Here is a 57,671-nt window from a genome sequence, read left to right as displayed (position 1 = left end):
CTTGTGTTTTAATTCATTATCAAAAAGGTATAATAACAAAATAACAATTAATTAAATTTTAAAAAGATGAAAAAATTAGTTTTAGCAATAGCATTTATCGGAATGGGAAGTTTTGCAATGGCACAACAAACTACAACTCCGCAGGACAAACAGGCAAGAGCTGCTGAAATGAAGCAGAGAATGGAGCAAAAACAACAGGAACATTTAGACCAGATGCAAAAAGACCTTAATCTTAATGCTTCTCAGGTAGCTCAGATAAAGGTACTTCAGGATAAAAGAAAAGAGGAAATGAAGGCAGAGTTTGACAAGCATAAGGCAGACAGACAAGCTAAAATGCAGGAAATGCACGCCAAAAGAGCCCAAATGGATGCTGATATGAAAAAAATCCTTACTCCTGATCAATATGATAAATGGCAGGCTGACAGAAAAGCAAAAGCAGAGAAAATGAAGATGGCTATGAAAGAAAGAAGAATGATGAAAAAGCCGATGAATACAGGAACTGCTGAAGTAAAATAACAGTTTGTAATTTTAGTTTTTTAATGTTTTAAGGGTGGATGTTTTTCCATCCTTTTTGTATTAATTTTCTTTAAAACTTTTGATTTAGGGCTTTTATTCCCTATTTTTGACTATAAATTTAATACGTATGGTTAGCGAAAAAATTGCAAAATTAATTAACGAACAAATTGCCCACGAACAATACGCCGCTCAATATTATCTTTCAATGTCTGCATGGTTTTCAGGAAAAGATCTGGATGGAATTGCCAACTATTTCAGAGTACAGAGCAAAGAAGAATTGATGCATGCAGATAAAATGTTTGATTATTTGAATGATGTAGGAGGAGAAATTATCATTGGAGAAATTCCAAAACCTCCACATGAGTTCGAAAACGCAACGGATATTTTTGAGAAAGCATTAGCACATGAGAAAGTCGTAACTAAAAGTATTTTCAATATTGTAAAAAATGCAAATGAAGAGGGAGATTTTGCAACAACATCATTCCTGCAGTGGTTTATCAACGAACAGGTAGAAGAAGAAGCGAGTGCTTCTCAATACGTAACAAAAATCAAAATGGTGTGCGATAATCCATCTGCATTATACCTTTTTGATCAGGAATTGTCACAGAGAGTATTTACTCCTGATACAACTGCTTAAGATTGAAAATTCTTCAAAATATAAAACCGTTATTCTTAAGAATAGCGGTTTTTTTGTTATGATAATGAATTATTTCCTATACGGCCGCCTTTGAATTCTGACAGCAGAAATAAAAACCACCGCTCCCAATACAAAACTTAGAAATAAAGAGTTGGCAATATTTTCAGCGGGCCCAAAATGGTGGTCATCTGGGGTAACGGGCGGGTCTAAGCAATCAACAATATTGTAAGTGACCACTGTCGTAAATAACATGATAATCAGGCTTATAAAAAAGGAGTTCAAGTATATTCTCATGGTTGGTTAGTTGTAAAACAAAATATAATCAAAGACTGTATGATTGTACTCGTCTTAGAATAAAAATACTAAAACCTTTTTATATTTGAACAATTTTTGTGAAAAATTGTTACAGTAATGTTTTGTAAATCTTCAGATTACAGATAAATGATCTGAGTTTTGAGTACTTTTTTGCCCAGACGTTCAAGAATGTTTTTATATCCTTCTACCTGTGCTTCATCTTTCGCTTTTGGTTCACCGGTTTTGAAATCTACAATTATATAACCTTCTTCACCCTTTAAAACACGGTCTGGCCTGAAAATATGGCTTTCTCCTCTTTCAGAGATCATGATATCTTTTTCGTTGATTACTTCCCATTTTTCATCAAAAAATTCTGCATACGTTCTGACAATTTCCTGTAATGTAATCTGTATTTCATTTTTTTCCTCCAGTGTAATCTGCCCTTCCAAAGCATAACCGTCCAATACTTTCACTATATCTCTTTCTGTATTGATCTTCGATAAAAGTTCATGCACAAAAAGCCCGATTCTTACCTTTTCATTTCTTACCTGATAATTTTTAGACGGCGTAGCAATTTTGATGGATGTACTTTTTTCATTAACATTCTTCAGGTTCTGGATATTCTGGGTTTTAAAAGAAGAGCTTTTATCTTTCGAATATTTCTTCAGCATTGCAGGATTTACCTGGTACACATCAAACTCGTCAGCCTGTTCAGGATTTTTTGTCTGAAGAAATTCTAAAAGCTCAAGATTATTAGAGGTCTTATTCGCCTTTTGCAGATAGAAAAACAGCTGTTCAACAGGCCTGGTGGTAGCCACGTATTGCAGACACAATCTGTCGATCAGGTTTTTATAAGAATTCTTTGTGTTGAAAAACAGAATTTCATCATCATAAGCTTCCAAGTTTTTACTGAACTGGTTGATGTTGACCGATTTTAAAGCTTCATTTTCATTGGTATCAAACCAGTTGGTAAATTCACTGTCCCGGTTTTTGTTCATCATTGGGATAAAAACAATCGGGAATTCCAGTCCTTTAGACTTGTGGATCGTCATAATCTGGACAGCGTCGATATTTTCCGAAGCCTGAATAGTGTATGAAGAAGCTTCTTCATCCCAGTATTTCAGAAACTCTTTGGTACTGGCACCTGCGTTCTGCGTAAAGTTGAAAAGCATTTCCAGGAAGTTCAGTAAAAAGTCTGTTTCTTTATTTTCAACAGAAAATTCGTTGATATAATATTCAATAAAATTATAAAGATTGAATCTCGGAAAGTTATCCTGTTTAAGCTGCAGCGAATATTTTTGCTGGATAAACTGTAGAATTTCTTCATGCCCTTCAATATCCAGAATTTCTTTCATTCCTAAAGTGAAATCCGGCATATCAATTTTTCCGAGTGTATTCAGATGGTACATCATCATAATCAGACAATGTTTATTCTTAGGATTGAGCTCCCAGCGAAGAAATTCAATAACAGCCTTTAACGTATTGGAAAGTTCCAGTGTAAGGCCTTTATCAGAAATCGTTTTAATATTGGTTTCTTCTCCTTTATAGCTGACTTTTAAAGCTCCCAGTTTCTGAGAATAACTGAAAATATCAAAATTTCCACGGCAAAGAATGGTGATGTCAGAAAACTTGAAACCATTATCCAGACATTCCTGGATATCTTTCCGCATCCTTTCTGAAGTATCATTGTAAAATTCTTCATTCGTAAGATTTTCGATCAGATTTACCTTTACGCGTCCCTCCATTTGGGATTTTGGATTTTGCTCAGCATCTGCCCCGAAAATATTCTGATGTTCTTCCAGCAATCCTTCAGAATGAAAACGGTACAGTTCATTGTTGAATTGTACAATGTTTCTGGCACTTCTCCAGTTATCCTTTAATACCAGAAGATCAGCTTCTTTAGGTGAAAATTCTTTTTTGTTGATGATATCCAGCATCAGTTTGCTTTCCCCGCCACGAAACCGGTAAATACTTTGCTTGGGATCGCCCACCAATGTAAATGATGTGTATTCTGTAGAAACACTGTGATCTCTCAGCGGAACAAAATTCTGCCACTGCAGTTCTGATGTATCCTGAAACTCATCAAAGAAATAATGCTGAAACTGTGAACCTACTTTTTCATAAATAAAAGCTGAAGGTTCATTTCTAAGATTTTCATTGATCAGAATATTAAACTTGGAAAGCAGAACAAGATCATTTTCTTCTTCAATTTTCTGAAGTTCATCCTGAATATCTTTGTTTACCTTTAAAGGAAGAAGAGCAGACAAAACTTTTTCTTTCTTTTGAGTTTCAATATACAGAATGATAAGTTTCATTCTGTTGTCGAGAAGTTGATCCAGGATTTCGAAAATTTCAGACTCTTTATGTTTCGATTTTGAAGACGCTCCCTTTCTATAATTATTGATAACAGAGTCTTCCTGCGTAGTAGGGAAAGGAAAACCAGTTCTTTTCTGCTGATAAAAATCGATAACCTTAGTAAAAAAGCCTCCGATTCCGTTTTTACCCTGAGCAAAATCTTCAATATCAATATTTCTTGATCTGAATAATTCAATAGAACTTGCGGCAAGCTCTGCAGACTGTTTTTTATTGAGAACAATCTCTTTACGAAGCGTATTCTTGATATTCTCATAACTGGCATCGTCAAAGCTTTTATTGCTTTTCAGATGCTCATAGTGAATATCCTTTACAAATTCCTTAGCCGAATCATAAAGATTTTTATTAAGATTGATCCTTTCATTGTTTTCAAGACTGTAGTCTACATAATCCATGAAAGAATTGGAAATAGTCTCATTCTCACCAATCTGATCCAGCATCTTATCAACGGCTTCTATCAGAAACGGTTCAGCTTCAATTTCAAGGTTAAAATTTTTAGCCAGTCCCAATTCATAGGAAAAACTTCTTACCAGCCTTGAGTTAAAACGGTCAATCGTTCCGATATTCAGTGTGGAATAATTGTGGAGAACATAATCCAGCATTTTTTTAGAACGCTGATGAAGGTCATCGATGGTAATTTTCAGGCCCTGTTCTTCAAATGCTTTCTGGATGTTTTTCAGATCCGTATTTTCTGCATAATCTTTAGCTGAAAAATTTCCCAGCCACGATAAAATTCTTTCCTTCATCTCGTTCGCTGCTTTATTGGTAAAAGTAAGCGCGAGAATATTCCTGATCGACTGCTGCTGATTAGGGTAGCGGAGACAGATCATCAGAAGCCTTTGTACCAGGGCATAGGTTTTCCCGGATCCGGCAGAAGCATTGATGACTGTGTAAGAATTTTGCATTGTTAAAAGAGAATTGAGACTGCAAGTTAGCTAAAATTTAAAAGAAACTTTAACAATTTAATTACGCTATTTAACAGTTTACAGGGTAAAAATCAAAAAGAAATATTAAAACGCGTTAACTGTGGTTAAACTTATGGGATACATTAAAAATAATTTTAGCTTTGCTTTATAAAAAATAGCCCGTGAAACTTAAACTATTCTTTTTCTTATCCTTTATTCTTTTTATTCATACCCAGGCCCAAAGCTATATATTTGGTAAAATCATTTCCGAAAACGGCACTGAAATGCAGGATGTGAATGTTGTCAATATCAGAACTGATGAGATCGTAGTTTCAAACAGGGATGGTCATTTTATGATTTCGGGAAGACAGGGAGATGAACTTCGTTTTATAAAAGCGGGTTATGAACGTATCACCAAAATAGTTTCCCAGGAAAATACACAATCTCCGATGAATATAAGTATGGTTCGCCAGACTATTCAGATTCCTGAAGTGGAAGTGAAACAGGGGCTCACCGGAAACCTTAAAATTGATTCAAAACTTTATAATAAACCTCAAAAGGTTGAAAAACTGCTCAAAGAAATGGATCGGTATATTGCTCAGAAATCAGATCCCAGAATACTGGCCGCAAAACCCGGGGAATTTGTACAGCCGAAAGGCCAGGGATTTTCTATTGGGAAAGTGAAAGATAAATGGGATGATGTAGATTTAATGAAGTACATCAGAGCAAGCCTTGGTGATGATTATTTTACCAATCTTAAAATTGAGAAACCTCTGATAGAACATTTTATCTATTATGTTTTTGCAGGCGGTTTTGAAAGGAAAAAAATCCTGAAATACGGATTCTGCAGTGATGCGGATCTGAACAGGTTTCAGCGTTTTGTCCTGACAAGAATTTCATCTTATCGTGCTCCGCAAACTCAAAGATAATATGGAAATAAAATATATCAGAAGAGTTTTATTATTAGTGCTTTTTTGTATCGCTTCAGTATTGTGGGGACAGCAAAAAATATCAGGAAAGGTAATAACAGGCGATGACCTTGATTTAGCTCCTGTACTGGTTGTTAATATCACAGGGAATAGAAGTGTATTAAGTGATATGTCCGGAAAATTTGAAATCGAAGCTAAAGAAAATGATGAGATCAGATTTGTAAAAGAAGGATATTACCGAGTTGATAAAAAATTGACCAAAGAAGAGATCGATGCTCCGTTCAACATAATTCTGAAGAAGATGGAAATTCAGATTCCTGAGGTCAGGATTAAGTATAGACCTACCGGAAATCTGGCAAAAGATAATCAGCATTATAATGAATCCAGAAAACTTCAGGCTTTAAAATCAGATATGGACGATTATATGAGAAGTCCGCTGAATCAGCCTTTACCCAATAACACCACATCCAAAACTTTTACAGGTCATGATTTCAATGCAGGGCAGGTCAATTTGTTTGGCGTATTTAATGCTGTAAAGAAATTGGCACAGCCTAAGGTTACCAAAGCCAATTACAATGAAACCCGGGATTTCCTCAGGAGGGTTAAGAATGAAGTAAATCTGGGGTTCCTTAAAAAGTACGGAATGGATGAAGAACAAATTGATGCATTTCTTCTGTATGCAGATAAAACCCGTTCATTGGCGAAAAGATACCGTAAAGATTTTAGTGTCACTGTCATTGAATATGAACTTAAAATTGCCTTCGGGGAATACAGTAAGACAAACAAATTAGAAGGAATTAAAGAATAATATATAAAAATCAGAAGTTGGGTTATTTTACTGAAAATATTGAAACATCCGGACAGAGAAAGTTTTTTCTTTTCCTGATGCTTCTGTGCAGTACTTTTATTTTTTCTCAGCAGAAAGTGACAGGGCGAATCGTAGATGACAATGGAGAGAATTTAAGTAAAGTAATTGTTATCAACATGTCTACGGATAAAAAAGTATATTCTGATTCTGAAGGTATATTTTCTATTGATGCCAATCCTAATGATGAATTAAGATTTGTAAAAGAAGATTTCAGAAGAGTTTCCAGAAAAGTTCTTACCAGTGATGCCAACCTGCCGCTCTTTGTTACCCTTTATCAGATCCCGAGAGATGTTGGTGAAGTAAAGATTGTAAAAAAACTCACCGGAGATCTGGAAACAGATTCCCGGATTGTAGCTAAAGTAGATAAAGGAGAACAGGTGAGAGATGCCGTCGGTCTTCCGCAGCCGGTCGGAAAAATGAGAGAAAAACCGGCAGAAGTAAAAAGTGTGCTTTTACCGATACTTTTGGGAAACCTGAATGTTCAGGGCGTATATGATCTGATAAGCGGTAAAGCCAGAAGACAGAAAAGACAATATCGGTATGATGATCTGCAGGAACATATTGCGTGGGTTCGGGACAGAATAGATGACGAATATTTTATTAGAGCAGGAATTCCCGGTGACAGAATCTCTGAATTTATTCAATTTTCGTTTTTAGCAAAACCTCAGGTACGAACCTATGTAAAAGCAAGAAATCTTTAGGGGGTCATGCTGAGACTGGAAGAGACAGTTCCGCTTTTTCTGGAGAGAGTAAACCAGGATCAAAAGTAATGTAAATGTTAATAAATTCTTAAAATGTTGGAATAGAAATTGATACAGTATAATGTAACAATCCAAATTCACACATTTTATGAATAAAAACATTTTTGCAGTAGCTATTGCAGCATTAGGTTTTGTAGTAGGTCTCGGTTTTTTGGGAAATGCTATTAAAAACAGGAATAAATCTGAAAATACCATTTCCGTGACAGGATTAGGAACCAAACAGTTTACATCAGATCTGATCACCTGGTCCGGAAGCTTTTCCAAAAATAATGTGGATCTCAAATCTGCCTACGATGGACTGGCGACAGACAGAAAAGTAATTAATGACTATTTGCTTTCAAAAGGGATACAACAGAAAGAGATCGTGTTTTCTTCCGTAGATATTCAGAAACAGTTCAGAAGCTATAATGATTCAAACGGAAACTATGTACAAGGGGAATTCTCCGGTTATAATCTCACCCAAAAAGTTTCTATTGAAAGTAAAGAAGTGGGAAAAATAGAAAACCTTTCCAGAAATATTACCGAGATTATCAACCGTGGCATTGAATTCACTTCTTCTTCACCAGCGTATTTCTACACCAAGCTGGCTACAGTAAAACAGGAAATGATTGCCAGTGCTACAAAAGATGCTAAAGAACGTGCTGAAAAAATTGCAGAAAATTCTGGAAGCAGTCTCGGAAATCTCAAGAAGGCAACCATGGGTGTAATTCAGATTACGGCACCCAATTCCAATGAAGATTACTCTTACGGTGGAACTTTCAATACTTCATCCAAAGAAAAAGAAGCCAGTATTACCATCAAACTGGAGTATGAAGTAAATTAATAGAAAAAGTTGTCTGATAAACTTTATAAAACCACAAAAGTCACAAAAGGACTCATTTTAAAACACTTTTGTACAGTTATGTGAGTTTAAAATTATACCTCATAAAAGCTCACATAAGATTGAAATCAAAGATTTTCACAAAACTTAGGTGAACTCATTATGCATAAAGTTTTGCTCTAAAAACTTAAGTGTTTAAAACTTTTGTGCCTTTTGTGGTCAAGAAATAGAAAATAAAAACGCCGGAAGACTATTCCGGCGTTTTATATTTTAAGCATAAATAATTTTATGAATTTCTTTTTTGGCTTCCTCTATATTTTCAGGAGTATAATTGGCCAGCAGCCATAAGTTTAAAGATTTTTTCCCTTCGCCATAGCTCGGCTGAACATGAGTAGTATCAATCAGACTGAAATTATTTCTCTGATAAAAAGAATACCGTCTTGAAGCATCTTCGCTCAATTCTGCAGGTTCAATTTCCAGAATAATACTTGGGTAATTTTCTGATAAATGATTCATAATATGAGATCCCAGTTTTTTACTTCTGAATGCTTCAAAAACTTCAAAATGCTCTACAAAAACAAAAGAACTCAGCTTCCACAGGATGAGGTAGCCAATAGCTTCCGATTCGTGGATAACAGACATGAATTCCACATAAGGATTTGTAAATAAACTTTCAAACTGATCTTTATCTCTTTGTTCGTCTACAGGAAAAGTGGTAGTATAAGAAGTATAGATTTCCTGAACTCTAGGATCTTCTGCGGAAGTAATCGGTAAAAATTTCATAATTTATAAATCAAAGACACTTGGTCTTCTGGTGATGAAAATATCTTTAATCCAAAGGGTGAATGCCAGTCCCAGATAGATCAGAAAGAAAAATCCAGCTGTAGCGAAAGTAGAATAGATGAAGAAAACTCTCAATTTAGAAACAGGAATTCCCAGCTTGGCTCCCATTCTGGTCAGTACACCAAACCATTCTCTTTCCATTTTATGACGAATATTACTCAGCATTTCCAGATTGTTATTTAAAAGTTTGAATCTATCAATCAAAGTTAAGGAATTTTTTTGACAAAGATTTTAATCGACAAAACTGCCCGGATAAGGTTATTCTTTTAAGAGTTTATAGCCTATAGTACAGGCTAAGCAATTTTTCGGCTCGCAATAGGTTTTATAATGATAGATAAGACTTTGACTTTCCAGCGCATTGCTAACCTTTAATCCGTGTTTTTTCCAGCTCGTAATGATGGTGTTTTTCTCTCCGGAAATTGTCTTGTATAGTGCAATAATTTCATCTGCAATATCTTCCTTATGATATCTGTGATAAGTATATTGTAAAGGAAGTATGGTATTTAGAATGAGAAGATCAACAAAATCTTGGCTCAGTGTTTTAGGCTGTACTTTGGAAATACTCCCGAAATTAAAATGAAAATCCCAATATTCAGAAGCTTTTACAGAGCTGAAAATAGTGTACAGCTGTTCTGCGCTTCTTGCTTCCATGATTTTTGAAAATAAATTCTGCTGCCTGTACAGGTCAGCCAATTGTGACAACCGGATTGTTGGAAAATTCGGTGGTCTTAGTCTTAAAAACTTAGGATGAAATTGTAAATCAGAAATGGAAAATTTTGCCTTGATAAAATCGAATTCTCTTTTCCATATTGTCATCTGCCCGTCCTGGGGTTTCTCAAGCCATCCTGAAATTCCAAATAATAACGCTTCAAGCTGAAGGGGATTCTGACGTATTTTATTGATAATACTGTAATCAATACTTTCTGCAATCTGCCGGAAAATAGAAGCATTTACTTTTAACCCGAATGAGTAGGCAAAACTGTGAAATAAAACGGCTTCAAAATTATTTTTATATTGATGTAAACTCTGTTCAAGTTCTGAAGATTTCTCATCCAGTTTTTTCAGTATACTTTCTTCATAAAAATTGACCGGGATTTTTTTCGGATCAAAAATCTTTTCGCAGGCAATAAATTCATCGCCATTCGTAAGTTTTTCATATTTCCAAAGAATATTTTTATCGATATAACTTTGAAGTTCCAAGGTTGGAACCTGCTTTCCGATAAGTTCATGAATGTCTATGTCGTGCTGGAATACAACATGAAGAATAATATTGCGGTAATTGGGATCCTGGGAATGATTGTGGAAAATCCAGTCTGAAGAGCGTACATGCAGTTCTATATTTCCTGCGAGAAGTAAGCCGTTGATTTTGATTTTAGCGTCAAGAAAATCAGGGCCTGCATTTTTGTTCCATTTTCCGAAATGGATGATCTCAACGGATTTTCCTTCAATATCCTTGAAGTCAAAATGTTTGAAAACCTTATAGTTCCAAAGATATTGAAGTAGTTTTTCCGTCATAAGTGTGACGTAAATATAATAGAAATATTATACTTTCGTCAGCTCCTTATTAAAATTTTCTATGGTTGTTCTATACATTTTCTCATAGATAGGAAGAATGTTTTTCAAATCGAATTTTATTGCCTGATCTTTCGCATTTTGCTTCATTTTGGCTAAAAGTTCATCGTTACTCAACAGCTTGATGGTGTAGTTGCTCATCGCTTCCACATTTCCGATTTCAGCAAGATATCCGGTTTCTCCCTGAATGTTCACCTCAGGAATTCCTCCTGCATTGGAACTGATCACCGGAGTATACGCTGCCATGGCTTCCAACGCTGCAAGACCGAAACTTTCCTGCTCGGAAGGCAGAAGAAATACATCCGAAAGCTGTAAAATTTTATAGAGATCATTCACCTTTCCTAAAAGGCGGATTTTGGAAATAAGCTCAGGATTTTCTTCCAGGAACTGATTTACTTTTTCCATATCAGGACCTTCACCAATGATGATCAGCTTGGATTTCACTTTTCTTTCCACATTCTTAAAGATCTGCAGCACTTCGTCTACCCGTTTTACAGGACGAAGGTTAGACACGTGAATCAGAATTTTTTCATCCGGATTGGCAAACTGTGTTCTCTGGCACTCAGAGCAGTCATCAAATTCAGAATTATCAATAAAATTGGTAATCACCTGAATTTCTTTTTTGATATTGAAAAACTGAAGGGTATCTTTTTTCAGACTTTCAGAAACCGAAGTAATCGCATCAGACTGATTGATCGAAAATTCTACCGCATGTTTATAACTCGGGTGCTGGCCTACAAGGGTAATATCTGTACCGTGTAATGTAGTGACCAACGGAATATCATTATTGTCTTCCTTGAGCATTTGTTTTGCCGTAAATGCCGCATATGCGTAAGGAATGGCATAATGTGCATGAAGAAGATCCAGTTTATAAAGATTGACAACCCTGTAGATCATCGAACTTAGTGCAATATCATAAGGCTGATACTGGAAAAGCGGATAGGTCTGAACATTGACCCTGTGAAAGAAAATATTCGGGTTGGTGATATCTAATCTTGCAGGAAGTGCAGAACTGATGAAGTGTACTTCATAGCCTTTGTTGGCAAGTGACATTCCTAATTCTGTTGCTACAATTCCGCTTCCTCCATAGGTAGGGTAGCAAAGTATGCCTATTTTCATTAGATTATTGTTGTTTTAATTTTGTATTATTTGGTTTTTGTTGAGGTTGTCATAGGAAGATCTATACCCATTCCCGGTTTCAATTGATCATTAACCAGTACCGGAAGTTTTCCCCATATTTTTGTTTTTCCATTGAAAGCATCCGCAGTTGCATTCATAGAATCATCATTGTTTTCATATGAAACAAGAACGGTTGAAACTTTTGAAATATCAATATCCTTTAAGGCATAAGCACTCCCGAATACATTCAGAATGACATTTTGATTTTTGGTAAGATCAGAAAGTACTTTTTTAGATTCTGCTGAAATTTTATAAGGTTTGTAAGCCGTAGAATTATCTTTATGGAAACCTACAATAACTGTGGATCCCGCCGGAATAGTTTTAATTTCTCCTGCTTTTTTAATGATAATATTATTTCCCAATCTGTTGGCGAAAGTCTGGTAAGGAGCTTCTTCAAGAGGAACATAATAAATCTGTTTTCCTGTAAGAGGAAGCAATTTCTTTTCGTCTTTTAATAAAGTCAGGGCATTGGAATAAAGATTCTGTACCAATTGGGTGTGAGAATCATTATTTAGATCCTTATTGATATTTTCAGGATTTTTAGGAGTGTATTGGGTAAGACCAAGAAAATATTTTGTCAACAAGATCTTTTTCACACTTTCTTCCACTCTGGATTGTGGAATTTCTCCTTTATCAAGAGCTTTCTGGATCAGTTTTTTGCCTTCAGAAACACCTTGAGAGAAAAGCATAATGTCATTTCCTGCTTTAAAGGCCATAGCATCCAGTTCGCCCGGCTGGTATTTATTCGCCACAGCGCCCATATTTAATGCATCTGTAATGATTAAACCTTTATAGCCTAGTTTATCTTTCAGTACTCCTGTAATAATGTTTTTAGAAACAGAGGCCGGAATTCCTTTTTCTGATTCTAAGCTTGGAACATATAAATGAGCAACCATTACACCGCCAATTCCTTTATTCATCAGTGCTTTGAAAGGAGCAAGTTCCACAGCGTCAAGTCTGTCAATACCATGAGGAACTACCGGAAGATCAAGGTGAGAGTCTGTACTGGTATCTCCGTGTCCCGGGAAGTGTTTAATAGCCGCTAAAATATTATTATCCTGAAGACCGTTGGAGTAGGATAGGGCAGAGGTGATGACATTATTCACTTCAGAGCCAAAACTTCTGTTGCCGATAATCGGATTATCAGGATTGGTGTTGACATCTACTACAGGCGCGAAATCCCAATTGATTCCCATTCTTTTGCAATCTTCTGCAATTTTTGCAGCCATCTGGTACACAAGATTTTTATCCTGGATAGCGCCTAATGTCATGGCCCATGGAAATTTGTGGGCAGTAGCAATTCGCTGATAGAGTCCCCATTCTGCATCCATCCCGATCATCAAAGGAACTTTAGATTTTTGCTGAAATTCATTCACCAGGTTAATTTCCCTTGCTGCGTCATCCTGCATTAAAATCAAACCGCCTATTTTATCATTTGTAACAATATTTCTTACCTGGCTGATATAATCTTCCCCCCTGTTGGTATACAATGCCACAATAAAAAGCTGTCCCAGTTTTTCATCCTGAGAAAGATTTTTATAAGTGATATCAACCCATTCCTGAGCTTTTTTCAGATCTTCCTTAGAAGCATTTTTTGGCTGATACTGGGCTTTCACCTTAGGGCTTATCAACGCAGCAATAAAGAGTGAAGTATATAATAATTTCTTCATGACTTTTTGAATAAGAACAAAAATACAATTAAAAAAGTGAGGAAAACAAAGTTTTTGAAATTTTTGGTATATGATTTGAATACGCAATATAAATAATAACTAAACTTTAATAAAAATGAAAAAAATACTTCTCTTCTTATTCCTGGGGGCTGTAGGTTTTACCGCTTATAGCTGTGATAACGATGATACTGTAGTACAAGGAACAGATTATGATACCATAAACCAATCATTTGATATATCTCCTACTTTTACAAGAGTTAATGACAATCTTTACAGATGGAGTGATGACTTTAACAAGCCATTAATACAATCCGATATGGTGCTTATTTATATGCAGATTGGTACTGACGGAGATTCTCCTGTATGGAAACTTCTTCCTTATACTTATTACGTAGGTAATGGAAATAACGATGCTGTAGATTATATTTATGAATTCAGTAAGTATGCTGCTACCATTAATATTAACTCTACCAATACATTCAGCTTAACAGCTAACCCATCATACTATCAGAATAAAAAATTCAGAGTTCTTATTCTTCCTGCAAATGGAACAGGAACTGGTGGTGCAAAAATGGCGAAAGGTGCTGGCGTAGATTACAACGATTATAAAAGTGTAATCAAATATTACAATATTGACGAGTCTAAAATTGTAACTAAATACTAAGAAATATCTTTTCAGTTTTTTATAATTAAAAAAGTCCCGGGAGAAATTCTCTCGGGGCTTTTGATTTATAATAGAAAATGATACAAAGTGTCTACTTGGTATCTGTTTATACAAAGCCTGTATTTTGAGCAGTATATTAAAAATTAAAAGCCTCAGAGTATTTATTCTGAGGCTTTATTTTTATTAGTTATCATTGTCATCAAGAAGATGTCCAAAGAAGTCTTTTTTTGTCTGCAGATAACCTTTGCTTATTTCATTGGCAGGAATCTGTAATGGGACTCTTGAATTAAGGTGAATATTGCTGTCTACCACATATTTTACCTTTTCAGGATTATTGGTCAGAAGATTGATATCTTTTACCTCCAATAGATTAAGAATTTCAATGGCTACGCCAAAGTTTCTGTCATCTGCAGGAAGTCCCAGTTCAAGATTGGCCTGTACGGTATCCAATCCTTTTTCCTGTAGTGAGTAAGCCTTAAGCTTGTTGATGATCCCGATGTTTCTTCCTTCCTGACGAAGGTAGATGATAATCCCACCGTTTTCATGGATATATTTCATTGCAGCATCCAATTGTTGGCCGCATTCACATTTTTTTGAATGGAAAACTTCTCCGGTAATACATTCTGAATGGAAACGAACATTGACCGGTTTTGAAAAATCTGTATTTTCAGCAACGATGGCCATATGCGGCATCCAGTCGTTTTCGTTTTCGGAGAAAGCGATCATTCGGAAAGTGCCGTGCTCTGTGGGAACATTGGCTTCCGCCTGAATTTTAATCATTGATAGTTCAATTAGTTTTTAACTTCCTGGCAAAGTATCTTCAATAACAGAAATATTGGTTTTTAAACGCACCAGATATCTGTTAAGAACTTCATCGTCGTCTCTGTCAAGATTCTGCCTTAGCTTTTGAATTTTTTTGTATGATTTTTCGAAGCTTTTAAGGGCTCTGCTTTTTCCGGCAGAATTGCTGGCATCAATAGCATATAAATAATTCTGCAGACTGTATTTCAAACTGGTAATCTCATCATTTAATCCGTTGTTTTTAAACTTGGGAAAAGTGGAGATCATATTTGAAATTTCAGAAGCATTGACATTCTGTTTGATATTGATATTAAAATTCTTCTTAGAGCTTCTGTCTGAATCAGACCCTTTAGCATCACTGTAAAAATTATTTGACAACGGAGAAAGATTAAGCTTCTCCGATGCGCAGGAAGATGTTAATATGATAAGTACTCCAAAGAAAAATAGTCGTTTCATTTTTGTTGCCCTTTTTGATAAAGGATTGGGTTAAGACTTTCATCATTGTACATTTTCATTTGTTTGTACACTTTCATCTTAACGTTACCGTTCTCAATATCAGTAAGCAACTGATCTATAGAAGTTGATAGGTCTTCTTTCTGAGTAAGCAGAACATCCAGCTTAGCCTGGCAGTTGTTTCTGTGTTCTTCAGAAGCAGATTCCCTGTTAGCTTCTAACGACATATGATAAACCTTTAATGCAAGAATTGATAGCCTGTCTACTGCCCAAGCGGGAGTTTCTGTATTTATTTTTGCTTCAGGTTTAGGAGTTATATTTTCAAACTTATTAAGAAACCAGCCATCAATATACTCTACCAAATCAGTTCTTTTTTGATTGGAAGCGTCTATTGTTCTCTTCAGTTGAAGAGCTTCAGCCGGATCAATATTTTCATCTCTAATTATATCTTCCAAATGCCATTGAACGGTATCAATCCAGTTCTTTGCATACAAAATCCGTTCCAAACTATCTTTTTCGAACGGGTTATTAATTAGAGTGTTAACGTCATCAGACACGTGATAGTCTTCAATAGCTTGATTGAAGACTTTCCATGCAGTCTCAGTAAATTTCATTAATTCTAAGGAATTTTAGTTGCTGGAAGAATTGTTATTATTGGAAGCCGATTTGTTTTCAGAACCTGGTTTGTCTTCTTCTTTTACTGCATCTTTAAATTCCTTGATTCCTGAACCAACTCCTCTCATTAATTCAGGGATTTTCTTTCCTCCGAAAAGTAATACCAAAAGTATTGCTACGATAAGGATGTGCTGCCAAGATAAGGCAAGTATTGTTAGTGTATTCATCTCTTAAAATTTTTGCAAAGTTACACTTTTTTTAATATGAAATCCAACCTAATGGATCAACTGGTGTACTTCCGTTCCATACTTGGAAATCAAGCGTATAAGCACCATCAAAATCCTGAGCTATCGTACCTACCGGAGTTCCTGATGAAACCTGCTGCCCTTTGGAAACACTTACATTTCCTAAGTTGGAATAAATGGTAAAATAACTTCCGTGTTTGATGATAACGGTCTTGGTTCCGTCATTGTTGGCCAGTACCGAAGATACTGATCCCGGGAACACCGATTTTGCACGTGCGCCTGAAGGAACGGAAATTTTGATCCCGTTATTTTCTTCAGTAATATTTTTGAAAACCGGGTGCGGCTGTCTTCCGAAACGGTGAGTGATTTGTCCGGCTCTGTCTGCAGGATAGCCTAATCTACCTCTGTTATCTGCAAAACTGCTTCCTGTAGCGGTGGAAACTCCGTAGCTTGTCATGGCTTTGCTCTCTGCTGCCTTTTTCTCCTCTTCTTTTCTTTTCGTAAGCGCTGCTTCTGCTGCTCTTGCGGCAGCTAATTTATCTGCAGCTTCTTTAGCTCTTGCATTGGCCTCGTCTGAAGCTTTTTTAGCGGCTACTCTTCTGGCTTCATCTCTTGCATTAGCTTCGGCTCTCGCGGCATCTTCATTACGCTTCCTTTCTTCTTCAGCTCTTTTTGCAGCAAGTTCTGCAGCTCTCTTGGCTTCTGCTTCTGCAAGTCTTCTTTCTCTTTCAAGGGCTTCAGCTCTTGCCTTAGCTTCCGCTTCGATTCTTGCTTTTTCTCTTTCAGCAGCCAGTTTTGCCAAACGTATTTTTTCTGCTTCTGCCTTTCTTCTGGCTTCTTCTTCAGCTTTTGCAATTCTGATCTCTTCTGCAATAATAGCTCTGATCTGTCCTTCCAGTGCTTTAGACTGAACTTGTTTTTGCTTAAGTTCAGCAGTCAGCTTGGATTCGTTTTTCTTGAATTCAGCTACCAATTGTTCTTTTTGGGCTCTTTCAGCATTGATGGTTGCCAGGTCTTTCTGCTGGTTAATTAAAAGGGATTCTTTCGCTTTTACAGAATTTTGCTTTTGGGCAATGGTCTTTTTGATGAGATTGGCAGCATTTGTGATTTCAGCTGCTTTTTTATCCTGGTAGTCTGAGTATTGTTTCAGATACTGAACTCTTCGAATGGCTTCTCCTAAATTTTTAGCAGAAAGAATAAAAGTTACTTTGTTCTGTACTCCTTTGTTTTTATAAGCATTCACCAAAACTTCAGCATAGTTTTTTCTCAAAACTGCCAGTTCTTTATTCTGACGGTTGATTTCCAGCTGACGTAAGTAGATATCATCCTCAATGAATCTTTTTTCTTTCTGCGTATTATTGTAAACCTTTTCTCTTAATACCAATTTTTGGTTGACATTGGAAAGGTAGGCTACGGAAAGTTTAGATTCACTTCTGGTTTTGGCTAAATCGGTATTTATTTGTGCAATTTGTTTTTTAAGTTCGGCATTCTGCTTCTGCAGTTGTTCTTTGGTCTGCTGTCCCTGATGCAGTCCGAACATCAAAACACCTATTAAAAAGCTAAATTTTCTAATCATTTAATCTCAATTTTCTTATAACTGGATGGTACAGAATAAGGTGTTTCCATCCTCGAAAAGTCAAATTTCGTGTTTTCCAGTAAAATCTGACTAGATTTTGAGCCTTTTATAATTATTTTAACATTTTTTGGAAGGCGTATTCCTCCGTATTCATTCCAGTCACTATAAGAAACATCTAGTTCGTCTGATGACAGAATATCTTTTAAATTCACGGCTAACAAATCGTAATTGGTGTCGTATTGGAGAGCCACCTTATACTCTCTGTTTTTTTCGTCCGTAACGATTTTCTGGTTCGTATTGGAAACCATTTTAAAACCCTGGGCATTTTGAGTAAGGTCAAACTGTCTGTCGTTGATCTTTACAAAAGTTCTCCCCAGTAAGATCTTTTCCAACGATTTATAATCAATGAAATTAACGTTCAGCAGATTATTAAGATAGTCAAAATCGGAATCTATATAGGTTTTATTGATTTTATCCTGGCCCTTTATTCCTTCCGGTGTAGCGATACCTCTTGCTGCATTGATGAACAAAGCTCTCAGATTCATCCACACCTTTTTATCATTTTCAATATAGATGGTTGCGTCCAGTGTAGGAACATAGCTTCCTGTTTCTACTCTTACTTTGCTGTCTATTTTGATTTGTTCAAATTTGGGTGGGATCAATACATGTTCATAAAAAGTGAGTTTGTCTCTCACCGGTTCATTAACATCTTTTGGATTTCCATTATCTATATTTTTTGCACCATTAATGCTATCCCGTGTATGATCAGTATCACTTTGGGCAGTATTACGGGTCTTACAGGATGATAAGGCAAGAAGCAATAAAAGAAATGGGATCCAGTTTTTCATGTATTTATCTTTTAATTAAAAAATACGTTGCAATATTAACGCCAAACCACACAAAACATTTTGTGTGGCCTGATGATATGATGTTTAAGTTAAATATTTCCTATCCTTATTTAGATAAAAAATCTAATACGGAATAATCACCTAAAGATATTTCTCTGGCAACCCCGAAATACTGTGCGGAATTACCGATCATAGAATTGGAAAGGTTCCCGTGATTAATTCTTGTGTTTTCCTGAATCAGGGAGTTTTCAATATTAGAATTCACAACAGTTGTGTTGTTTCCTAAAGAAACGCCAGGTCCTACTTTTGAATTGGAAATTTTTACATTTTCTCCAATAAAGCAAGGCTGAATGATCAAAGAATTTTCAATCACAGCGGAAGCAGGATAGTGAGTCATTGCTTCTCTTTCATATTCAAGGATTTTGCTGTTGGTTTCTACAGTAGCATTTTTGTTACCGCAATCCATCCAGTCGTTTACTTTTCCAAGGGTAAACTTGGCACCTTTAGCTCTGAGGTTTTCAAGAGCAGTTGTTAATTGGTATTCACCGCCGTTTTTAATATCATTATCCATGATATAATTAATTTCTTCCATCAGCTTTTCAGCACTGTTGAAATAATAGATACCAATGATAGCAAGATCTGAAACGTAAGTCGTTGGTTTTTCAACAAAGTCGGTAATAAAACCGTAATTATCCAGTTTTACAACTCCGAACGCTGATGGGTCTTCAACACTTTTCACCCAGATTACACCGTCAGAATTTTTGTCCAACTGGAAATCTGCACGGAAAAGAGTATCTGCAAAGGCAATAACGATATCTCCCTGCATAGATTGTTCCGCACATTTGATGGCGTGAGCAGTTCCAAGAGGATCGTTCTGATAATATATACTTCCTTTTGCTCCCAGCTTTTCAGCAATCTGAATAAGGGATCTTTCGATCTCAGGGCCAAAATCTCCGATGATAAAAGCTACCTCTTCAATGTTTTCTCCTGCAACTTTAGCAATATCTTCCACTAATCTCTGTACGATAGGTTTTCCCGCAATAGGAATAAGAGGTTTTGGAACTGTCAGTGTATGTGGACGTAATCTGGAACCACGTCCAGCCATAGGGACAATAATTTTCATAAATTATATGTATAAAAGATGTTTTATTAGTTGTTTTTGATATTTAGGTTAAAGATAATAATTAAAACCTTTAAGGGATTATGATTTATATCTTTTTAAATAATTGTTTAAATTAACAACAGGTTTGTTTACAAGCAAAATAAAGACCAAAGTTTAAGATCTTTTTATGATTTTGGATACTATTGCTTTTTCTTTGAATACTATCAAAGCCAGGAATAAAAGGAGGAATAAATTACCTACCAGATAATTAGTTCTGAAATAATAGAAAGAAACCAATGAACAAACAATGGTGAATCCCAGATAAATCAATATTTTACCTATATTATAATGAATAGGATACTGCCTTTGTCCCCACACATAGGAAATGATCATCATAGACATAAAGGTAATCAGTGCTGCTATGGCACTTGCCCAATATCCATATTGAGGAATGAACAAGAAGTTGATAAGAATGGTGATACATGCTCCTATAACAGAAATATATAAGCCAACCCTTGTCTGGTCTGATAGCTTATACCAGATAGAAAGATTAAGGTAGATTCCCAGAAACAAAGCTCCAAGCATGATAAATGGAATGATTTCAATTCCCTCATAGTAAAGAGGGTTTCTTAAATATTTTTCAGAAATCCATTGAAGATTTACCATAAGTCCCATATAAATGATGCAGCTGCATACCACAAAAATATCCATCAATACGGCATAGGTCTTGTGAGAATCCTTGTTCTTGAAACTTGAAAAAAAGTAAGGTTCAATACCCAATTGATAGGCCTGTCTGAACACAGTAATAAAGGTAGCAATCTTGTAAACGGCTCCATATACTCCAATCTGATGACGGGCTTCTTCTTCAGGAAGGAGGTATTTTAAGAATTGTCGGTCTAATGTCTGATTTACAATACCAGCCAGTCCTGCAATCATTACCGGCCAGGAATAGTTCATGATTCTTTTCCACAGTCCGAAATCGAATTTGGATATACTGAAGCTGAAGAATTCTTTTCCTACAATCAAAAGAGTGATAATACTTTGGATGAGATTGGCAACGAAAACATATCCGACTCCGAAGTCAGGATTATATTTTAGCCCAAGTACTCCCTCAGGATGTTTAGGAAGCCATCTGATGAAGAATAAAACCAGTAAAAAGTAAACCAGGGAGCCGGCTACCTTGGAAAGCATATATTTGAAGGGTTTTCCTTGTAACCTCAATATAGCAGATGGGATGGTTGAAAATGCATCCAATGAGAGAATAAATAAGAATATGATTAGAAAATTGACCTGATCAGGAGTTTCAAAGGCTTCAGCAAGCTGAAATCTGAATACATATCCCAGAATAAGGTAAATTAACCCCATACTGATGATACTCATTGAGCAGGTTGAAATCAATGTTTTTTTGTCAATGTTATCCTCTTGTGCAAATCGGAAGAAAGAAGTTTCCATGCCATGTGTAAGCAATACCGTAATTACACCTGCAATGGAATACCAGTCTACAAACGGTGACGAAGCAGCTGGTCCGAAAGCCTTTGTAACGATGGGTGCAATGATAAATGGAAAAATACGGACTAATACGGAGCTAAGTCCATATACCGCTGTCTGTCCTAATAGTTTCTTATACAAAGTCGATTTTTTTTTGCAAATGTAAAACTTTAAGCATTCGTTTTGCGATTTTGGGGTGAATTAAAACTTAAAATCTTAATTTTACAGCGAAATAAATTGAAATGAAAGTTCTTATAAAAAATGTAAATATCGTCAACGAAGGAAAAGTCTTTGAAAGTGATATCATGATAGAAAATGATTTGATTTCTAAAATAGCGGCAGGTATTTCTGAAGATGCGGATCAGGTTATAGATGGCTCAGGAAAGTATCTTCTTCCCGGAGTAATAGATGACCAGGTGCATTTCCGTGAGCCGGGACTTACTCATAAAGGTGATATTGAAAGCGAATCAAGAGCAGCCATTGCCGGAGGGATCACCAGTTTTATTGATCAGCCGAATACTGTTCCAAACGCTGTTACCCAGGAGCTATTGGCAGACAAGTATGAGATTGCTTCCCAAAAAGCATATGCCAACTATGGTTTTATGATGGGAGGAACGAATGATAATCTGGAGGAAGTTTTGAAAACGAACCCTAGAAATGTTCCGGGAATCAAGTTATTTTTAGGATCATCCACAGGAAATATGCTGGTTGATAATCCTGAAACTCTGGAAAACATTTTCAGTAATACCAAAATGCTGATTGCTGTGCACTGTGAAGATGAAGCTACCATCAGAGCCAATACTCAGAAATATATGGATGAATATGGAGATGATATTCCTGTAAAATTCCACCACCTGATCAGAAGTGAAGAAGCATGTTATAAATCTTCATCCAAGGCGATAGAGCTTGCGAAAAAAACAGGGGCGAGACTTCACGTTTTCCACCTTTCAACAGCAAAGGAAATGGAACTTTTCCGAAATGATATTCCCTTAAAAGACAAAAAAATCACTGCTGAGGTATGTGTTCATCATCTTACATTTACCAATGAGGATTATGAAACAAGAGGAGGCCTTATCAAATGGAATCCTGCTGTAAAAACCCAAAAAGATAAAGATGCCCTTTGGGAAGCATTACTGGATGACAGAATAGATGTGATTGCTACAGACCACGCTCCGCATACGGCAGAAGAGAAGAACAATGTTTATACAAAATGTCCTTCAGGGGCACCTTTGGTACAGCATTCATTAATTGTAATGCTTGAAAACTATAAAAACGGTAAAATATCCCTTGAGAAAATCGTTGAAAAGATGGCTCATAATCCGGCAATCCTTTTCAAAGTTGAAAAAAGAGGTTTTGTAAGAGAAGGGTATAAAGCAGATCTAGTTTTGGTAGATTTAAATCAGGATTGGACGGTTTCCAAAGAGAATCTACTCTACAAGTGTGGCTGGAGCCCACTGGAAGGGATGAATTTCCACTCTAAAGTTACCCATACTTTTGTCAATGGTCATTTGGTGTATGATAATGGTACAATTGCTGAGGGAAAATTCGGAGAAAGATTACTTTTTGAACCTAGAGATTAATCAGAGATTATTATAATTCAATAGGAGCGGGCTTTAGCCCGCTCACTTTATATTTAACCTTCCATTGGCTTTAGCCAAAACTTATTTTAAAAGACTGTGAATATTCAAATCCCGGCTCATTCGCCTTTTTACTTTTTCGCCTTATTTCCCATATAAAATGTCAGCTTTCCTCCATTCATAATTTCAGAATGCTTTAATGTAAAGTTTTTAATCTCTTTTCCATTCAAAAGAACTTTCTGAACATACACATTTTTCGGACTTTGGTTGATTGCTTCAATTTCAAAAATTTTTCCGTTTTCCAGATTCAGTACAGCGTGATCAATCGCAGGGCTGCCGATAGCATAATCTTCAGAACCGGGAGCTACAGGATAAAAACCTAATGAACTTAAAATATACCATGCACTCATTTGCCCGGCATCATCATTTCCGCCCAGCCCGTCAGGTGTTGCTTTGTACTGCATTTCCAGAATACGGCGGATTTGTGCCTGTGCTTTCCATGGCTGTCCTGCCCAGTTATAAAAATACGCAACATGGTGAGCCGGTTCATTTCCGTGAACATATCCACCAATAATTCCTTCACGGGTAATATCTTCAGTGTCTGCAAAGAATTCATCAGGTAAATGCATGGTGAAAAGTTCGTCCAGTTTAGATGCGAATTTCTTCTTCCCACCCATCATCGTGATCAGTTCATCCGGATTTTGTGGAACAAAGAAACTGTAGTTCCATGAGTTTCCTTCAATAAAACCTTGCCCGTGAGTGCTTAATACATCAAAATCTTTCTTAAAATTTCCATCTGCCAGACGTGGGCGCATAAAACCGATAGTTTTGTCAAAGTTATTTTTCCAGTTCTCAGACCGTCTAATAAACTGATTGTAAATATCTGTTTTGTTTAAATGCTTTGCCAGTTGAGCAATAGCCCAGTCATCATAGGCATATTCCAAGGTATTGGAAACTGATGTTCCATTTTTCTCGGCCGGAATATATCCAAGGTCAATATATTGTCCTATGCCTTCGTAATCTCTTTTATTTGCTGTTTCTATACATGCTTTCAAAGCTTCTTCAGGATCACCCGTATAATTTCCTTTAATAATAGCATCAGCTACAACGCTTACACTATGGTAGCCGCTCATACACCAGTTGTCGTTTGCATAATGCGACCAGATCGGCAGCATTTTCATTGAGAATTGATTGTAATGAGCCATCATAGATTTTACCATGTCACCATTCCGTTTAGGCTGGATGATATTAAAAAATGGATGGAGTGTACGGTAAGTATCCCAAAGAGAGAACGTTGTATAATTGGTAAAGCCGTCCGCTTTGTGAACATTTTGATCCAACCCTTTATATTCTCCATTAACGTCCATATAAGTAGTAGGATTAATGAAGGTATGATACATTGCTGTATAGAAATTGGTCTTCTCTGTATCAGAACCTTTGATGACAATTTTATTTAATTCCTTGTTCCAGTTGTCCTGGGCTATAGCTTTAACCTGATCAAAAGTCATATTCCCCGTTTCTTTTTCCAGATTTTCCAGAGCATTGGTCTGGCTTACCGGAGAAATGGCCAATTTTACTTCAATCGCTTCATTTTCATTGGTATCAAAATCAAAATACATTTTCAGGTTCTTTCCTGCCATCTCCGGAAAGTTTTTATTTTGGTCGAATTTTCTCCAGAATCCTTTGTAAACCTGCTTTTCATCATAGTTTTGCTGACCGTAAGATTTAAAAGGTTTTGAAAACTTCATGGCGAAATAAACCGTTCTGGTTCTTGCCCAGCCATTGGTCTGCCGATAACCTGTGATGGTATTTCCGTTTTCTACACGAACGTATGTCCATACATTTTTCCCGTCATAATTGTAAATACCGGCCATCAGATCCAGAATAATGTGAGCTTGATCAGATTTTGGGAAAGTATAACGGTGAATTCCCACTCTGGGAGTTGCTGTCAGCTCTGCCAGAATATTGTGGTCATCCAGTTTTACTTTATAATATCCGGCTTCTGCAGTTTCGTTCTGGTGTGAAAATCTGCTTCTGTAGCCGCTTTCAGGATTAGCTGCTGTTCCGGGATTCAACTGAAGTTTTCCTACAGTAGGCATTACCAGAAAATCTCCCAGATCAGAATGTCCTGTACCGCTGAAATGAGTAGAGCTGAATCCTACTATGGTTTTATCTTCATAACGGTAGCCGGCGCAGTATTTGTAAACCTCACCATTATATTTTCCATTGAGTTCATAGGAAATGGTGTCTGTTTCAGGGCTTAGCTGTACGGCACCAAAAGGAACAGTGGCTCCCGGATAAGTATGTCCCATCTTTTCAGTTCCGATCAGAGGATTGACATATTGTATTAATTTTTCAAATTTTTGGGCATGAAAGTTTGCACTTAAAAATGCTAGAGAAAGAAAAACAATAGACTTGCGATTTTTCATTAATGACAATTTTTCAAAGTTTAAAATTAATTAAAATCATCATTTTCTGTTGTGTTTTAAATTAGTTAAGGGCTATTTACTCTTTTTCTGAAAAACGGAAACCTATTCCGTGAAGGTTTTCTATTACTATGTTCTGTTCTTCAGCCAGTACTTTCCTCAGCCGGGAAATGAAAACATCAAGGCTCCGTCCCATGAAATAATCATCATCACCCCAGATGGCCCTCAGGATTTCCTGCCTTTTGACCACCAGATTTTTATGGCGTATAAAATATAAAAGAAGATCAGACTCTCTTTGGGTAAGGGTAATATTGTTTTCCGCACCTTTCAGGGTGTAATTTTTTGGATCAAAATCATATTTGCCCACTTTATATTGCAGAGAAGAAGTGTCCGATTTCTTAGTGCGTTTCAGAAAAACTTCAATTTTCAGCATCAGTTCTTCAATACTAAATGGTTTTACCAGATAATCATCAGCTCCAATTTTAAGCCCTTTGATTCTGTCTTCTTTTAAAGCTTTTGCAGAGATGAAAATAATAGGAATTTCAGAATTTTTACTGCGGATATTTTGTGCTACCTCAAATCCGCTCATGCCGGGCATCATAATATCCAGCAGGCAGATATCAAAATCCTGGCTGTTAAATGCTTCCAACGCAGATTCTCCATCAGAATAACAGCTGATATCATAATAACTTTCCAAACTGTCTTCCACCAGAAAAGCTATTGTTTTGTCATCTTCGGCATATAAAATTTTAGATTTCTCCATACTTACACATGATTAATTTGAAAACGGAAAGAAGAGCGTTGTACTAATTCCTTTGTCTTCATTATTCTCCACAGAAATTTTCCAGTGATGCTGCTGAACTACTTTTTTTACATAAAATAATCCCAGCCCGAAACCATTTACTTCTTCACTTCTTTTGGTATGTACCCGATAAAACTTTTCAAAAATATGAGGAATATTTTTAGCAGGAATTCCCATTCCGTTGTCTTTAAACTTTAAATATAAGCCTTTTGAATCTTTATAAGCTGAAATTTTGATCACAGGATTTGTTTCACAATACTTGATGGAATTGTCCAGCAGGTTGTAAATGATATTCGTAAAGTGAAATTCATCTGCCATTACCGAAGTACTGTTTTCAATATCGATTTCGATGCTGAGGTCTTTGTTTTTATGCTGTACATTGTCTGCAATTTCCTGAATAAAAGGGAGAAGAAGAATTTTTTGAGGTTTTAATGACAGTCCTGCCGCATCATTTTTAGCAATATTCAATATTTTCTCAATGTGGCTATTGAGCTTGTGGCTTTGATTGATGATAATGGAGGTATAGGTCTGCAGTTTAGAATTTTCCTGTACCATTTCCTGTTTATTAAGCGCTTCCGAAGCTAAAAGTATAGAGGATAAAGGAGTCTTAAACTCATGAGTCATATTATTGATAAAATCACGCTGCAACTCCGAGAACTTCTTCTGCTGAATGATCGTGTAGATAGAATATACATACACCAAAAGGATGATGATAAGAGCAAAGGTAAGGAGATACCAGAATCGTAATGAACTGATCAGGTAAGTGGTCTTATCAGGAAATCGTATGGAAAAATAATAGATCAGATTTTTATGCTTTGGAAAATTGATCACCTTATTGCTGGGGCTTTCCTGATGCGAGGTCATGTATTTTCCATAGATCATTTTATCGCTGTGGCAGTTGTATAATGCATACACATAATCTGTATTGATCTGAAAGCGGGTAAATTCTGTCTTCAGATAATATTCAAGCACAACAGGATGAAATTCATTGTTGATATTCACCACATAATAATCATTGGCAATATTCTGTACCGGATTTTCGGTGTAGGATGTCTTTCCTCCGGAGAGTTTCTCTGCGACTTCCATTAAGGCAATATTGACTTTCTGGTTAAATTTTTTGTCTTCAAGATTATAAGCCTGTATCGTCCACATCAATTGTGCTATTAAAATTCCGATAATAGCGACGAATCCAAGCGTGATAATAATATTGAGTCTTTTTATTTTCATTTCCTGAAACAATATTATCCAAAAATATCTATTTATCTTTTACTATTAACAACTCATTAACAAATGTTAGACAGCGGTTAACAAGCCATAATCATTGTCTGCTTTACATTTGTCATATAGAAGAACATAATCAGTTTCAAATATTAAAATATATACTCATGAAAAAATTAAAAATTACAGCTCTTTTAGCCGTGTTGGCGTTCTCTCCGTTTTATGCGAATGTATTGACTACAGATGGTCCATCTATCGTAAAAATGGTTGCTGATGCTATCAAATGGAAATCAGAATCTATCGATGTAGGAAATATTCCTCAGGGTAAACCAAAATTGATCAGATTTGAATTTACAAACACAAGTTCAAAACCAATCATTATTCAGAATGTAGCGCCTTCATGTGGATGTACAACTGCCGATTACACAAAAACTCCTATCCAGCCAGGAAAAAAAGGATTTGTGGAAGCCAGCTATAACGCAGCAACAGTAGGACCATTTATGAAGACAGTAAATGTTACTACCAGCGACAGCAAAACTCCTAAAACACTTTCTTTCAAAGGAGTGGTAGCTTCTTAATATATCGTTTTAACAAATAGAAATAGCCTGGTAATTGTTATCAGGCTATTTTCTTTTTCGAATAGTTTATTTATAAAGACGCCTAATCTTTATGAAACCGCAAAAGGCACAAAAGCTTTCATTTTGTCCGCTTAGGTAAGTTTAAAATAATGCCGGAGAAAAGTTCAAATAAGATGAAAATCTTTGATGTACTTCTTTACATAGAGCTTGGCTCTAAAAAACTTAAGGATTTAAAACTTTTATGTCTTTTGGGGTTAAAAATCATGAATGTAAAAGTTGAGAGAGCTTTTATGTGAAGAATAATTATTTGTAGCATTATTTATCAACCTATTTTACAGGATTGCATTTCAATATTTATTATTTTTAAGAAAAAATATTTTATGAGTCTATATACACAACCTATGCTGCGCGAAGGTGCACTAAAAGATAAAGTAGCAATTGTAACAGGAGGCGGAAGCGGTCTTGGAAAAGCGATGACTAAATACTTTCTTGAACTGGGCGCCAAAGTAGTGATCACTTCCAGAAATCTGGAGAAGCTGCAGACCACAGCTAAGGAGCTGGAAGATGAAACCGGAGGTAAGGTGCTTTGTGTAGCATGTGATGTAAGAAACTGGGATGAGGTGGAAGCTATGAAAGAGGCAACACTGAAAGAATTCGGGAAAATTGATATTTTGTTGAATAATGCAGCCGGAAACTTCATTTCTCCAACAGAAAAACTGACTCACTCTGCTTTTGACTCCATTCTCGATATTGTTTTAAAAGGAACGAAAAACTGTACCCTTTCCATAGGAAAACACTGGATAGATTCTAAAACTCCCGGAACAGTACTGAATATCGTAACCACTTACGCATGGACAGGTTCTGCCTATGTTGTACCGTCTGCCTGTGCAAAAGCAGGAGTGCTGGCGATGACCAGATCATTAGCGGTAGAATGGGCAAAATACGGAATCCGTTTCAATGCTATTGCACCAGGACCCTTCCCTACGAAAGGAGCCTGGGATAGACTTCTTCCCGGAGATCTTCAGGAGAAATTCGATATGAAGAAAAAAGTTCCGTTGAGAAGAGTAGGAGAACATCAGGAGCTGGCCAACCTTGCGGCTTATCTGGTTTCCGACTATTCTGCTTATATGAACGGGGAAGTGGTAACCATTGATGGTGGAGAATGGCTTCAGGGTGCCGGAGAGTTCAATATGCTTGAAGCAATTCCTAAAGAAATGTGGGATGCTTTGGAAGCAATGATTAAAGCCAAAAAATCAAATTAAATTAAACTTGTATTAAAAAAACTCCCGGATGTGTAACAAATCCGGGAGTTTTTTTTACCTATACACTAAATAATACTTTTTCAAATGAATTTTAAACTTCCAACCCTTGTTTCGACGCTTGCAGTGGTTCTGTTCTCAGGATCTGCCTATGCACAGCAAACTCCGAAATACGATTATGTAGAAGCATTTAAGCCGTTCTTTTATCCGCAGACAGGCACAGCTACCCGTTCTGCAAGCGGACAGCCGGGACATGCTTACTGGCAGAATTCAGCAGATTATCATTTGAACGTCAGCCTGAATGAAGATAAAAAAGAAATTACCGGTACAGCGCAGATTACCTATACCAACAACAGTCCTGATAAATTAGGTTTTCTCTGGCTGCAGCTGGATCAGAATCTGTTTGCAAAAGATTCCAGAGGAAATGGTGTAGTGCCGCTCTCCGGGAGCAGAAACGGAGCTCATGGTGAAGAATTTAACGGTGGATATACCATTAAATCAGTCAAACTGGATGGTAAGAAAGATGTAAAATACACCGTTACCGATACAAGAATGCAGATTGATCTTCCCAAAGAGCTGAAAGCCAACGGAGGTGTGGCAAAGATAGAAATAGAATATTCTTTTATTTCTCCTGAGTATGGTTCAGACAGAATGGGAGTTCAGGATACTAAAAATGGTAAAATATTTACCATCGCACAGTGGTATCCGAGAATGTGCGTGTATGATGATGTGATGGGCTGGAATACACTTCCTTACCTTGGAGCTTCAGAGTTTTATTTAGAATATGGAAATATTACAGCCAATATTACTGTTCCCGCCAGTCATTATGTCGTAGCATCCGGAGAGCTTCTGAATGAGAAAGAAGTGTACAGCAAAGAAGAAATCAACAGATGGAATGAGGCAAGAAACAGTGATAAAACGGTAATGATCCGCCCTGAGTCTGAAATCGGTAAAAATAAAACTTCAGGAACAAAAACCTGGAAATTTAAAATTAATCAAACAAGAGATTTTGCATGGGCATCATCTGCCGGATTTATTTTGGATGCTGCAAAAATCAATTTACCCAGTGGAAAGAAATCTTTAGCTATTTCTGCTTATCCTGCGGAGAGTGCCGGTGAAAAAGCGTGGGGAAGATCTACAGAATATACGAAAGCGGCCATAGAGCATTATTCGAAAAAATGGTATGAATACACCTATCCGGCTGCCACCAATGTAGCAGGAAACGAAGGTGGAATGGAATATCCGGGAATTGTTTTCTGTCATATGGATTCCAAAGGGGAAGATCTTTGGGGCGTTACAGACCATGAGTTCGGACACAACTGGTTCCCTATGATCGTAGGATCTAATGAAAGATTATTTGCATGGATGGATGAAGGATTTAATACTTTTATCAACGGACTTTCCACCGAAGCTTTTAATAAAGGAGAATATTACCGTAAACCGAATCTGGCAAGATCAGGAATGTATTTGCTGACTGACAGTCTGGAGCCTGTAATGGTAGGACCTGATAATATGAAAGAAAGAAGTATCGGAGCGTTGGCTTACTATAAACCGGGTACAGGTTTAGATGTTTTAAGAGAAGCAATTCTGGGACCTGAAAAGTTTGACAAAGCATTCAGAACCTATATAGATCGCTGGGCATTCAAACATCCGACGCCATGGGATTTCTTCCACACAATGGAAAATGTTTCCGGAGAGGAACTGAATTGGTTCTGGAGAGGATGGTTCTTTAATAAATGGAAAATTGATCAGGCTGTTAAAACCGTACAATATGTCAACGGAGACTTTAAAAACGGAGTTCAGATTACGGTTGAAAATATTGGTCAGCTGCCAATGCCTACAACCGTACAGATCAAATTCAAAGACGGAACAGCACAGACGGTAAAAATTCCTGTTGAGGTCTGGAAAAGAAATACTGAATGGACGTTCAAGGTAGATTCCAGCAAGGAAATTGATGAGGTAAAACTGGATCCGGATTCTGTTGTCCCTGATGTTAATCTGGAAAATAACAGCAAAAAACCGGCATAGAAACGGTGAATTTATTTAAATTGGCGACTATATACAATTTTATGCCATTGTCATTCTGACGAAGGAAGAATCTCATGTAAAACCTGGATTCTTCATTTCACTGCGTTACATTCAGAATGACAAAGTCATAATAATAAGTAAGATAGCAGATTAATGTAAAATTGTATATAATTACCTTTAAATTTAGTGCAAAGGTTTACTGTCTCATGCTGATTCTTAAGGGAGCAAAGATGGAATCAATACAATTGATTCTTTCTAAGCGTAAGCATATCCATGCAGATTCATCAGCAACTTTGTTGCTTTCTCAGCTTCCTTAAATAATAATAGTTAATATGATCTTGGCGTCTATAAAATAAATATTTGCTATATGTATTACAAAAGCCTGAGCTTACCACTAGTAAGTTCAGGCTTTTTATTTTTAGGGTGTTTTTCCTGAACAAGTAGAGGTGTTCTCCTGAAATGTTTTGAAGCCCGGTGATCTAATTTTGTCCCACAATATTAATCAAAAACAAAAAACATGGAAACATTAAAATCGGTGCTTGAAGCAAGCCACGCCAAAAAAACAAAAAATGAGTTAATCGACCTTTTATCGGGAGTAGAAAAAGTACTGACTCCGGCAGTCTATGAAAAAGTGTCAGGAATTGAAACCTCAGAACTGAGTTCATTGACGAATAAGGAATTGTTAGCAATTGTAGACGAATTCAAAAAGAACTATGACGAAAAGTGGGAAAAATCTTTCTCAGGTGCGTCTTCAGAAATCATGAAAATGATTGCCGGTAAAATGGCTGCCGATGAAGAGATCTTCAGAACTTCAGATGCTGCCAATGCAGATTTTGCGGCAGAATTGGGAAGCATCGACTTTGCAACGATTATTGGCGGACCTTTGGATGCTTGTGTAAAAGCACAGTCCAATGCCTCAATTGCCACCGTTAATTTCATCAACGAAGTTGGGTTCGAGCTTACAGATCCGGCCAATGCTGCCAGCCCTAAAAAACTGAGAATGGCAGAATTCAAATACAAAAAAAATATTCCGAACCCGGATTTTAAAGAAGATGAGCCGGTAAGTGCCACCAACCCTAAAACGATTCCGAACGACGTAGAAATTTCAGTGCCGTTTATTGCATTGCTGAATGTTCCGAGCTTCAGAATTGAGACCTGTGAAGTAGACTTTAATGTGAAACTTAATTCTACATACACAAAAGACGTAAGTGATGAATTCGGGATCAATGCCGGAGTATCCGGTGGATGGGGACCTGTGAAATTCAAAGTGGATGTCTCCTATAAGAGAACTTCCAGTACAGGAATTAAAGTGGAAAAAGAATATTCTCTTGGGGTAAAAGTGCGTGCAACCAATGACGAAATGCCTGCAGGGCTTGAAAAAGTGCTTGGACTTCTTTCACAATAATTAGATTTTACGAAAGATGATAAAACTATCAGATTACCTGGATTATCTCAACAACGAGATAATTCAGGCTCGTAAAAAAGCAGATGAGAATGCGGTTCTTATTGCCAAAGAATATGCCCGCCATGAATACCTTAAATATTTCAAGGTTCCGCGCTATGCTCTGCCTAGTGTAAAGATGGACATTCCGATTAAAATTACGGATATCGATTCAGATCCCAAATATAATTTTAAACTGAATGAAGATCAGTTTGTGACAGAAATAAATGAAAGAATCCGTCTGGTGAATAGGGAGAAGAAATTTAATATTCCTGAAATCAGCAAAAGACAGCTTCAGACTGAAGAATTCAAAACCCTGTTCAGCAAGCTGGAAAAGAATGATCAGAAATTCGGGAACCTTCCTGCCAATGAAGTGCTCAAACTGGATCTCAGAAAGAAAATGCAGCTTCTGAATTCAGGAATATTCCGACCTCAGGAAGGAACAGAAGAAGAAACTGATGAATTGAAAGAAATTTTTTCAAAGGTTCTGCTGAATAAATATACGCTGGTGAATGCAAAGCTGAACAGCATTTACATAGATCCTAACACCAGTGCAGCAGAAGATAAAGACAAATTATTTATCAACCTTCATGTGGAAATGGAGGAGGAAGGAATCAGGATTGTGTCTTACAAAGATAAAGACGGTAATGAAATAGAACAGATAACTTTTGAGTAATGCAGGAACTTATCCACTTTACGGTACAGAAAATCAAAGAACTGCTGGAACAGTTCAATGAGGTTCAGACTTTATACCTGTCAAAATCATTTGACTTTGATGCCCGGTTTGATGCATTTCTCAACGAAGTTCTGGAGTATTTCCGTACCAAAGGAAACACCAGCCACGAATCCGAAGTGCTGAAGGTAATGAATATGATTTCTACCGTTAAAAGAGGCTTTAATCCTATTAAAATGGAGAAAATAATGACAGGGAGAAGAGAAATGCTCGCAGGATTCTCATTTAACGGAATGGAAAGTATTTATGATATCCTGATGGAAATATATGCCAGGGAGAATAAAAAACTTGAGGAGGCGGAAGAACTTATTTCAGGAATCATTGTCTCATTATATCAAAATGGTATTCTGGATGATGAAAAGCTGAAGGACATGAACTCCGTTCCCAAAATTGAACGTTTCTGGACTTCATTGGTTGAACAAAATACTGCCATATCCGGAATTAATAAGAAACTCAGACTGACCATTATTCCGGAGGATATTTTTCTTATTCTCGAAAAGATATTTCTGAAATTAATTTAAAAAAAGATCATTATGGAAACCGGAAGATATATTGTTCTGCTGCAGAACCAGCAGAAAAACGCACTCAAAAAAATTGAGAAAGAGCTGGAAGTGAGTATCACCTCTTCAGAATTTCTATCGAAAGAAAACCGTTCTTATGAAATCATTGATCAGGACAATGGTGTACTTTACAAAAATCTTGGGGTTCTGGTGGTGGAAAATATGGATGAAGATCAATTGAAAAGTGCCGTGAAAGATCAATCCAATTCTATTGTATACTACGAAAAAGAAAGAGAATTTTTTCCTGCAGATGAATTGCAATTGATTAATGAGCTTAAAAAACAGTCTGCCGGGCTTGCAGAAAAAATCTCAGAACTTGAAAAATATATTACCAGCAAACCTTTACCTCAAAAATCATTCATTGAAATGGAATGGGGATTAAAAGCGATCGGACTGGAAAATGCCAGCTACACAGGAAAAGGAATTGATGTATGCATTCTTGATACCGGACTTGAAATTTCCCATCCCGATTTTTCCGCCGAAGTGATTGAAGGGAAATCTTTTATAGATGGTGAGGACTGGAACAGAGATCCCAACGGACATGGCACACACTGTGCAGGAGTGGCTGCAGGAAATACAAGAAGTGATAACGGAAGACGTTACGGAATAGCTAAGGATTGCAACCTGAAAATAGCAAAAGTGCTCGCAGACAATGGAAGAGGAACTACCAGCAGTGTCATTGATGCGATAGACTGGGCCATTTCTAAGAAATTCAGAATATTGTCTCTTTCACTAGCTTCTCCTGTGAAGTTTGATGATCAGCCATCTGTTCTTTTTGAAACCATTGGAGAAAGAGCACTTGAAAATAACTGCCTTATTATCGCAGCAGCAGGAAATGACAGCAACAGGCCACAGATTCCACAGCCTGTTTCCATGCCTGCCAATTCAAAATCGATCATGGCTGTTGGAGCTATTGACGGACAAATGAAGATCGCCAGATTTTCAAACGCAGGTCTTAATCCATCTACAGGCGGAAACATCAATGTCTGTGCTCCCGGAGTCGATATTATCAGTTCGTATCCTAAAAATGCGAAGAACAAAAATAACCTGTACTATACAATGAGTGGTACCAGTATGGCCGCACCGCATGTTTCAGGGCTTGCAGCGTTGTATATGGAACAGTTTCCCGATAAATCGGCAAAAGAGATCTGGGAGCTGATTGAAAACAAAGCAAGACCTGTTGAAGGGATAAAATACAGAGATATTGGAAATGGTTTAATACAGGTATACCTATGATTACTTATCTCGCAGTTTTAAAGAAAGATATAAATTTTAAAAGGCTTGAAACTCTTCTCAAAACTAAAGGCATAAAACTGGCCTCACACTATAAAACCTTGGGAATTGTAAAACTTGAAAGTCAGCTGCCAGTTTCAGTGTCTGAATTTCAGGAATATTTTATATCTGTAGAAGAAGAAAAAGATAATTTAACAATATAATCACATCAATAAAGCTTTTCTGTCGCAGAGAAGTTTTATTTTTGTCTCTTAATGATAAAATAACATATGAATTTCAGATTTTCAATGGTGTTTCTGATGTTTTTTGCATTGGGATTTTCACAGGACCTTACCGTAATGAGTTTTAATATCAGACTGAATGTAGAGTCGGATAAAGACAATGCCTGGCCAAAAAGAAAGCAGGATGTTGCCGATTTACTGACGTATTATCATCCTGATTATTTCGGAGTACAGGAAGCGCTTCCGGAACAGATGAAAGATATTAAAACAGGATTAAAAAACTATGATTATATAGGAGTAGGAAGAGATGACGGCAAAGAGAAAGGAGAGTTTTCTGCCATCTTTTATGACACAAACAGACTTGAAGCAGTAAAATCAGGGACATTCTGGTTATCTGAAACTCCGGAAAAACCATCAAAAGGCTGGGATGCCGCACTGAACAGGATCTGTACTTACGCCATATTTAAAGATAAAAAATCGAAGAAAGAATTCCTGGCGATGAATCTTCATTTTGATCATGTAGGAAATGTGGCAAGAGTAAAATCTTCTGAACTGATTCTGAAAAAAATCAAAGAACTGAATCCAAGAAACCTTCCGGTAACGCTGAGCGGAGATTTTAATCTGACAGATGATTCAGAACCTATTAAAATCCTTTCTCAGAATATGAAAGACAGTTTCTATCACTCGGAAACCAAGCATTATGGTCCTGTAGGATCTTTCACCGCTTTTGATGTCAATACAGTCCCGAAAGACAGAATCGATTATATTTTTACACAAGGCTTTAAGATCAGATCTCACAGACATATCAATGACAGAAGAGAAAATCTCTTGTATCCGTCAGATCATTTTCCGGTGATCGTGAATCTTTCTCTATAAAAAATCAATTGGTTGGAAAATCAATTTCAAATCCAATTCCTCTCAGGGATTGGATTTTTATTTGGAGATCACTGTTTTCACAAAGATTTTTATTGAAATTCAACTTTGGAAATCAATCAGTTAAAAATACCAAAACAATTAAAAAAACAGTCGGATAAGATAGGTTGTAGAATATTTTAATATAAAAGTTAATTACGGTGAAATATTATTGTGAAATAATGGTCGTCTGATGGCACATTTTCGCTATTTTTGATGCCTATCTTTAAAGAGATCGCTATGAAGAAAATTTTTTCCGGAATGCTGATCGCAGTTTCTTTACTGCAGCTGTCAGCTCAGGAATTGTATATGCCGAGGAATATCAAAAAAGCGTATGAAAGAGGTACACGTGATATCTCCGGAGCACCAGGGAAAAACTACTGGCAGAATAAAGGAGTGTATAATGTAGAGGTGAAAGTAGATGCTGCTACAAAAATAGTTTCAGGAAAAGAAACTATTGTTTATACGAACAACAGCCCGGATAACCTGAATGAACTAGCTATACGATTTGTGAATAACCTTCACAAGCCACAGTCGCCAAGATCAGGATTTGTATCTAAAGATTTCCTTTCATCAGGGCTGAAAATTAAGTCTTTTACGGTAAACAATGTAAAATATGAGATCAACAGTGATGACTGGAGTACTGTTGAAAAAGTAAAATTAAAATCAGCACTGAAATCCAAGTCAAAAGCTGAGGTTAAAATAGAGTGGGAATATCCATTGTCGGTTCAGAGTGGAAGAGAAGGACAGATTGATCCTGAAACATTCTATGTGGCATACTCTTTTCCAAGAATTTCCGTGTATGATGATTACAACGGATGGGATATGCTCCAGCATTCAGACAGACAGGAGTTTTATAATGATTTCAATGATTACAGTTTTGCCATCACCGCACCGAAAAATTATGTAGTCTGGGCAACCGGTGATTTTCTGAATCCGGAAGCTGTGCTTCAGCCTCAATATTTAAAAAGATATAAAGCTTCCCTGAAAAGTGATAAGCTGATGCATATTGCCACAGAACAGGAAATGAAGTCCGGAAAAGTAACAAAGCAGAACAAGTGGAATGTCTGGAAATTTAAAGCAAATCATATTACAGATTTTTGTTTTGCGATGAGTAACCATTATGTGTGGGATGCTGCCAGTGTTCAGTTGAAAACAAAAAGGGCCAGCGTTCAGGCAGGATATAAAAACGGAGCTAAAGATTTTGAACATTATGTAGACTGGATGCGTTACAACCTGGATTGGTTTTCAAAAAATTGGCCAGGCGTAGAATATCCTTATAACGTAATGACGGCTATCCAGGGATATGCAGATATGGAATATCCTATGATGATTAATGATACCAGTATTCCTGATGATCTTAATGATGCCAGGCTTACGGCAGATCATGAAATTGCTCATACCTACTTCCCTTTTTATATGGGAATCAATGAGACCAGATATGCATTTATGGATGAAGGCTGGGCAACCACGCTGGAATATCTTATAGGAATTGATGAAAACGGAGAAGCTGCTGCCAGGGAATTTTATAAAAACTTCCGCGTTAAAAAATGGATCAATGATCCTTCTGCAGAACAGGATCAACCGATAATTACCATGAGTACGCAGGTAAGCGGTGCCGGATATGGAAACAACTCCTATGTAAAATCTTCATTGTCTTATCTGGCGCTGAAAGATTATCTGGGAGATGAGCTCTTCAAAAAAGCATTACACCATTATATGGACAACTGGAATGGGAAGCATCCTGTGCCATGGGATTATTTCAATTCTATGAATACGGGATCTGGAAAAAATCTGAACTGGTTCTTCCACAATTGGTTTTATACCAATAATTATATTGACTTAAAAGTAACAGGAGCATCCCAGATGAATGACATGCTTACCATCAACATAGCGAATGTAGGAGGTTTTGCCATTCCGTTTGATGCCATCCTGTCTTATGATGATGGAACGACAGAAAAAATCCATTTTTCACCTTCAGTGTGGGAAAAAGATCAGAAACTGACAGATCTTGTCATTCCTATAAAGAAGAAAATAAAATCGGTACAGCTGGACGGAGATATCTTTATGGATTATACTCCGGATGACAACCGTAAAAACTTATAAAAGTAAAGCCTTCAGATTCTGGAGGCTTTCTTGTTTTAAAAATAGGCTGTCAATCGTAACCCTAGCGTGACATAATTGATTTTTTCTTTAGCAATCAGGTTGTTCAGTTCCTGATCCAATTCAGCACTTTCCTTAATTTCATCGCTGAAGTAATAACGGATGGTGGAGTTGATCTGATTGTAATCCGTATAGAAAGTAAGACCTAATCCCGGATTAAACTTGTAAGTCATAGAAGCACCTGTATTCCAGCGGAAAGCTGGTTTAGGTTTATATCTGGCTATTTGGAGCTCATGGTTGGGAGCATCGATATCCTCTCCCTTTACAAATACTTTTCCAGTGGCAGTAGCAGCATATCCTCCGGTAATCTTCACAGTAAGCTGCCATTTATCTGATAATTCATGAGAAAAATAAGGCCCAATACCTGCAGAAAGGAATCCCATGGATTGTGTTTTGATTTCATGATCACCAAAATCCTGCCCGTCATCTAATGTTATTCTTTGAGATTTAATAGGGAAGCTGCTGAAAGATACATCAGCACCCACACCCCATTTTTTTGAAAAGAAATAAGCGCCTTCCAGCCCGCCCTCAAAACCGATTTGTTTTTTATCATCCAGTTCAGATTCCCTCAGGAAGTTTGTGGTGCCAAACGCAGTTCCCATCTTTAAAGAAAGAAAGGATGGATAATCGTTACCTTGTATTCTGGATAAGAGACTTAAATTATCACCTTTGTTTTTATAAATTTTGTCAATAAAAAAATACCCCAGTTCTGTTGATATAATTCCGATACCTGCCCCGGCGAGAATATCCGGAACCCAGTGTCTGTTATTTAAATTTCGTCCAAGTCCCGTAAGAGTAGCAGAACCATATCCGGCAATACTGTAGGCCGGATTCACCAAACCATATTCTTTGTGTAGAAATGTGGCATTGGTAAAAGCCATTGCGGCATGCCCTGATGGGAAAGAGTTGTTTTTGGATCCATCGGGACGTTCCACTTTTGCTGTATATTTAATAGAATTAACTAAAATAGCCATGATGGCTAAGCTGGTGCCGTAGGATAAAGTAGCCCGTCCTATATTGTTACGCCCTTTTACACCTGCCAGTTTTAATCCGTAGACTGCAGCAGCAGGAGCGTACTGCAGATAATCATCATATTTTACTTTGAAGTTGGGAAGGTAACGGTTTCTTACCTCGCGAATATTCTCTTTTTCTCCCCATGTTGCTGCGGCTGCCGTAAAAAGTAGAGCTGGAGCCACCGATTTTTTTACCCATTCTTTCTGGAAAAAAGGAGTTTTCTCCTGAATTGTATATCCTGAATTGATAAGTGCCAGATCTTCCTTGAGATTGCGGGATGGGATAGTATCCTGTGCTTTAATACAGTATAATTGCAATAGTATTCCTGATGCTAATGCTATTTTTTTCATCGTAGTGGTGTTGAATTTAAATCGCGTAAAAATATTAAAAAAATCTATCCCAAAAATTGAGATAGACTATTTTAATATTTTTATAATATTTTAAGTAATCCAGATGATTATCTTAATCCTGCTCTTGGTCCCGATGCTGATACTACAGCCTGCATTCTTGTTTTTTGGTTGGCAGAGAACATAAACATAGATTTGTCATCTACATAATCCATATAATTCATAAACATCTGAGAACGGCTTACACCTCCGCAAATTCTGTTTAGAGGGTAAGTAGGATTTCCATAATTAGGGCCGGGAGATGTAGGGGTATCATTAGAGTAATCTGTCTGGCATCCTGTGTCAGATGATCCCCAAAGGTGTGGAAGGTTCAGGTAATGTCCTACTTCATGGGTTACTGTTCTTCCTAAATTAAACGGAGCTGAAGCACCTGTTTTTCCTATATACTGATAACCTATTACAAGACCGTCATACCATTGTCCTGCATGTTCAGGATAATAGGCGTAGCCCAGAGTTCCAGGTTGGTTGTTTTCGTCAAGAATTGAATTTACAACCCAGATATTCAGGTTTTTATTGACATCAGTAGCGTCAATTCCTCCGGTGCTGGCTTTTTTCATTTGTTCAAGATCAGATCTCCAGCCTGTTTTTGAACTCTGTTTACGGTTGGTTGCAACTAATTTGAAACGGATTTTTACATCACCTGCTGCGGCAGGCTGAAATGCAGAAGGAATTTTCGTAACATCAGAATTGGTGCCTCCGTAATCGGCATTAAGAACAGCAATTTGTTCTGCGATTCTTGTGTCTGAAACATTTTGAGTGGAAGTGTTGTAGATGACATTAAAAACTACCGGGATCTCAACAGTTCCGTCTGCAAGAACTTTTCCCACTTTAAGGTTTTCTGCAAATTTTTCAGTGCCGGATTCAATATCCGCTATTTTCTGCTGTAGCGCTGGATTTTTCAAAAGCATTGCTTGTCTGATTTCTTCCGAAGGGCAGCTTCTTTTAAGAGCACCTGTAGCAGAATTTTCCTGATCCGCAGATGTTTCATTTTGATTGGTTAAACTGTCGGTGTTACATGCCGACATAAAGCCCAGGACCAGGGCTCCCATTAAGAATTTTTTCATATCGTTATACTATAATTTGGTTGAGGGCGTGAAATTATAGTATTTGTGAGTAATATGCAAATTATTTAGAAAAGGCAGTGATGTTTTAAATTATATAGGATTTAATTGAATTAAATATAATTAAAGCAATGTTTGGTTGAATTTTAGTTAAAAATAATAATTTGATTTATATTTAACAATTGAGCGGATTTTAAGTGTTAATAATTTTACGTTTCTATTGCTTTTTATAGAATATTTTTATGCAAGTAAGTGTTGTTGAAACCGAAATGGGATTTAAATTTCAGGAGATAGATATAATAAAAAGATCTATCTCAATTTGAGATAGATCTTAAGTTTGATAATATTTAAATTTTAATATACTCTCAATCCTGATCTTGCACCAGAAGAAGCTACTACAGACTGCATTCTTGTTTTTTGTCCTGCAGAGAACATAAACATTGCTGCATCATCTACATAATCCATGTAATTCATAAACATTACAGATCTCTGTACACCGCTGCAAGTATTATATAGCGGGTATGAAGGTTTTCCGTAATTTGCTGTAGTTTGTGTAGGAGTATCACTTACCTGGTCATTTCCGCAATTAGCATCTCCCCAGATGTGTCTTAAGTTTAAGTAGTGTCCTACTTCATGTGTTGCTGTTCTTCCCAGGTTGAAAGGTGAAGAAGCTCCTGTTTTTCCAAAATACGGAGCAGCAATTACAACACCGTCATTCCATAAACCTGCAGATTCAGGGAAAGTTGCATATCCAAGAATGGTACGTCCCTGGCTGGTCATTTTACCTACAACCCATAAATTTAAATAATTGGTAGGATTAGTAGCATCAATTCCTCCCTTAGATGCTTTTTTCATATCATCATTGGTGGCCCATCCGGTTTTTGTGGTAGATTTTCTAACAGTATTGACCAGTCTGAATTTTACTTTTGTGTCACCGGAGCTTACAGCCTGGAATTCAGTTGGAATTTTGCTGGCATCAGTGTTGGTTCCGGAATAATCAGCATTCAATACTGCAATTTGTTCAGCAATTCTTGCATCAGAAACGTTTTCAGCTGTAGTTCTGTATATAACATTCACTACAACCGGGATTTCTACAGTACCATCAGCTAAAACTTTTCCAAATTTCACATCGTTGGCGAACTTTTCTGTATTGGTTTCTAATGCTGCAAATCTTTGTTGGAGTTCAGGGCTTCTTTTCAATGCTTCCTGTCTGATTTCCTCAGACGCACAGCCCCTTTGAGCAAAACCTGCAGTTGCTACTGCTTCGTCAGTTGTGTTTTCATTTTGATTAGTAACGCTGTCAGTATTACATGCAGACATTACTGTGAGCATAAAAGCTCCAAATAATAGTTTTTTCATATCAAAATCATTTAGGTTGAGGTTGTGAAATTATATTATTTGAAATTAATATGCAAATAATTTCTTAATTTATTTGATGTATTGTTAATAATTAGTGTTTTTGTTTGATTAAATCTTATCATTACTTAAAATGTATTGAATTTTAATCAATTTTAGCGAAACTACTGGTTCATTTTTAGTTTTTAACTATTTTATATGTATACTTTTCGTTTAAATTTATTTTTAGAAGAATTTTTTCACTATAAAACTTAATTAGCGAAACCATTTTTAATGGCAAAAACCGCTAGCCCTACGCGGGTTTTAAGATCCAGTTTTTCACAAAGCTGATCGCGGTAGCTTTCCACTGTTCTCGGACTGCAGCACATTCTGTCAGCAATTTCCTTATAACTGAGTTCGGTTACAGTGTATTTCAGAAACTCTTTTTCTCTGTCGGAAATTTTTATCGCAATCTCAGATTCAGTCTCTTTGTTCAGGTTGGAAAATATGATTTTGGAAGCCCAGTCCGGATAAAAGAAGCCATCACTATTGAGTCGGGTAAGTGCGGTTTCCAGATCTCTTGGATGGGTGTTTTTCAGCAGATAACCTTTTGCTCCGCTTTTGATCATCTTAATTACGCTGTTGTCATCTCCCTGCATACTGAGAGCCATAATTTTAACATCGGGATGGTTTTTTGTAAGCCAGGCTGCCGTTTCAAAACCGTCCATAATAGGCATGCTGATATCTAAAAGAATAATATCAGGAATGGCATTGCCTTCTTCAAATTTTTGGATAAGGTCTTTCCCGTTCTCACTTACATAGATGACTTCAAATTCACTGAAGTTACCTATAATTCCTTCCAGGGCTTTTGCAATAAGTATATGGTCGTCAACAATTACGATAGATTTTTTCATGACTGCTTTTTTAAGATAATATTGATTTGGGTTCCTGCATTTTTCCGGCTTTCCATACGAAAGCTTGCTCCTATGATTTCCGCTCTGTTTTTCATATTGGTAAGGCCTATTCCGTTGGATTTGATCTGTGAAGTATCGAATCCTATTCCATCATCACGAATATCAAGTTCCCAAAGGATGTCTTCAGATGTATTCAGGCTGATAAAAATATTTTTACAGCGGGAATGTTTTATACTGTTCTGAATAAACTCCTGGGTAATCCTCAGAAGGACATTTTTGTGAACAAAGCCTAAGTCCAGTTGCTTAAAATTATGCTCAAAACTTACATGGCACTTTTTAAAGGAATTGGTATTGTCCACTTCTTCCTGTATCAAAGTTACAATTTCCTTCTGGTTGATATTGTCATCTGTAAGTGTTTTTGACAAGCTTCTGAGATCCTGCAAAGACTGGTTGATGATTTGTGAAACCTGATCAATTCTTTCACTTGCTTCGGATACCTTGTTTTCATAAAGCATCTGTTGTACATAGAGGCTTACCAGGGTAAGTTTCTGGCCAATATTGTCATGCAGTTCTCTTCCGATCTGCTGCATGGTGGCCTGCTGAATTTCCAGTTGGGTAGAAAGGAGCTCTCTCTGATGAAGTTCATTTTTTCTTTCAATTTCATTCAGATGTTCCTTCTTGCGTTGTTTGTAACTTCTGATGTAGATCAAAACTGCCGTTACAAACATCACAAAAAGTATATTAAATAGAATGATAACTATTAAGAGCTCTGTTTTCCCCATATAAATGAACTTGCAAATAAGATATACATCACTGAAACTGATACCAGAAAATAACTAAAATATATATCCCAAATTTCCTTGTATTTTACCAGAAGTGATAAAAATGACATAAAAGGTAATGTTCCTATATATGATAGGGTAATCCCAAGATTAATATAAAACATTTTGTTTTTATTGAAATTGAGAATTTCCTGTGAAGTAATTTGTTTATAGTACTCCATTATTACCAAAAGCATCAAAATAAGGCACCCAAACGTATAGTTGAAAGCAAATACAATTTTACTTTTTGAAAAATATAATTCGTTGGGAATAAATGAAAGCAGATATAAAATGGAAAATATCCAAAACAATTTGGGTTTTCCTAAAGATTTTGCAGCATATAACCAGTAAAAAAATACGAACTGGATTGGCATTAAAAGGTAGTTATAATACTGGGCTTTGGTAAAATGAACAAAACTTCCCCACTTGCCATAAGCTTCGCCAAGAAAAATAAATACCAGATAAAACACAAAAAATTTCCAATATTGTTCTTTTAAACGGTTATAATGAAAGAGCGCTATGACTGCAGCAAGTCCTTCAGCCCAAAGCAGACTTTGTTGTGCAAATTCCTGGAATTCTGTCATACAGTTTTGATATAATATACTACAATTAAAAAGACTCTCCTAAAGGAGCTTTCGGTGGAACAAGTATTCCGTTATTTTCTCCAAGACCGGTGTCATCATCTTCTTCCGTACCTTTGTTTGCTAATACTAAAGATTTTCCTTCAGCACTCTGAAAAGGATTGAAATCATAATCAATAAGCTCTCCGGTTTCATTGGCTTTTTTTAATGTTGGAACCATCACCAGCGTGTGTCTTCCTGCATATTCTGTCGGAACAGGGTGTGAATCCATGATAGACCAGTTTTCCTGTTTCGGATAAGTAGCATAATAAAATCTGATTCCTAAATCTTCTGAAGATGCAGCTGGGTTCACTTTGGCAGCTTCTTCTTCGATCTTAGCAATAAAACTTTTTAGTTTAGGAAGATCAAACCAGATGGAATGAGCATCTTGTATTCCTAAAGCGGTATTAATAGCAGTGAGATGATTTTGACGGTAATTGTCAATCAGAGCCTGGATAAGACTGTTTGACATGATTCCAGGTTCCAGTGGGTTGTTTGATTCTGTATTCATAGCTTAGTGGTTTGCAGATAAAACTTAATTAATATGCAAATTTCGGAAAAATAATGGTAGAAAATGTATCTGTTAATAGGGAATTACACTGTTATTTTTACCGTGATTTTACGGATTGTATATTTTATAAACAATAAGTTGGAATTTGAAGAAAATCTTTCAATCTGAATTCTTTGAAAGGGATGTGGGGGGGCAAAACACAAAAGGTCGCCTTTCACAAGCGACCTTTTATATTGTTTTTCTAAAATTTTTTACAGAACTCTTAATCCTGCGCGAGGGCCGGATGCTGAAATGGTAGCCTGCATTCTGCTGTTTTGTTGTTGTGTAAACATAAATAATGTTGTTTCGTCAGAATAATCCATGTAATTCATAAACATTACAGAGCGTGAAACTCCACCGCAGGTTTCGTATCTCGGATAAGTTGGCACACCGGAGTGTTTTGTAATCTGTTGAGGTGTATCATCTACGAAATCGTTACCACAGTTGGCGTCTCCCCAGATATGTCTTAGATTTAAGTAATGTCCAACCTCGTGTACTGTTACTCTTCCCTGATTATGAGTGGCATCAGGACCACCTTCACCCACATAATCGTCCATCATAACAACACCATCGTTCCAAAGTCCTGCATCTTCCGGGAAAGTAGCATATCCTAAGACATATCCGGACTGATATGGCATATAATCAACTACCCAGATATTCAGATACTGGTTAGGATCCGTAGAGTCCATTCCTCCTGTAGATGCTTTTTTCATTTTATCATCCGGTGCCCATCTGGAAGTCTTTGTCGACTTTCTGTTAATGCCCGCCAATCTGAATTTAATTTTGGTATCTCCTGCATTTACCGGTTGAAATTCTGCCGGAATCTTGGAAATATCAGAATGCGTAGATGCGAAGGCTTTATTAAGTACATCTATTTGGGAATTTATCCTGGCATCTGATACGTTATTTGATGCCTTTGTGTAAAGGACATTGAAGATAACCGGTATTTCTACGCTTCCGTCAGGCAAAACTTTACCCATTTTTTTCTGCTCGATATAGTTTGCGGTCTGGCTTTCTATCTGAAGCATTCGCTGCATAGCCGCAGGATCTTCAGCAAGGTGTTTTTTTCTGAGAATATCAGAGCCGCAGAAGGCCTCTTTGCCGGCTGTGATATTGGTTTCTTCCACGTTTGTGTTCTCTGGAGTAATGTTTTCTGTTTCATTATTATTACATGAAACCAGGAGTGTGATTAAAACTCCGAAAATTGTTTTTTTCATAAAATCTCGTTTTTTAGTAAAACGAATATAGGGGAATTTTTAATACGATATATTTAATTAATCATTTATTATTTTATGTTAAATTTAATTTATTTGTGTTTTGTATGAAATATTTACATTGTTAATGTTGTATTTTAATAAATATGCTACAAATTAGATTTTTTAATAGGAATATTTTTTCTAAAAATTTGAAATTAAATGTAAATTATTATTTCTTGAAAATAAATTGCTTAAAAAGATGTTGGTATAAAAAATAAGTGCTGCAGATTATTCTACAGCACTTACTTACAAAAATAATGTATATGAAAAAAAACTATTTTATTATTCAGTAGGTCGGAAAACCAAACCGGTTTCTACAAAGTAGTCCAGTGTAATTCTATCTCCGTCGTTTACATTTCCTGCAAGAATCTCTTTAGAAAGTTTGTTTAAAACTTCCTGCTGAATTACTCTCTTCAGTGGTCTTGCTCCGAAGGCAGGATCATATCCTTTGTCCATCAGATAATCTACTGCATCCTGAGTGAAAGTCATAATGATGTTTCGTTTAGATAACATTTCATTAAACCCTCTCAGCTGATACTGAACGATTTTTCCGATTTCTTTTTTTCTTAAAGGCTGGAAGAGTACAATTTCATCAATTCTGTTCAGGAATTCCGGACGCAGCGTTTGTTTCAGCAGATCGAATACTTCGTCTTTTGTTTTGTCCACAATTTCATCCTGATTTTCCTCCGTAAGATTCTCAAAATTCTCCTGAATCAGATGTGAACCTAAATTGGAAGTCATAATGATGATAGAATTTTTGAAATTCACCACCCTTCCTTTATTATCTGTCAGACGTCCGTCATCCAAAACCTGAAGTAATGTATTGAAAACATCCGGATGTGCTTTTTCAATCTCATCTAAAAGCACTACAGAATAAGGTCTTCTTCTAACTGCTTCAGTCAATTGTCCGCCTTCATCATATCCCACATATCCCGGAGGCGCTCCTACTAATCTGGAAACACTGTGACGTTCCTGATATTCACTCATATCAATTCTTGTCATATTGTTCTCATCATCAAATAAGAACTCCGCCAGTGCTTTTGCCAGCTCCGTTTTACCTACTCCGGTAGTTCCAAGGAATAAGAAGGATCCAATAGGCTTTTTATCATCACTCAATCCGGCTCTGTTTCTTCTGATCGCATCTGCAACCGCCTGAATCGCTTCATCCTGTCCAACAACTCTATGATGTAGTTCAGCCTCAAGATTCAATAACTTATCTCTTTCTGATTGCAGCAATTTAGTTACAGGAATACCTGTCCATTTAGCAATCACTTCAGAGATGTTTTCAGCAGTAACTTCTTCTTTGATCAGCTCATTCTGATGGTTCTGCATTTCGAGCTCAACTTTGGTAAGTTCTTCCTCTTTTTCACGAAGTTTTCCGTACTGGATCTCTGCTACTTTTGCATAATCTCCGGCTCTGGAAGCTCTTTCTGCTTCTAATTTCAGAGACTCAATATCTTTTTTGATCTGGGTAAGATCTTCACTTTTCTGTTTTTCTTTCAGCCATTTGGCATTGATCTCATTTCTCTGTTCGGATATTTTTGCAATATCTTCCTTAAGGTGATCAATCTTGGTTTGGTTGCCTTCTCTTGAAATAGCAGCAAGCTCAATTTCCATCTGCATGAGTTTTCTGTCCAGAACGTCGAGCTCTTCCGGCTTGGAATTGATTTCCATTCTCAGTTTTGCAGAAGCTTCGTCAATAAGGTCAATGGCTTTATCCGGTAAAAAACGGTCTGAAATATATCTTTGAGACATTTCCACCGCAGCAATAATTGCCTCGTCTTTAATTCTTACTTTGTGGTGAGCCTCATATTTATCTTTAATACCACGAAGGATAGAAATTGCAGATTCAGTATCCGGTTCTTCCACCATTACTTTCTGGAAACGTCTTTCCAACGCTTTATCTTTTTCAAAATACTTTTGGTATTCGTTCAATGTAGTGGCACCAATGGCTCTTAATTCTCCTCTTGCCAAAGCAGGTTTCAGAATGTTGGCTGCATCCATTGCTCCTTCACCACCTCCGGCTCCTACCAAAGTGTGGATCTCATCGATGAAAAGAATAATCTGTCCATCAGACTTGATTACCTCATTCACCACAGATTTCAGTCGCTCTTCAAATTCACCTTTGTATTTGGCTCCGGCGATTAAAGCTCCCATGTCTAATGAATAAAGTGTTTTATCCATCAGGTTTTCAGGAACGTCGCCGCTGATAATTCTGTGGGCAATTCCTTCAGCAATTGCGGTTTTACCTACTCCCGGTTCCCCGATAAGGATAGGGTTGTTTTTGGTTCTTCTCGAAAGAATTTGCAAAACTCTTCTGATTTCTTCATCACGCCCGATTACCGGATCCAGCTTACCTTCTGCTGCCAACTCGTTGAAGTTTTTAGCATATTTGTTTAAGGACTGATAAGTTTCCTCTGAACTGGCAGAAGTTGCTTTACTTCCTTTTCTTAATTCTTTAATTGCGCCTTCCAGCAGATTTTTGGTTACACCCATATCTTTCAGCATTTTGGAAACTTCAGAAGTGGTTTCCAAAAGAGATAGCCATAAATGTTCAATCGTTACATATTCGTCACCCATCTTTTTAGCGACGTTCGGTGCATCCAGCAATACTTTGTTAGCGGATTGTGAAAGATAAATGTTTCCTCCCTGTACTTTTGGAAGTTTTTCTAAATTTTCGCGGTTACGCTCTCTTACCAGATTGGCATCTGCTTCAGATTTTTTCAGTAAGAAGGGCGATATATTTTCATCTACCTGGAAGATCCCTTCAAGGAGATGTTGAGGTTCAATACTTTGGTTGCCCAATTCCATAGCAACCTGTTGTGCTGCCTGGATGGCTTCCTGTGATTTTACAGTATATTGGTTTAAGTTCATATTTTATATATTTTTGGTAATGATTCGTTTAAAGTTTAGTTTTTAAAAAACATCAAGAAACCAAATTCTAAGGCTCAGTTTCTTAATGCCATCAATTATTTAATCATTTATTCGATGACTGTATCGCAAAAACTGTTCAATTATTAAATTTACAAAAAAATAGGACAAATTTTCCGGATATTGTATTTTTAACGGAAATTTAACTTGACAAAATTTCCGGTTTCGTCATTATCTCTTTATAATTGATGAACAAATCGTCATAGCAGATAAATAACCCGGCAATTAAACTGAAGATGATTACTTTTTTCATTTTATGATCAAAAAAACGAGAGTTTAAATCAGAATAATTACTTTTGCATTTTACCAGATGGAACTCAAAGAAAAACAGAGAAAAATACTCAACGTAGCAGTAGAACTTTTCAAAGAGAAAGGGTATATGGGAAGCTCAGTAAGAGACCTGGCTACAAAACTTAATATCAAAGCAGCATCACTGTATGCACATATCCGTTCAAAGGAAGAAATTTTGGAATGGATTTGCTTTGGCATTGCTCAGGAGTTTTTCGATGAGCTACAGGAAGTAAAAAATACAGATATTGCTCCCAAGGAAAAGCTGAACCTGTTGTTGGATAAGCACCTTTCGGTTGTTCTTAAAAACCGCGATGTTACCCATATCTATTCCAATGAATGGAAACATCTTGAAGAAAGACTTTCTGAATTTGTAGAATTAAGAAAAAACTATCAGCAAGAGGTTGAAGAACTGATTTCCGAGATCTATAAAGCTGAAAACTGGGAACTGAAATCACCATCATTTACCACCAGATTTATCCTTCATACTTTAAATAATTCCTATTTCTGGTTCAAAAGAAGCAGTGATTCTACGGATGAAATTACCGAAGAAATCAGAGAAAAAATTCTTTTCGGCCTGCTTGGAAACCAGAAAAAATAAGCACTCCGTTTGTCGTTGACTCCGTCGAATCTTCGATCTCTGACGAAGGAAGAATCTCGTGACAGACTGTTAGATTTTTAAAAGATTCTTCTCTACACTTCGTTCCGCTCAGAATGACATTGGACATAATTTTAAGCACTTTTCTTATTTAGAATCATTCAAAATATGACAAAAGTCATAAAAATTTTGCCAGCTTCCGAAATCTTTTTAAATTTACACCTAACAAATGTTAGTTAGTTTTATGGATTTTTCAGTTGAATATCTGGAGCTGGGTCAGTTGAGACAGCTTCAATCCGACCGGTTGATCAGCCTGATCAGCTATTTGGAAGAGAAGTCGGAATTTTATAAAAAGAAATTTGATGAACTTCAAATATCCCCTCAGGATATAAGGTCGATTGAGGATATCACGAAACTTCCTATTACTTACAAGCAGGATTTAAGAGATAACTATCCGTTCGGATTATTTACGGTTCCTAAAAATGAGCTTCAGCGGATTCACTGCTCAAGCGGAACGACAGGAAAACCGACTGTGGTAGGATATACAAAAGAAGATGTAGACCTTTTCAGTGAAGTGGTGGCAAGATCTTTACATGCTGCAGGAGCAAGAACAGGAATGCAGTTACATAATGCCTATGGTTATGGGATTTTTACAGGAGGATTAGGTCTTCATTACGGAGCCGAAATGCTGGGAATGAGTGTTCTTCCCATTTCAGGGGGAATGACGGCAAGACAGGTAGATCTTATTGTAGATTTTAAACCGGAAGTCATCTGCTGTTCTCCTTCATATGCTTTAACGATTGCAGATGAATTTGCAAAAAGAGGAATATCAGCAGATGAAATCAGTCTTAAATATGCCGTATTAGGTTCAGAGCCATGGACGGAGATTATCAGAGGCCACATTGAAGAAAGATTAGGCGTTCATGCAACCAATATCTATGGATTAAGCGAAATTATCGGTCCTGGAGTTTCTATGGAGGATTTCGAAGAGAAGGGAGGAGCTTATATCTGGGAAGATCATTTTTATCCCGAGATTTTAGATCCTGTTACGAAACAGCCGGTTCCTTTTGGAGAAGAAGGGGTTTTAGTGATTACTACTTTAACAAAAAAAGCAATGCCGCTTTTACGTTACTGGACGAATGACATTACAAGCCTTTACTACGATGAAAATGCCAAAAGAACCATGGTGAAGATGAAACCGATTGTAGGCAGAGCAGATGATATGCTCATCGTAAGAGGAGTAAACGTATACCCAAGCCAGATTGAAGATGCTTTTTCTTATGTGAAAGGAGTGGTTCCCAATTACTATTTAACACCTGTAGAAAAAGAGCACATGTGTATTGCTTTGGATATTGACGTTGAAATAGATGATGAATTGGTAAAGTCTCAGAAAATGGAAGCCAATACCGATGATTATTTTAATTTTGTCGGAAACTTTGGGAAAAACATTGAAAACGAAATAAAAAAGAGGGTAGGGATTACAACAAAAGTGAAAGTTCATGCTCAGGATAGTCTGCCGAAGTGCGAAGGTGGAAAAATTAACAGGATTCTGAAGAAATAAAACTCCAGGAGAGCCGGTAAAGAATGCTGTAAATATTGACTCAACATTATGGAAAATAAAATTATAGAAATTTTACAGTATACTTTAAAGAAAGGTACAGGAGAAGAATTTCATCAGATTATGAAGGAAATCAGCGTCCCTTTGCACATTCATAATGGAATTGATGTAGTTTCTTATGGAAACTCTCTTCATGATTCAGACTGTTATTATTTGATTCGCTCTTTTGATGATGAGGAATCAATGGCGACTGCTTTAGAGAAGTTCTATTCCGGTAGTGATTGGAAAAACGGTCCGAGGGAAGATATTATCTGCAGAATTGAGGAGAGTATGAAATCGGTATTGGCAGTCTCACAGGGGGAAATAGCGAAATTAGGAAAAGGAATCTAAAAGTAGATATATTGGCTGTTTCAATGAAGTAGCTCAATTTGAAAAAAGAATACTAAAAATAATGAATTCATTTTATAAACTTAAAACAGTTAAAGTTCAGAAAGATACTTCCGAAGCAGTGAATGTGGCGGTAGAAATCCCTGAAGAACTGAAAGACAAGTTCAGGTTTAAACAGGGACAGTATCTGAATTTCCGAATGATGATCAACGGAAATGAGGAAAGACGTTCTTACTCTATTTGTAACGCTCCAAGTGAAAAAGGCAATACGCTGGAAGTATTGGTGAAATTGTTGGAGGGTGGAAAGGTATCTGGCTATTTCAATGAGCATCTTCATATGGATGAAGTACTGGAAGTAATGCCTCCTATGGGTGGTTTTAATACCTCTTATCATCCAAGCAATGTAAAAACTTACGTTGGTTTGGCTGCAGGTAGCGGAATTACACCTGTATTATCCAATATTAAAGAAAGTCTTTATCAGGAACCTAACAGTAATGCTTATCTGTTCTACAGTAACAGAAGCATGAATCATGTTTTAAGAAAAGCAGAGATCGATAAACTGGTTGAACACTTCAATGGCAGGCTTAAAGTGGTTTATTTAGTAAGCCGTGAGAAACATGAAGATCCGGTTTTTGAAGGAAGGATTTCATCAGAAAAATTAGAACAGCTGTTTGAAAGATATACAGATATTGATGTAAAAGAAGCTACTTACTTTATTTGTGGTCCGTCAGAAATGATCAAAGGGATTGCAGATTATCTGAAAAAAGATAAAAAAGTACCTGCTATTCAGGTATTATTTGAATATTTCACTGCTCCGGATGAAGAAAATACGGAGGAAATGAGTGATGAATTCAAGGCGATTGCCAATATTGAAAGTATGGTAACGGTCATCATTGATGATGATGAATATTCGTTCCATCTTAATTCTAAAAAAGAGAGTATCTTAGATAAAGCATTGAAAGACAATCTTCCTGTACCTTTTGCATGTAAAGGAGGTGTTTGTTGTACGTGTAAAGCACAAGTTCTGGAAGGAGAAGTTTTCATGGAGAAAAACTATGCGCTTACCGAAGAAGAAGTAGCCAGAGGCTATGTTCTTACCTGCCAATGTCACCCTACAACGAATGTGGTGATGCTTAATTATGATGTTTAAAAATTAATGTAACAATATAACAATTTACCAATATAACAATCATTGGTATATTGCTGGACTAATACATTGTTAAATTGAAAAAATTATGGACTTAGAAAAATTTGTTCAATACGTTCACGAAGAAAATAAAGTAGAACCAAAAGATGTAATGCCTGATGATTACAGAAAATTATTGGTTCGTCAGATTTCACAGCATGCCCATTCCGAAATTGTAGGAATGCTGCCGGAAGCCAACTGGATTTCCAGAGCACCTTCATTGAGAAGAAAAATGGCGCTTTTAGCGAAAGTTCAGGATGAGGCTGGTCACGGCCTGTATCTTTATTCTGCTACTGAAACGTTAGGAGACGGAAGCATCAGAGCAGACAGAGATGCTACTTATGATGATATGCTTGAAGGAAAAGCAAAATATTCAAGTATTTTCAACTATCCTACCCTAAGCTGGGCAGATATCGGTGCCATCGGTTGGTTAGTAGATGGTGCGGCTATTATGAACCAGGTAATGCTGATGGGGAATTCTTACGGTCCTTATTCAAGAGCGATGGTGAAAATCTGTAAGGAAGAATCTTTCCACCAAAGACAAGGATATGAAATTCTTATGGCATTGTGCCGTGGAACAAAACAACAGAAAGAAATGGCTCAGGCTTCGTTAAACCGTTTCTGGTGGCCAGCTCTGATGATGTTCGGACCTAATGATGACAGTTCACCCAACTCTAAAATCTCTATGAACTACAGAGTAAAAAGAGAAAGTAACGACAGTCTTCGTCAGAGATTTATCGATGTTACTGTTTCTCAGGCTGAGTTCCTTGGATTAACTATTCCGGATAAAGATCTGAAATGGAACGAGGAAAGACAGCATTATGATTTCGGAGAACTTCCCTGGGATGAATTCATGGAAATCTTAAAAGGAAACGGACCTTGTAACAAAAAGCGTATCGAAACGAAGAGAAAAGCGCAAAGAGAGAATGCTTGGGTAAAAGAAGCTGCGGCGGCTTTTGCAGAAAAACAACAAAAAGAAGTAATATAATAATGTAACAATATACCAATGTAGAAATGTAACAATCATTGTCATGCTGAGCTTGTCGAAGCATTTCATTGTTAAACTGGTACATTGATACATTGTTAAATTAATTTGACTATGGCAAATTTAGATATGTGGGAAGTGTTTATTCAGACTAAACCGGGATTATCTCACAAACACGTTGGAATTGTACAGGCACCAACAGCAGAAATGGCTTTGCAGAACGCAAGAGACGTTTATACAAGAAGAAAAGAAGGAACCTCTGTTTGGGTTGTTCCAAGTAAATATATTGTGACTTCGGAAGGCGTGGATAAAGAAGCTTTCTTTGATCCGGCTGATGATAAACTATACCGTCATCCAACTTTCTACGAGATTCCTAACGACGTAAAAAATATGTAATAAGACTTTTGAGATAATAGACAGATAGATAAAAGACCTTAAGGTTTACTTGTCTATTTTCTATCCATCTATCATCTATCTGTCTTCAAATTGATAAAACAATGAACCCATTATATAATTATTTATTAAAACTAGCAGACGACAGTTTCATTATGGGACAGCGTTTGTCTGCGTGGTGCGGTGAAGGTCCTTACTTAGAGGAAGATATTGCATTGACGAATATTGCGTTGGATGAACTGGGACAAGCGAATAACTTTTACGTTTATGCTTCGAGAGTGATTGATAACGGTAAAAGTGAAGATGATATCGCATTTTTAAGATATGAGCATGAATATGTGAATGCCCATTGGGTAGAACTTCCCAACGAAGATTATGCGCAGACTATTCTTAAAGTATATGTATTGTCCGTATATCAGAAACTGATGTATGAAGCATTATCAAACTCTGCTAATGAAGAACTGGCTGCCATTGCTCAAAAATCATTGAAAGAAGTAAGATATCACTATACTCATGCTGCATCATGGATGAAAATCTTTGCTCAGGGAACAGAAGAAAGTAAGTCCCGTCTGGTAAAAGCTATAGAAAATATCTGGGAATATACGAAAGGTCTTTTTGCTAAAACAGAAGGTGAAGATGATCTTGTTGCCTTGAATATTGCTCCCAATTCAGATGCGCTTTATGAAGAATTTCTTGCGATTACCAAGAAAGATTTTGCAGATTTTGGTTTAGAATATCCGGAAAATCCTTTCATGCAGCCAAAATCAAGAACAGGATACCATACAGAGTATTTCGGATATATCCTTTGTGAGCTTCAGTATATGCAGAGAGCATATCCGGGGTGTACATGGTAAGAAGTCATGAAGAAATTGCTTCTGGGAATATTGGCTTTTTTTCTTGCGGTCTATATGATATTATGTATTGGTCTTTATTTCTATCAGGAGAAAATTATTTTTTATCCGGAAAAACTACCGGAAAATTACAAATTTAAATTTGATAATGATTTTGAAGAAGTAACGATCAGAACAAAAGATAATAAGAATTTAAATGCTGTATTATTTAAAGCACAAAACCCAAAAGGAGTCATCTTTTATCTTCATGGAAACGGAGGGTCAATAAAAGGCTGGGGAGAAGTAGCTCCATTATATCGAAGTATGAACTATGATACGTTTATACTTGATTACAGAGGATACGGAAAAAGTGAAGATAAAATTAACAGTAAAGACCAGCTTTTTTCGGATGTTGAGAATGCTTACAAAGAGCTTTTAAAACGATATCCTGAGAATAGAATTATTATTTTGGGATATTCTGTAGGAACAGGCTTAGCTGCAAAATTAGCTTCAGAGCATCATGCAAAACTGCTTATTTTACAGGCACCTTATTACAGTATAGAAGATGAAATGAGCCAGAAATTTTCATTTCTTCCGAGATTTTTACTGAAATATAATTTTGAGACCAGTAAATATTTAAAAGCCGTTGCATCGGCAGTAGTTATTTTTCATGGTAATAAAGATGAGGTTATTAACTATAAAGCATCTTTAAAACTTAAAAATAATTTTAAAAAAGGAGATAGCCTGATTATTTTAAAAGATCAATATCACAACGGCATAACAGATAATTTAGATTATCAGAAAACAATGAAAATAATCCTTGATTCTGATGAAAAATAAAATATGAATCAGCTTTTAGATTTATTAAAAACCATTCCTGATCCGGAAATTCCAGTCATTGATATTGTGGAATTAGGAATTGTAAGAGATGCACAGATTACGGGCGAAAATACCTGTGAAGTGATTATTACTCCTACTTATTCCGCCTGTCCTGCCATGTTTACCATTGAGGAAGACATTATTAAAATGATGAAAGAAAACGGATGGGATGCAAAAGTAGTCACCAAGATGTTTCCGATCTGGACAACAGACTGGCTAACGGATGAAGCGAGAGAAAAACTCCGTGCTTACGGAATTACACCTCCTGAAAAAGGAGCAGACGAACACCACATCGGCAAACCGAAAAAATGTCCGCGCTGTGGTTCTGAGCATACCAAGCAGATCAGCAGATTCGGGTCAACTTTGTGTAAGGCCTCTTATCAATGCTTAGACTGTCTGGAGCCATTTGATTATTTTAAATGTCATTGATGAATAATCAATCCATACACAACAAATTTTACGGCTATGCAAAGCATAACGAAGGAATTGTTAGAATGTTAAATTATTAGACCGTTACATTGATTTATATTGTTAAATTAGTGCGTTGTTAAATAATAAATTAATAAAAACTATGTATACACAACTTGATATTGAAACGCATTTTGAGGGAAAGCTGAAAATCGCATATCTTAATCAACCGGACACGATGAATGCCCTTACAAAACCGGCGTTATCTGATCTTAGAGATTTTGTAAAAGAATGCAGCGAAGATGAAACCGTAAGATGTGTTGCTATTTCCGGAAGGGGAAGAGCATTCTGCTCAGGTCAGAATCTGGACGAAGCTTTTGTAGTAGGAAAAGAACACCATGATCATGATATCATCAGAAAAATTGTGGTAGACTATTACAATCCATTAGTAATGGAAGTTACCCGTTGCAAAAAACCGGTTATTGCTTTGGTAAACGGTCCTGCAGTAGGAGCTGGAGCAATGCTGGCTTTAATCTCTGACTTCGTTTTAGCGAACGAGAAAGCATATTTTGCTCAGGCATTTTCAAATATCGGTTTGATTCCTGATACCGGAGGAACTTACTTCTTACCGAAGCTTTTAGGTAGACAATTGGCCAATTATCTAGCATTTACAGGTAAAAAATTATCTGCAGAAGAATCTAAATCTTATGGTCTGGTAGCAGAAGTTTTCAGTGAAGAAGAATTTGTTCCGAAATCTATGGAAATTCTTGAAAGAATGGCAAACATGCCGACAGCAGCCATCAAGCTTACGAAAAAAGCATTTGCCAATTCTTATAACAACACATTGAAAGAACAGCTTGAGCTGGAAGGTGATCTTCAGCAGGAAGCTGCAGAAACAGAAGACTTCATCGAAGGTGTAAACGCCTTTTTACAAAAAAGA

Annotated in this window: 54 protein-coding genes (1 of these 54 only partly in view); 28 read left to right on the top strand and 26 right to left on the bottom strand. The window is 36.7% G+C overall.

Annotated features, from left to right (window positions below):
- Positions 1–66: 66 nt before the first annotated feature.
- Both AC5YGI_RS16220 and AC5YGI_RS16215 read left to right on the top strand, forming a co-directional pair.
- A complete protein-coding gene (locus AC5YGI_RS16220) occupies positions 67–516 on the top strand; it encodes a DUF4890 domain-containing protein (protein ID WP_330745161.1) in 450 nt (149 codons plus the stop codon).
- 127 nt (positions 517–643) lie between these two features.
- Complete coding sequence (locus tag AC5YGI_RS16215; RefSeq protein ID WP_202840411.1) at positions 644–1,153, top strand: ferritin; 510 nt, start codon at positions 644–646, stop codon at positions 1,151–1,153.
- A gap of 431 nt (positions 1,154–1,584) precedes the next feature.
- Here AC5YGI_RS16215 and AC5YGI_RS16210 read toward each other — a convergent pair whose 3' ends face one another.
- The gene (locus AC5YGI_RS16210) at positions 1,585–4,725 is read right to left on the bottom strand and encodes a UvrD-helicase domain-containing protein (protein ID WP_330745162.1); all 3,141 of its coding nucleotides are present in this window, start codon (positions 4,723–4,725) and stop codon (positions 1,585–1,587) included.
- Positions 4,726–4,907: 182 nt separating this feature from the next.
- On the opposite strand from AC5YGI_RS16210, the gene AC5YGI_RS16205 reads away from it, so the two are divergent.
- The 4 genes from AC5YGI_RS16205 (at position 4,908) to AC5YGI_RS16190 (ending at position 8,106) form a co-directional block, all read left to right on the top strand.
- Complete coding sequence (locus tag AC5YGI_RS16205) at positions 4,908–5,654, top strand: hypothetical protein (protein ID WP_110010633.1); 747 nt, start codon at positions 4,908–4,910, stop codon at positions 5,652–5,654.
- Between the two features lies 1 nt (position 5,655).
- Complete coding sequence (locus tag AC5YGI_RS16200; protein ID WP_330745163.1) at positions 5,656–6,462, top strand: hypothetical protein; 807 nt, start codon at positions 5,656–5,658, stop codon at positions 6,460–6,462.
- Positions 6,463–6,479: 17 nt separating this feature from the next.
- Positions 6,480–7,223 (top strand): carboxypeptidase-like regulatory domain-containing protein, encoded by a 744-nt coding sequence (locus AC5YGI_RS16195; RefSeq protein ID WP_330745164.1) that lies wholly within the window; start codon positions 6,480–6,482, stop codon positions 7,221–7,223.
- Between the two features lie 148 nt (positions 7,224–7,371).
- The gene (locus AC5YGI_RS16190; protein ID WP_330745165.1) at positions 7,372–8,106 is read left to right on the top strand and encodes an SIMPL domain-containing protein; all 735 of its coding nucleotides are present in this window, start codon (positions 7,372–7,374) and stop codon (positions 8,104–8,106) included.
- Between the two features lie 267 nt (positions 8,107–8,373).
- Here AC5YGI_RS16190 and AC5YGI_RS16185 read toward each other — a convergent pair whose 3' ends face one another.
- The 5 genes from AC5YGI_RS16185 to AC5YGI_RS16165 form a co-directional block, all read right to left on the bottom strand.
- Positions 8,374–8,886, bottom strand: a complete 513-nt coding sequence (locus AC5YGI_RS16185; RefSeq protein ID WP_330745166.1) for a GNAT family N-acetyltransferase — start codon at positions 8,884–8,886, stop codon at positions 8,374–8,376.
- Between the two features lie 3 nt (positions 8,887–8,889).
- Positions 8,890–9,111, bottom strand: a complete 222-nt coding sequence (locus tag AC5YGI_RS16180) for a PspC family transcriptional regulator (RefSeq protein WP_002981826.1) — start codon at positions 9,109–9,111, stop codon at positions 8,890–8,892.
- Between the two features lie 93 nt (positions 9,112–9,204).
- Positions 9,205–10,461, bottom strand: a complete 1,257-nt coding sequence (locus tag AC5YGI_RS16175; RefSeq protein ID WP_496168991.1) for a DUF2851 family protein — start codon at positions 10,459–10,461, stop codon at positions 9,205–9,207.
- Positions 10,462–10,488: 27 nt separating this feature from the next.
- Positions 10,489–11,637 carry an N-acetyl-alpha-D-glucosaminyl L-malate synthase BshA gene (bshA, locus tag AC5YGI_RS16170; protein ID WP_079240311.1) on the bottom strand — a complete coding sequence of 383 codons (1,149 nt, stop codon included), beginning with the start codon at positions 11,635–11,637 and terminating at the stop codon, positions 10,489–10,491.
- A 26-nt stretch (positions 11,638–11,663) separates the two neighbouring features.
- A complete protein-coding gene (locus tag AC5YGI_RS16165; RefSeq protein WP_330745168.1) occupies positions 11,664–13,367 on the bottom strand; it encodes a glycoside hydrolase family 3 protein in 1,704 nt (567 codons plus the stop codon).
- A gap of 115 nt (positions 13,368–13,482) precedes the next feature.
- On the opposite strand from AC5YGI_RS16165, the gene AC5YGI_RS16160 reads away from it, so the two are divergent.
- Positions 13,483–14,031, top strand: a complete 549-nt coding sequence (locus AC5YGI_RS16160) for a hypothetical protein (RefSeq protein WP_330745169.1) — start codon at positions 13,483–13,485, stop codon at positions 14,029–14,031.
- A gap of 183 nt (positions 14,032–14,214) precedes the next feature.
- Here AC5YGI_RS16160 and ribA read toward each other — a convergent pair whose 3' ends face one another.
- From ribA to AC5YGI_RS16120, 8 genes are all read right to left on the bottom strand, one after another.
- Positions 14,215–14,811 (bottom strand): GTP cyclohydrolase II, encoded by a 597-nt coding sequence (gene ribA, locus AC5YGI_RS16155; RefSeq protein WP_052198528.1) that lies wholly within the window; start codon positions 14,809–14,811, stop codon positions 14,215–14,217.
- Positions 14,812–14,829: 18 nt separating this feature from the next.
- Positions 14,830–15,288 (bottom strand): hypothetical protein, encoded by a 459-nt coding sequence (locus AC5YGI_RS16150; RefSeq protein WP_062672271.1) that lies wholly within the window; start codon positions 15,286–15,288, stop codon positions 14,830–14,832.
- Positions 15,285–15,899 (bottom strand): DUF4254 domain-containing protein, encoded by a 615-nt coding sequence (locus tag AC5YGI_RS16145; RefSeq protein ID WP_034695722.1) that lies wholly within the window; start codon positions 15,897–15,899, stop codon positions 15,285–15,287. The genes AC5YGI_RS16150 and AC5YGI_RS16145 overlap by 4 nt, the downstream gene beginning before the upstream one ends.
- A gap of 15 nt (positions 15,900–15,914) precedes the next feature.
- Positions 15,915–16,127, bottom strand: a complete 213-nt coding sequence (locus AC5YGI_RS16140) for a twin-arginine translocase TatA/TatE family subunit (protein WP_076596910.1) — start codon at positions 16,125–16,127, stop codon at positions 15,915–15,917.
- Between the two features lie 31 nt (positions 16,128–16,158).
- Complete coding sequence (locus AC5YGI_RS16135; RefSeq protein WP_110010642.1) at positions 16,159–17,721, bottom strand: peptidoglycan DD-metalloendopeptidase family protein; 1,563 nt, start codon at positions 17,719–17,721, stop codon at positions 16,159–16,161.
- The gene (lolB1, locus tag AC5YGI_RS16130) at positions 17,718–18,569 is read right to left on the bottom strand and encodes a lipoprotein insertase outer membrane protein LolB1 (protein ID WP_454511770.1); all 852 of its coding nucleotides are present in this window, start codon (positions 18,567–18,569) and stop codon (positions 17,718–17,720) included. Before lolB1 ends, AC5YGI_RS16135 begins: the two co-directional genes overlap by 4 nt.
- A gap of 106 nt (positions 18,570–18,675) precedes the next feature.
- Positions 18,676–19,692 (bottom strand): sugar phosphate nucleotidyltransferase, encoded by a 1,017-nt coding sequence (locus tag AC5YGI_RS16125; RefSeq protein WP_110010644.1) that lies wholly within the window; start codon positions 19,690–19,692, stop codon positions 18,676–18,678.
- A gap of 153 nt (positions 19,693–19,845) precedes the next feature.
- Positions 19,846–21,300 (bottom strand): lipopolysaccharide biosynthesis protein, encoded by a 1,455-nt coding sequence (locus tag AC5YGI_RS16120; RefSeq protein ID WP_446106842.1) that lies wholly within the window; start codon positions 21,298–21,300, stop codon positions 19,846–19,848.
- Between the two features lie 101 nt (positions 21,301–21,401).
- On the opposite strand from AC5YGI_RS16120, the gene AC5YGI_RS16115 reads away from it, so the two are divergent.
- Positions 21,402–22,739 (top strand): dihydroorotase, encoded by a 1,338-nt coding sequence (locus tag AC5YGI_RS16115; protein ID WP_496168990.1) that lies wholly within the window; start codon positions 21,402–21,404, stop codon positions 22,737–22,739.
- Positions 22,740–22,867: 128 nt separating this feature from the next.
- Here the strand turns inward: AC5YGI_RS16115 and AC5YGI_RS16110 are convergent, their stop codons facing one another.
- From AC5YGI_RS16110 to AC5YGI_RS16100, 3 genes are all read right to left on the bottom strand, one after another.
- A complete protein-coding gene (locus AC5YGI_RS16110) occupies positions 22,868–25,165 on the bottom strand; it encodes a GH92 family glycosyl hydrolase (protein WP_496168989.1) in 2,298 nt (765 codons plus the stop codon).
- Between the two features lie 76 nt (positions 25,166–25,241).
- The gene (locus tag AC5YGI_RS16105) at positions 25,242–25,925 is read right to left on the bottom strand and encodes a response regulator transcription factor (RefSeq protein ID WP_446106839.1); all 684 of its coding nucleotides are present in this window, start codon (positions 25,923–25,925) and stop codon (positions 25,242–25,244) included.
- 12 nt (positions 25,926–25,937) lie between these two features.
- Positions 25,938–27,191, bottom strand: coding sequence for a sensor histidine kinase (locus AC5YGI_RS16100; RefSeq protein WP_496168988.1), 1,254 nt, complete (start codon positions 27,189–27,191; stop codon positions 25,938–25,940).
- Between the two features lie 158 nt (positions 27,192–27,349).
- On the opposite strand from AC5YGI_RS16100, the gene AC5YGI_RS16095 reads away from it, so the two are divergent.
- The 10 genes from AC5YGI_RS16095 to AC5YGI_RS16050 all read left to right on the top strand — a co-directional run bounded on the left by AC5YGI_RS16095 (position 27,350) and on the right by AC5YGI_RS16050 (position 38,253).
- Positions 27,350–27,760: a DUF1573 domain-containing protein gene (locus AC5YGI_RS16095; RefSeq protein WP_110010651.1), complete on the top strand. Its 411-nt coding sequence runs from the start codon at positions 27,350–27,352 to the stop codon at positions 27,758–27,760.
- A 380-nt stretch (positions 27,761–28,140) separates the two neighbouring features.
- Positions 28,141–29,022: an SDR family oxidoreductase gene (locus AC5YGI_RS16090; RefSeq protein ID WP_330745176.1), complete on the top strand. Its 882-nt coding sequence runs from the start codon at positions 28,141–28,143 to the stop codon at positions 29,020–29,022.
- A gap of 84 nt (positions 29,023–29,106) precedes the next feature.
- Positions 29,107–31,047, top strand: coding sequence for a M1 family metallopeptidase (locus tag AC5YGI_RS16085; RefSeq protein WP_330745177.1), 1,941 nt, complete (start codon positions 29,107–29,109; stop codon positions 31,045–31,047).
- A 517-nt stretch (positions 31,048–31,564) separates the two neighbouring features.
- Positions 31,565–32,452 (top strand): DUF2589 domain-containing protein, encoded by an 888-nt coding sequence (locus tag AC5YGI_RS16080; RefSeq protein WP_330745178.1) that lies wholly within the window; start codon positions 31,565–31,567, stop codon positions 32,450–32,452.
- A gap of 16 nt (positions 32,453–32,468) precedes the next feature.
- Positions 32,469–33,164 (top strand): hypothetical protein, encoded by a 696-nt coding sequence (locus AC5YGI_RS16075; protein WP_330745179.1) that lies wholly within the window; start codon positions 32,469–32,471, stop codon positions 33,162–33,164.
- Entirely contained in the window at positions 33,164–33,742 is a 579-nt protein-coding gene (locus AC5YGI_RS16070) for a hypothetical protein (protein WP_330745180.1), read from the top strand. The genes AC5YGI_RS16075 and AC5YGI_RS16070 overlap by 1 nt, the downstream gene beginning before the upstream one ends.
- Before the next feature lie 12 nt (positions 33,743–33,754).
- Positions 33,755–35,017, top strand: a complete 1,263-nt coding sequence (locus tag AC5YGI_RS16065) for a S8 family peptidase (RefSeq protein ID WP_330745181.1) — start codon at positions 33,755–33,757, stop codon at positions 35,015–35,017.
- Positions 35,014–35,217: a hypothetical protein gene (locus tag AC5YGI_RS16060; protein ID WP_330745182.1), complete on the top strand. Its 204-nt coding sequence runs from the start codon at positions 35,014–35,016 to the stop codon at positions 35,215–35,217. Before AC5YGI_RS16065 ends, AC5YGI_RS16060 begins: the two co-directional genes overlap by 4 nt.
- A gap of 66 nt (positions 35,218–35,283) precedes the next feature.
- Positions 35,284–36,111: an endonuclease/exonuclease/phosphatase family protein gene (locus AC5YGI_RS16055; protein WP_330745183.1), complete on the top strand. Its 828-nt coding sequence runs from the start codon at positions 35,284–35,286 to the stop codon at positions 36,109–36,111.
- A 276-nt stretch (positions 36,112–36,387) separates the two neighbouring features.
- Entirely contained in the window at positions 36,388–38,253 is a 1,866-nt protein-coding gene (locus tag AC5YGI_RS16050) for a M1 family metallopeptidase (RefSeq protein WP_496168986.1), read from the top strand.
- Positions 38,254–38,288: 35 nt separating this feature from the next.
- Here AC5YGI_RS16050 and AC5YGI_RS16045 read toward each other — a convergent pair whose 3' ends face one another.
- The 9 genes from AC5YGI_RS16045 to clpB form a co-directional block, all read right to left on the bottom strand.
- Positions 38,289–39,674, bottom strand: coding sequence for a phosphatase PAP2 family protein (locus tag AC5YGI_RS16045; RefSeq protein ID WP_496168985.1), 1,386 nt, complete (start codon positions 39,672–39,674; stop codon positions 38,289–38,291).
- Between the two features lie 107 nt (positions 39,675–39,781).
- On the bottom strand, positions 39,782–40,795 hold the full coding sequence (locus tag AC5YGI_RS16040) for a zinc metalloprotease (RefSeq protein ID WP_496168984.1): 1,014 nt from the start codon (positions 40,793–40,795) through the stop codon (positions 39,782–39,784).
- Between the two features lie 351 nt (positions 40,796–41,146).
- A complete protein-coding gene (locus tag AC5YGI_RS16035; protein WP_110010662.1) occupies positions 41,147–42,151 on the bottom strand; it encodes a zinc metalloprotease in 1,005 nt (334 codons plus the stop codon).
- A gap of 248 nt (positions 42,152–42,399) precedes the next feature.
- Entirely contained in the window at positions 42,400–43,041 is a 642-nt protein-coding gene (locus tag AC5YGI_RS16030; protein ID WP_446106826.1) for a response regulator transcription factor, read from the bottom strand.
- Positions 43,038–43,769 (bottom strand): sensor histidine kinase, encoded by a 732-nt coding sequence (locus tag AC5YGI_RS16025; protein ID WP_496168997.1) that lies wholly within the window; start codon positions 43,767–43,769, stop codon positions 43,038–43,040. The genes AC5YGI_RS16030 and AC5YGI_RS16025 overlap by 4 nt, the downstream gene beginning before the upstream one ends.
- Positions 43,770–43,801: 32 nt before the next feature.
- Entirely contained in the window at positions 43,802–44,446 is a 645-nt protein-coding gene (locus AC5YGI_RS16020) for a hypothetical protein (RefSeq protein WP_330745187.1), read from the bottom strand.
- 25 nt (positions 44,447–44,471) lie between these two features.
- Positions 44,472–44,993: a hypothetical protein gene (locus AC5YGI_RS16015; protein WP_110010666.1), complete on the bottom strand. Its 522-nt coding sequence runs from the start codon at positions 44,991–44,993 to the stop codon at positions 44,472–44,474.
- 251 nt (positions 44,994–45,244) lie between these two features.
- Positions 45,245–46,249, bottom strand: a complete 1,005-nt coding sequence (locus tag AC5YGI_RS16010) for a zinc metalloprotease (protein ID WP_110010667.1) — start codon at positions 46,247–46,249, stop codon at positions 45,245–45,247.
- Positions 46,250–46,570: 321 nt separating this feature from the next.
- The gene (gene clpB, locus AC5YGI_RS16005) at positions 46,571–49,162 is read right to left on the bottom strand and encodes an ATP-dependent chaperone ClpB (protein ID WP_446106824.1); all 2,592 of its coding nucleotides are present in this window, start codon (positions 49,160–49,162) and stop codon (positions 46,571–46,573) included.
- 367 nt (positions 49,163–49,529) lie between these two features.
- Between clpB and AC5YGI_RS16000 the strand changes: the two genes are divergently transcribed.
- From AC5YGI_RS16000 to AC5YGI_RS15955, 10 genes are all read left to right on the top strand, one after another.
- The gene (locus AC5YGI_RS16000; RefSeq protein WP_330745189.1) at positions 49,530–50,108 is read left to right on the top strand and encodes a TetR/AcrR family transcriptional regulator; all 579 of its coding nucleotides are present in this window, start codon (positions 49,530–49,532) and stop codon (positions 50,106–50,108) included.
- Between the two features lie 241 nt (positions 50,109–50,349).
- On the top strand, positions 50,350–51,666 hold the full coding sequence (locus AC5YGI_RS15995) for a phenylacetate--CoA ligase family protein (protein WP_330745190.1): 1,317 nt from the start codon (positions 50,350–50,352) through the stop codon (positions 51,664–51,666).
- 48 nt (positions 51,667–51,714) lie between these two features.
- Complete coding sequence (locus AC5YGI_RS15990) at positions 51,715–52,053, top strand: hypothetical protein (RefSeq protein WP_446106822.1); 339 nt, start codon at positions 51,715–51,717, stop codon at positions 52,051–52,053.
- 61 nt (positions 52,054–52,114) lie between these two features.
- Positions 52,115–53,200 carry a 2Fe-2S iron-sulfur cluster-binding protein gene (locus tag AC5YGI_RS15985; protein WP_330745192.1) on the top strand — a complete coding sequence of 362 codons (1,086 nt, stop codon included), beginning with the start codon at positions 52,115–52,117 and terminating at the stop codon, positions 53,198–53,200.
- A gap of 85 nt (positions 53,201–53,285) precedes the next feature.
- Positions 53,286–54,224 carry a 1,2-phenylacetyl-CoA epoxidase subunit PaaA gene (paaA, locus tag AC5YGI_RS15980; RefSeq protein WP_110010672.1) on the top strand — a complete coding sequence of 313 codons (939 nt, stop codon included), beginning with the start codon at positions 53,286–53,288 and terminating at the stop codon, positions 54,222–54,224.
- Positions 54,225–54,335: 111 nt separating this feature from the next.
- Positions 54,336–54,617: a 1,2-phenylacetyl-CoA epoxidase subunit PaaB gene (gene paaB / locus AC5YGI_RS15975; protein ID WP_002981782.1), complete on the top strand. Its 282-nt coding sequence runs from the start codon at positions 54,336–54,338 to the stop codon at positions 54,615–54,617.
- Positions 54,618–54,718: 101 nt separating this feature from the next.
- Positions 54,719–55,468, top strand: a complete 750-nt coding sequence (gene paaC / locus AC5YGI_RS15970) for a 1,2-phenylacetyl-CoA epoxidase subunit PaaC (protein WP_496168983.1) — start codon at positions 54,719–54,721, stop codon at positions 55,466–55,468.
- Positions 55,469–55,474: 6 nt separating this feature from the next.
- Positions 55,475–56,284: an alpha/beta hydrolase gene (locus AC5YGI_RS15965; RefSeq protein ID WP_496168982.1), complete on the top strand. Its 810-nt coding sequence runs from the start codon at positions 55,475–55,477 to the stop codon at positions 56,282–56,284.
- 3 nt (positions 56,285–56,287) lie between these two features.
- A complete protein-coding gene (gene paaD / locus AC5YGI_RS15960) occupies positions 56,288–56,752 on the top strand; it encodes a 1,2-phenylacetyl-CoA epoxidase subunit PaaD (RefSeq protein ID WP_446106816.1) in 465 nt (154 codons plus the stop codon).
- A gap of 142 nt (positions 56,753–56,894) precedes the next feature.
- A protein-coding gene (locus AC5YGI_RS15955; protein WP_496168981.1) for an enoyl-CoA hydratase/isomerase family protein crosses the window boundary here: on the top strand, positions 56,895–57,671 show its 5' portion. The gene runs 24 nt beyond the window's last position; 777 of the gene's 801 nt are visible here — the first part of the coding sequence; the start codon lies at positions 56,895–56,897; its stop codon lies beyond the right edge, outside the window.

This window comes from Chryseobacterium sp. CS3K3.1, from assembly GCF_059515165.1.
The sequence above is the reverse complement of the archived record's forward strand: the minus strand, read 5'-3'. Positions and strand labels throughout refer to the sequence as shown.

Bases quoted from the DNA above. Each gene is read 5' to 3' on its own strand.
- AC5YGI_RS16220 (WP_330745161.1), top strand. From the start codon at position 67: ATGAAAAAATTAGTTTTAGCAATAGCATTTATCGGAATGGGAAGTTTT.
- AC5YGI_RS16215 (WP_202840411.1), top strand. From the start codon at position 644: ATGGTTAGCGAAAAAATTGCAAAATTAATTAACGAACAAATTGCCCAC.
- AC5YGI_RS16210 (WP_330745162.1), bottom strand. From the start codon at position 4,725: ATGCAAAATTCTTACACAGTCATCAATGCTTCTGCCGGATCCGGGAAA.
- AC5YGI_RS16200 (WP_330745163.1), top strand. From the start codon at position 5,656: ATGGAAATAAAATATATCAGAAGAGTTTTATTATTAGTGCTTTTTTGT.
- AC5YGI_RS16190 (WP_330745165.1), top strand. From the start codon at position 7,372: ATGAATAAAAACATTTTTGCAGTAGCTATTGCAGCATTAGGTTTTGTA.
- AC5YGI_RS16185 (WP_330745166.1), bottom strand. From the start codon at position 8,886: ATGAAATTTTTACCGATTACTTCCGCAGAAGATCCTAGAGTTCAGGAA.
- AC5YGI_RS16180 (WP_002981826.1), bottom strand. From the start codon at position 9,111: ATGCTGAGTAATATTCGTCATAAAATGGAAAGAGAATGGTTTGGTGTA.
- AC5YGI_RS16175 (WP_496168991.1), bottom strand. From the start codon at position 10,461: ATGACGGAAAAACTACTTCAATATCTTTGGAACTATAAGGTTTTCAAA.
- bshA (WP_079240311.1), bottom strand. From the start codon at position 11,637: ATGAAAATAGGCATACTTTGCTACCCTACCTATGGAGGAAGCGGAATT.
- AC5YGI_RS16165 (WP_330745168.1), bottom strand. From the start codon at position 13,367: ATGAAGAAATTATTATATACTTCACTCTTTATTGCTGCGTTGATAAGC.
- AC5YGI_RS16160 (WP_330745169.1), top strand. From the start codon at position 13,483: ATGAAAAAAATACTTCTCTTCTTATTCCTGGGGGCTGTAGGTTTTACC.
- ribA (WP_052198528.1), bottom strand. From the start codon at position 14,811: ATGATTAAAATTCAGGCGGAAGCCAATGTTCCCACAGAGCACGGCACT.
- AC5YGI_RS16150 (WP_062672271.1), bottom strand. From the start codon at position 15,288: ATGAAACGACTATTTTTCTTTGGAGTACTTATCATATTAACATCTTCC.
- AC5YGI_RS16145 (WP_034695722.1), bottom strand. From the start codon at position 15,899: ATGAAATTTACTGAGACTGCATGGAAAGTCTTCAATCAAGCTATTGAA.
- AC5YGI_RS16140 (WP_076596910.1), bottom strand. From the start codon at position 16,127: ATGAATACACTAACAATACTTGCCTTATCTTGGCAGCACATCCTTATC.
- AC5YGI_RS16135 (WP_110010642.1), bottom strand. From the start codon at position 17,721: ATGATTAGAAAATTTAGCTTTTTAATAGGTGTTTTGATGTTCGGACTG.
- lolB1 (WP_454511770.1), bottom strand. From the start codon at position 18,569: ATGAAAAACTGGATCCCATTTCTTTTATTGCTTCTTGCCTTATCATCC.
- AC5YGI_RS16125 (WP_110010644.1), bottom strand. From the start codon at position 19,692: ATGAAAATTATTGTCCCTATGGCTGGACGTGGTTCCAGATTACGTCCA.
- AC5YGI_RS16115 (WP_496168990.1), top strand. From the start codon at position 21,402: ATGAAAGTTCTTATAAAAAATGTAAATATCGTCAACGAAGGAAAAGTC.
- AC5YGI_RS16110 (WP_496168989.1), bottom strand. From the start codon at position 25,165: ATGAAAAATCGCAAGTCTATTGTTTTTCTTTCTCTAGCATTTTTAAGT.
- AC5YGI_RS16105 (WP_446106839.1), bottom strand. From the start codon at position 25,925: ATGGAGAAATCTAAAATTTTATATGCCGAAGATGACAAAACAATAGCT.
- AC5YGI_RS16100 (WP_496168988.1), bottom strand. From the start codon at position 27,191: ATGAAAATAAAAAGACTCAATATTATTATCACGCTTGGATTCGTCGCT.
- AC5YGI_RS16095 (WP_110010651.1), top strand. From the start codon at position 27,350: ATGAAAAAATTAAAAATTACAGCTCTTTTAGCCGTGTTGGCGTTCTCT.
- AC5YGI_RS16090 (WP_330745176.1), top strand. From the start codon at position 28,141: ATGAGTCTATATACACAACCTATGCTGCGCGAAGGTGCACTAAAAGAT.
- AC5YGI_RS16085 (WP_330745177.1), top strand. From the start codon at position 29,107: ATGAATTTTAAACTTCCAACCCTTGTTTCGACGCTTGCAGTGGTTCTG.
- AC5YGI_RS16080 (WP_330745178.1), top strand. From the start codon at position 31,565: ATGGAAACATTAAAATCGGTGCTTGAAGCAAGCCACGCCAAAAAAACA.
- AC5YGI_RS16075 (WP_330745179.1), top strand. From the start codon at position 32,469: ATGATAAAACTATCAGATTACCTGGATTATCTCAACAACGAGATAATT.
- AC5YGI_RS16070 (WP_330745180.1), top strand. From the start codon at position 33,164: ATGCAGGAACTTATCCACTTTACGGTACAGAAAATCAAAGAACTGCTG.
- AC5YGI_RS16065 (WP_330745181.1), top strand. From the start codon at position 33,755: ATGGAAACCGGAAGATATATTGTTCTGCTGCAGAACCAGCAGAAAAAC.
- AC5YGI_RS16060 (WP_330745182.1), top strand. From the start codon at position 35,014: ATGATTACTTATCTCGCAGTTTTAAAGAAAGATATAAATTTTAAAAGG.
- AC5YGI_RS16055 (WP_330745183.1), top strand. From the start codon at position 35,284: ATGAATTTCAGATTTTCAATGGTGTTTCTGATGTTTTTTGCATTGGGA.
- AC5YGI_RS16050 (WP_496168986.1), top strand. From the start codon at position 36,388: ATGAAGAAAATTTTTTCCGGAATGCTGATCGCAGTTTCTTTACTGCAG.
- AC5YGI_RS16045 (WP_496168985.1), bottom strand. From the start codon at position 39,674: ATGAAAAAAATAGCATTAGCATCAGGAATACTATTGCAATTATACTGT.
- AC5YGI_RS16040 (WP_496168984.1), bottom strand. From the start codon at position 40,795: ATGAAAAAATTCTTAATGGGAGCCCTGGTCCTGGGCTTTATGTCGGCA.
- AC5YGI_RS16035 (WP_110010662.1), bottom strand. From the start codon at position 42,151: ATGAAAAAACTATTATTTGGAGCTTTTATGCTCACAGTAATGTCTGCA.
- AC5YGI_RS16030 (WP_446106826.1), bottom strand. From the start codon at position 43,041: ATGAAAAAATCTATCGTAATTGTTGACGACCATATACTTATTGCAAAA.
- AC5YGI_RS16025 (WP_496168997.1), bottom strand. From the start codon at position 43,769: ATGTTTGTAACGGCAGTTTTGATCTACATCAGAAGTTACAAACAACGC.
- AC5YGI_RS16020 (WP_330745187.1), bottom strand. From the start codon at position 44,446: ATGACAGAATTCCAGGAATTTGCACAACAAAGTCTGCTTTGGGCTGAA.
- AC5YGI_RS16015 (WP_110010666.1), bottom strand. From the start codon at position 44,993: ATGAATACAGAATCAAACAACCCACTGGAACCTGGAATCATGTCAAAC.
- AC5YGI_RS16010 (WP_110010667.1), bottom strand. From the start codon at position 46,249: ATGAAAAAAACAATTTTCGGAGTTTTAATCACACTCCTGGTTTCATGT.
- clpB (WP_446106824.1), bottom strand. From the start codon at position 49,162: ATGAACTTAAACCAATATACTGTAAAATCACAGGAAGCCATCCAGGCA.
- AC5YGI_RS16000 (WP_330745189.1), top strand. From the start codon at position 49,530: ATGGAACTCAAAGAAAAACAGAGAAAAATACTCAACGTAGCAGTAGAA.
- AC5YGI_RS15995 (WP_330745190.1), top strand. From the start codon at position 50,350: ATGGATTTTTCAGTTGAATATCTGGAGCTGGGTCAGTTGAGACAGCTT.
- AC5YGI_RS15990 (WP_446106822.1), top strand. From the start codon at position 51,715: ATGGAAAATAAAATTATAGAAATTTTACAGTATACTTTAAAGAAAGGT.
- AC5YGI_RS15985 (WP_330745192.1), top strand. From the start codon at position 52,115: ATGAATTCATTTTATAAACTTAAAACAGTTAAAGTTCAGAAAGATACT.
- paaA (WP_110010672.1), top strand. From the start codon at position 53,286: ATGGACTTAGAAAAATTTGTTCAATACGTTCACGAAGAAAATAAAGTA.
- paaB (WP_002981782.1), top strand. From the start codon at position 54,336: ATGGCAAATTTAGATATGTGGGAAGTGTTTATTCAGACTAAACCGGGA.
- paaC (WP_496168983.1), top strand. From the start codon at position 54,719: ATGAACCCATTATATAATTATTTATTAAAACTAGCAGACGACAGTTTC.
- AC5YGI_RS15965 (WP_496168982.1), top strand. From the start codon at position 55,475: ATGAAGAAATTGCTTCTGGGAATATTGGCTTTTTTTCTTGCGGTCTAT.
- paaD (WP_446106816.1), top strand. From the start codon at position 56,288: ATGAATCAGCTTTTAGATTTATTAAAAACCATTCCTGATCCGGAAATT.